59 protein-coding genes and 2 pseudogenes are annotated in these 57,671 nt (G+C 41.3%); 17 read left to right on the forward strand and 44 right to left on the reverse strand.

Features of this window, described 5'->3' with window-relative positions:
• Positions 1-138: 138 nt before the first annotated feature.
• Positions 139-942: a hypothetical protein gene (locus LCL91_RS19410; protein ID WP_224884881.1), complete on the reverse strand. Its 804-nt coding sequence runs from the start codon at positions 940-942 to the stop codon at positions 139-141.
• A 92-nt stretch (positions 943-1,034) separates the two neighbouring features.
• Positions 1,035-1,220, reverse strand: coding sequence for a hypothetical protein (locus LCL91_RS19415; protein WP_224884883.1), 186 nt, complete (start codon positions 1,218-1,220; stop codon positions 1,035-1,037).
• 140 nt (positions 1,221-1,360) lie between these two features.
• Between LCL91_RS19415 and LCL91_RS19420 the strand changes: the two genes are divergently transcribed.
• Positions 1,361-1,528, forward strand: a complete 168-nt coding sequence (locus LCL91_RS19420; protein WP_224884886.1) for a DUF4021 domain-containing protein — start codon at positions 1,361-1,363, stop codon at positions 1,526-1,528.
• Between the two features lie 123 nt (positions 1,529-1,651).
• On the opposite strand, the gene LCL91_RS19425 is transcribed toward LCL91_RS19420, so the two are convergent.
• From LCL91_RS19425 to LCL91_RS19450, 6 genes are all read right to left on the reverse strand, one after another.
• The gene (locus tag LCL91_RS19425; RefSeq protein WP_224884888.1) at positions 1,652-2,374 is read right to left on the reverse strand and encodes a DUF421 domain-containing protein; all 723 of its coding nucleotides are present in this window, start codon (positions 2,372-2,374) and stop codon (positions 1,652-1,654) included.
• Between the two features lie 160 nt (positions 2,375-2,534).
• On the reverse strand, positions 2,535-4,940 hold the full coding sequence (locus LCL91_RS19430) for a M14 family zinc carboxypeptidase (RefSeq protein ID WP_224884890.1): 2,406 nt from the start codon (positions 4,938-4,940) through the stop codon (positions 2,535-2,537).
• 222 nt (positions 4,941-5,162) lie between these two features.
• Positions 5,163-5,363, reverse strand: a complete 201-nt coding sequence (locus tag LCL91_RS19435; protein ID WP_224884892.1) for a helix-turn-helix transcriptional regulator — start codon at positions 5,361-5,363, stop codon at positions 5,163-5,165.
• 6 nt (positions 5,364-5,369) lie between these two features.
• The gene (locus tag LCL91_RS19440; protein WP_224884894.1) at positions 5,370-5,894 is read right to left on the reverse strand and encodes a DUF6773 family protein; all 525 of its coding nucleotides are present in this window, start codon (positions 5,892-5,894) and stop codon (positions 5,370-5,372) included.
• A gap of 21 nt (positions 5,895-5,915) precedes the next feature.
• Positions 5,916-6,632, reverse strand: a complete 717-nt coding sequence (locus tag LCL91_RS19445) for a hypothetical protein (RefSeq protein WP_224884896.1) — start codon at positions 6,630-6,632, stop codon at positions 5,916-5,918.
• Positions 6,629-7,495, reverse strand: coding sequence for an ABC transporter ATP-binding protein (locus tag LCL91_RS19450; protein WP_224884898.1), 867 nt, complete (start codon positions 7,493-7,495; stop codon positions 6,629-6,631). Before LCL91_RS19450 ends, LCL91_RS19445 begins: the two co-directional genes overlap by 4 nt.
• Before the next feature lie 262 nt (positions 7,496-7,757).
• Here LCL91_RS19450 and LCL91_RS19455 point away from each other — a divergent pair, with 262 nt between their 5' ends.
• The 4 genes and pseudogenes from LCL91_RS19455 (at position 7,758) to LCL91_RS19470 (ending at position 11,618) form a co-directional block, all read left to right on the forward strand.
• Entirely contained in the window at positions 7,758-8,432 is a 675-nt protein-coding gene (locus tag LCL91_RS19455) for a response regulator transcription factor (RefSeq protein ID WP_224884901.1), read from the forward strand.
• Positions 8,429-9,799: a sensor histidine kinase gene (locus LCL91_RS19460; protein WP_224884903.1), complete on the forward strand. Its 1,371-nt coding sequence runs from the start codon at positions 8,429-8,431 to the stop codon at positions 9,797-9,799. Before LCL91_RS19455 ends, LCL91_RS19460 begins: the two co-directional genes overlap by 4 nt.
• Positions 9,800-9,887: 88 nt before the next feature.
• Positions 9,888-10,915: pseudogene (locus LCL91_RS19465) on the forward strand (ABC transporter permease).
• Between the two features lies 1 nt (position 10,916).
• On the forward strand, positions 10,917-11,618 hold the full coding sequence (locus LCL91_RS19470; RefSeq protein WP_224884905.1) for an ABC transporter ATP-binding protein: 702 nt from the start codon (positions 10,917-10,919) through the stop codon (positions 11,616-11,618).
• A 61-nt stretch (positions 11,619-11,679) separates the two neighbouring features.
• Here the strand turns inward: LCL91_RS19470 and LCL91_RS19475 are convergent, their stop codons facing one another.
• The 5 genes and pseudogenes from LCL91_RS19475 to LCL91_RS19495 form a co-directional block, all read right to left on the reverse strand.
• A complete protein-coding gene (locus tag LCL91_RS19475) occupies positions 11,680-12,198 on the reverse strand; it encodes a VOC family protein (protein WP_224884907.1) in 519 nt (172 codons plus the stop codon).
• Positions 12,199-12,254: 56 nt separating this feature from the next.
• A complete protein-coding gene (locus tag LCL91_RS19480; RefSeq protein ID WP_224884909.1) occupies positions 12,255-13,226 on the reverse strand; it encodes a Gfo/Idh/MocA family protein in 972 nt (323 codons plus the stop codon).
• Positions 13,227-13,280: 54 nt separating this feature from the next.
• Positions 13,281-14,249 carry a sugar-binding transcriptional regulator gene (locus LCL91_RS19485; protein WP_224884911.1) on the reverse strand — a complete coding sequence of 323 codons (969 nt, stop codon included), beginning with the start codon at positions 14,247-14,249 and terminating at the stop codon, positions 13,281-13,283.
• 148 nt (positions 14,250-14,397) lie between these two features.
• Positions 14,398-14,634, reverse strand: coding sequence for a hypothetical protein (locus LCL91_RS19490; protein ID WP_224884913.1), 237 nt, complete (start codon positions 14,632-14,634; stop codon positions 14,398-14,400).
• Positions 14,635-14,720: 86 nt separating this feature from the next.
• Positions 14,721-15,128: pseudogene (locus LCL91_RS19495) on the reverse strand (HIT family protein).
• Positions 15,129-15,248: 120 nt separating this feature from the next.
• Here LCL91_RS19495 and LCL91_RS19500 point away from each other — a divergent pair.
• Positions 15,249-15,440, forward strand: a complete 192-nt coding sequence (locus tag LCL91_RS19500) for a hypothetical protein (RefSeq protein ID WP_224884915.1) — start codon at positions 15,249-15,251, stop codon at positions 15,438-15,440.
• Between the two features lie 99 nt (positions 15,441-15,539).
• Here LCL91_RS19500 and LCL91_RS19505 read toward each other — a convergent pair whose 3' ends face one another.
• The 4 genes from LCL91_RS19505 to LCL91_RS19520 all read right to left on the reverse strand — a co-directional run bounded on the left by LCL91_RS19505 (position 15,540) and on the right by LCL91_RS19520 (position 18,293).
• Positions 15,540-16,445 (reverse strand): DUF4367 domain-containing protein, encoded by a 906-nt coding sequence (locus tag LCL91_RS19505; protein ID WP_224884917.1) that lies wholly within the window; start codon positions 16,443-16,445, stop codon positions 15,540-15,542.
• A 183-nt stretch (positions 16,446-16,628) separates the two neighbouring features.
• A complete protein-coding gene (locus LCL91_RS19510; protein WP_224885031.1) occupies positions 16,629-17,171 on the reverse strand; it encodes a nucleotidyltransferase family protein in 543 nt (180 codons plus the stop codon).
• Between the two features lie 76 nt (positions 17,172-17,247).
• Complete coding sequence (locus tag LCL91_RS19515; RefSeq protein ID WP_224884919.1) at positions 17,248-17,424, reverse strand: hypothetical protein; 177 nt, start codon at positions 17,422-17,424, stop codon at positions 17,248-17,250.
• 107 nt (positions 17,425-17,531) lie between these two features.
• Positions 17,532-18,293 (reverse strand): phosphotransferase family protein, encoded by a 762-nt coding sequence (locus LCL91_RS19520; RefSeq protein ID WP_224884921.1) that lies wholly within the window; start codon positions 18,291-18,293, stop codon positions 17,532-17,534.
• 160 nt (positions 18,294-18,453) lie between these two features.
• On the opposite strand from LCL91_RS19520, the gene LCL91_RS19525 reads away from it, so the two are divergent.
• Together LCL91_RS19525 and LCL91_RS19530 are read left to right on the forward strand one after the other, a co-directional pair.
• On the forward strand, positions 18,454-18,822 hold the full coding sequence (locus LCL91_RS19525) for a VOC family protein (RefSeq protein WP_224884923.1): 369 nt from the start codon (positions 18,454-18,456) through the stop codon (positions 18,820-18,822).
• Positions 18,823-19,076: 254 nt separating this feature from the next.
• On the forward strand, positions 19,077-19,400 hold the full coding sequence (locus tag LCL91_RS19530; protein WP_224884925.1) for a hypothetical protein: 324 nt from the start codon (positions 19,077-19,079) through the stop codon (positions 19,398-19,400).
• Positions 19,401-19,535: 135 nt separating this feature from the next.
• Here the strand turns inward: LCL91_RS19530 and LCL91_RS19535 are convergent, their stop codons facing one another.
• From LCL91_RS19535 to LCL91_RS19545, 3 genes are all read right to left on the reverse strand, one after another.
• Positions 19,536-20,405 carry a GNAT family N-acetyltransferase gene (locus LCL91_RS19535; protein ID WP_224884927.1) on the reverse strand — a complete coding sequence of 290 codons (870 nt, stop codon included), beginning with the start codon at positions 20,403-20,405 and terminating at the stop codon, positions 19,536-19,538.
• A gap of 194 nt (positions 20,406-20,599) precedes the next feature.
• On the reverse strand, positions 20,600-21,064 hold the full coding sequence (locus LCL91_RS19540; RefSeq protein ID WP_224884929.1) for a GNAT family N-acetyltransferase: 465 nt from the start codon (positions 21,062-21,064) through the stop codon (positions 20,600-20,602).
• A 28-nt stretch (positions 21,065-21,092) separates the two neighbouring features.
• Positions 21,093-21,548, reverse strand: a complete 456-nt coding sequence (locus LCL91_RS19545) for a GNAT family N-acetyltransferase (protein WP_224884931.1) — start codon at positions 21,546-21,548, stop codon at positions 21,093-21,095.
• Positions 21,549-21,733: 185 nt separating this feature from the next.
• Between LCL91_RS19545 and LCL91_RS19550 the strand changes: the two genes are divergently transcribed.
• Positions 21,734-22,129 (forward strand): VOC family protein, encoded by a 396-nt coding sequence (locus tag LCL91_RS19550; RefSeq protein ID WP_224884933.1) that lies wholly within the window; start codon positions 21,734-21,736, stop codon positions 22,127-22,129.
• A 130-nt stretch (positions 22,130-22,259) separates the two neighbouring features.
• Here LCL91_RS19550 and LCL91_RS19555 read toward each other — a convergent pair whose 3' ends face one another.
• Positions 22,260-23,198, reverse strand: a complete 939-nt coding sequence (locus LCL91_RS19555; protein WP_224884936.1) for a sensor domain-containing diguanylate cyclase — start codon at positions 23,196-23,198, stop codon at positions 22,260-22,262.
• Positions 23,199-23,383: 185 nt separating this feature from the next.
• Between LCL91_RS19555 and LCL91_RS19560 the strand changes: the two genes are divergently transcribed.
• The 4 genes from LCL91_RS19560 (at position 23,384) to LCL91_RS19575 (ending at position 29,966) form a co-directional block, all read left to right on the forward strand.
• Positions 23,384-23,857, forward strand: coding sequence for a MarR family winged helix-turn-helix transcriptional regulator (locus tag LCL91_RS19560; protein WP_224884938.1), 474 nt, complete (start codon positions 23,384-23,386; stop codon positions 23,855-23,857).
• 607 nt (positions 23,858-24,464) lie between these two features.
• Positions 24,465-26,357, forward strand: a complete 1,893-nt coding sequence (locus tag LCL91_RS19565) for a putative thiazole-containing bacteriocin maturation protein (RefSeq protein ID WP_224884940.1) — start codon at positions 24,465-24,467, stop codon at positions 26,355-26,357.
• Positions 26,354-28,270, forward strand: a complete 1,917-nt coding sequence (locus tag LCL91_RS19570) for a TOMM precursor leader peptide-binding protein (RefSeq protein ID WP_224884942.1) — start codon at positions 26,354-26,356, stop codon at positions 28,268-28,270. The genes LCL91_RS19565 and LCL91_RS19570 overlap by 4 nt, the downstream gene beginning before the upstream one ends.
• 19 nt (positions 28,271-28,289) lie before the next feature.
• Positions 28,290-29,966, forward strand: coding sequence for a SagB/ThcOx family dehydrogenase (locus LCL91_RS19575; RefSeq protein WP_224884944.1), 1,677 nt, complete (start codon positions 28,290-28,292; stop codon positions 29,964-29,966).
• Between the two features lie 310 nt (positions 29,967-30,276).
• On the opposite strand, the gene LCL91_RS19580 is transcribed toward LCL91_RS19575, so the two are convergent.
• The 7 genes from LCL91_RS19580 to LCL91_RS22295 all read right to left on the reverse strand — a co-directional run bounded on the left by LCL91_RS19580 (position 30,277) and on the right by LCL91_RS22295 (position 37,481).
• Positions 30,277-30,732, reverse strand: coding sequence for a GNAT family N-acetyltransferase (locus LCL91_RS19580; RefSeq protein WP_224884947.1), 456 nt, complete (start codon positions 30,730-30,732; stop codon positions 30,277-30,279).
• Between the two features lie 299 nt (positions 30,733-31,031).
• The gene (locus LCL91_RS19585; RefSeq protein WP_224884950.1) at positions 31,032-32,243 is read right to left on the reverse strand and encodes a DegT/DnrJ/EryC1/StrS family aminotransferase; all 1,212 of its coding nucleotides are present in this window, start codon (positions 32,241-32,243) and stop codon (positions 31,032-31,034) included.
• A 69-nt stretch (positions 32,244-32,312) separates the two neighbouring features.
• A complete protein-coding gene (gene hisD, locus LCL91_RS19590) occupies positions 32,313-33,602 on the reverse strand; it encodes a histidinol dehydrogenase (protein WP_224884952.1) in 1,290 nt (429 codons plus the stop codon).
• Between the two features lie 36 nt (positions 33,603-33,638).
• Entirely contained in the window at positions 33,639-35,087 is a 1,449-nt protein-coding gene (locus LCL91_RS19595) for an APC family permease (protein WP_224884954.1), read from the reverse strand.
• A 73-nt stretch (positions 35,088-35,160) separates the two neighbouring features.
• Positions 35,161-36,393 carry a threonine synthase gene (locus tag LCL91_RS19600; protein WP_224884956.1) on the reverse strand — a complete coding sequence of 411 codons (1,233 nt, stop codon included), beginning with the start codon at positions 36,391-36,393 and terminating at the stop codon, positions 35,161-35,163.
• Positions 36,394-36,427: 34 nt separating this feature from the next.
• On the reverse strand, positions 36,428-36,802 hold the full coding sequence (locus LCL91_RS19605) for a Rid family detoxifying hydrolase (protein ID WP_224884959.1): 375 nt from the start codon (positions 36,800-36,802) through the stop codon (positions 36,428-36,430).
• Positions 36,803-36,815: 13 nt separating this feature from the next.
• Positions 36,816-37,481 (reverse strand): helix-turn-helix transcriptional regulator, encoded by a 666-nt coding sequence (locus LCL91_RS22295; protein ID WP_224884961.1) that lies wholly within the window; start codon positions 37,479-37,481, stop codon positions 36,816-36,818.
• Between the two features lie 366 nt (positions 37,482-37,847).
• Here LCL91_RS22295 and LCL91_RS19615 point away from each other — a divergent pair, with 366 nt between their 5' ends.
• Complete coding sequence (locus LCL91_RS19615) at positions 37,848-38,903, forward strand: YeiH family protein (RefSeq protein ID WP_224884963.1); 1,056 nt, start codon at positions 37,848-37,850, stop codon at positions 38,901-38,903.
• Positions 38,904-38,949: 46 nt separating this feature from the next.
• Positions 38,950-39,834 (forward strand): selenium metabolism-associated LysR family transcriptional regulator, encoded by an 885-nt coding sequence (locus LCL91_RS19620; protein WP_224884965.1) that lies wholly within the window; start codon positions 38,950-38,952, stop codon positions 39,832-39,834.
• Between the two features lie 184 nt (positions 39,835-40,018).
• On the opposite strand, the gene LCL91_RS19625 is transcribed toward LCL91_RS19620, so the two are convergent.
• The 15 genes from LCL91_RS19625 to LCL91_RS19695 all read right to left on the reverse strand — a co-directional run bounded on the left by LCL91_RS19625 (position 40,019) and on the right by LCL91_RS19695 (position 55,367).
• On the reverse strand, positions 40,019-40,834 hold the full coding sequence (locus LCL91_RS19625) for a YitT family protein (protein ID WP_224884967.1): 816 nt from the start codon (positions 40,832-40,834) through the stop codon (positions 40,019-40,021).
• 345 nt (positions 40,835-41,179) lie between these two features.
• Positions 41,180-42,763 (reverse strand): IS1182 family transposase, encoded by a 1,584-nt coding sequence (locus LCL91_RS19630; protein WP_425589703.1) that lies wholly within the window; start codon positions 42,761-42,763, stop codon positions 41,180-41,182.
• A 249-nt stretch (positions 42,764-43,012) separates the two neighbouring features.
• A complete protein-coding gene (locus LCL91_RS19635) occupies positions 43,013-43,468 on the reverse strand; it encodes a T6SS immunity protein Tdi1 domain-containing protein (protein ID WP_425589705.1) in 456 nt (151 codons plus the stop codon).
• A 349-nt stretch (positions 43,469-43,817) separates the two neighbouring features.
• On the reverse strand, positions 43,818-44,291 hold the full coding sequence (locus tag LCL91_RS19640) for an immunity protein YezG family protein (RefSeq protein WP_224884970.1): 474 nt from the start codon (positions 44,289-44,291) through the stop codon (positions 43,818-43,820).
• Positions 44,292-45,809 carry a DNA/RNA non-specific endonuclease gene (locus LCL91_RS19645; protein ID WP_224884972.1) on the reverse strand — a complete coding sequence of 506 codons (1,518 nt, stop codon included), beginning with the start codon at positions 45,807-45,809 and terminating at the stop codon, positions 44,292-44,294. It abuts the gene before it with no gap.
• Positions 45,810-45,975: 166 nt separating this feature from the next.
• Positions 45,976-46,425, reverse strand: coding sequence for an SMI1/KNR4 family protein (locus tag LCL91_RS19650; protein WP_224884974.1), 450 nt, complete (start codon positions 46,423-46,425; stop codon positions 45,976-45,978).
• A gap of 20 nt (positions 46,426-46,445) precedes the next feature.
• On the reverse strand, positions 46,446-47,834 hold the full coding sequence (locus LCL91_RS19655) for an HNH endonuclease (protein ID WP_224884976.1): 1,389 nt from the start codon (positions 47,832-47,834) through the stop codon (positions 46,446-46,448).
• A 746-nt stretch (positions 47,835-48,580) separates the two neighbouring features.
• Positions 48,581-49,024, reverse strand: a complete 444-nt coding sequence (locus LCL91_RS19660; protein ID WP_224884978.1) for an SMI1/KNR4 family protein — start codon at positions 49,022-49,024, stop codon at positions 48,581-48,583.
• Positions 49,021-50,688, reverse strand: coding sequence for an HNH/ENDO VII family nuclease (locus tag LCL91_RS19665; RefSeq protein ID WP_224884979.1), 1,668 nt, complete (start codon positions 50,686-50,688; stop codon positions 49,021-49,023). Before LCL91_RS19665 ends, LCL91_RS19660 begins: the two co-directional genes overlap by 4 nt.
• The gene (locus LCL91_RS19670; RefSeq protein ID WP_224884981.1) at positions 50,685-50,999 is read right to left on the reverse strand and encodes a DUF5082 domain-containing protein; all 315 of its coding nucleotides are present in this window, start codon (positions 50,997-50,999) and stop codon (positions 50,685-50,687) included. Before LCL91_RS19670 ends, LCL91_RS19665 begins: the two co-directional genes overlap by 4 nt.
• Positions 51,000-51,248: 249 nt before the next feature.
• Positions 51,249-51,770, reverse strand: a complete 522-nt coding sequence (locus LCL91_RS19675; RefSeq protein WP_224884983.1) for a DUF6141 family protein — start codon at positions 51,768-51,770, stop codon at positions 51,249-51,251.
• A gap of 126 nt (positions 51,771-51,896) precedes the next feature.
• Positions 51,897-52,493 carry a flavin reductase family protein gene (locus tag LCL91_RS19680; RefSeq protein WP_224884985.1) on the reverse strand — a complete coding sequence of 199 codons (597 nt, stop codon included), beginning with the start codon at positions 52,491-52,493 and terminating at the stop codon, positions 51,897-51,899.
• A 35-nt stretch (positions 52,494-52,528) separates the two neighbouring features.
• Positions 52,529-52,879, reverse strand: a complete 351-nt coding sequence (locus tag LCL91_RS19685) for a hypothetical protein (RefSeq protein ID WP_224884987.1) — start codon at positions 52,877-52,879, stop codon at positions 52,529-52,531.
• A 23-nt stretch (positions 52,880-52,902) separates the two neighbouring features.
• On the reverse strand, positions 52,903-54,774 hold the full coding sequence (locus LCL91_RS19690; protein WP_224884989.1) for a DUF6792 domain-containing protein: 1,872 nt from the start codon (positions 54,772-54,774) through the stop codon (positions 52,903-52,905).
• Complete coding sequence (locus tag LCL91_RS19695) at positions 54,771-55,367, reverse strand: hypothetical protein (protein WP_224884991.1); 597 nt, start codon at positions 55,365-55,367, stop codon at positions 54,771-54,773. Before LCL91_RS19695 ends, LCL91_RS19690 begins: the two co-directional genes overlap by 4 nt.
• A gap of 397 nt (positions 55,368-55,764) precedes the next feature.
• On the opposite strand from LCL91_RS19695, the gene LCL91_RS19700 reads away from it, so the two are divergent.
• Complete coding sequence (locus LCL91_RS19700; RefSeq protein WP_194220776.1) at positions 55,765-56,193, forward strand: SRPBCC family protein; 429 nt, start codon at positions 55,765-55,767, stop codon at positions 56,191-56,193.
• Complete coding sequence (locus tag LCL91_RS19705; protein WP_224884993.1) at positions 56,193-56,519, forward strand: ArsR/SmtB family transcription factor; 327 nt, start codon at positions 56,193-56,195, stop codon at positions 56,517-56,519. Before LCL91_RS19700 ends, LCL91_RS19705 begins: the two co-directional genes overlap by 1 nt.
• Before the next feature lie 117 nt (positions 56,520-56,636).
• Here LCL91_RS19705 and LCL91_RS19710 read toward each other — a convergent pair whose 3' ends face one another.
• Positions 56,637-57,575: a DNA/RNA non-specific endonuclease gene (locus LCL91_RS19710; RefSeq protein WP_224884995.1), complete on the reverse strand. Its 939-nt coding sequence runs from the start codon at positions 57,573-57,575 to the stop codon at positions 56,637-56,639.
• Positions 57,576-57,671: the final 96 nt, after the last annotated feature.

A 57,671-nucleotide genomic window follows, 5' to 3' on the forward strand; every position in this document is an offset into this window, starting at 1 on the left:
CCTTTTTCTTAATTCAAATGTAGAATGTGGTTTTCTCGCCATTACCTTTTTCCCCCTTAAACTCACTTGTCTCGTATCTTTATGATACCTCATGTGTCCATTATAAGGGGGTCAACCACAGGCACCGCCCGCTTTTTGTTAAAAATTGTCGACAAGCCAAAGACCTCTCCCTGCTTCTTCTGACAGCCCAAATCTCTCAATAAAGAAATCCTGAAGGCGTCCTTCCTCTCCACCATCTATCCACTTTCGATAGCAATCAATCAGCCTCTGCACATCTCCTTCACAATACTCATCGATTAGCCTCGTAACGGTTCTCGTACTTCTCCAATAATCATAAAACGCAGCCGAGTAATCAAAGTTGTTTCCACTACGATACCCTGCTTCACCAAAGGCATCTAACGAATACTCTCCGTATTCCTCTTTATACGAATCAATCAACAGTCGCTCAACCTCCATCACTTTCTCAAACCGCTCTGGAGACATTAAAAGCTTACGCGGCAAATAAAAGCAAATTCCTTCTTCAAACCACATGTCACTTGCATTCTCTTCTTCCCAATCTTCAAACTCAGAGTGAAAAAAGTCTGCATGGTGCGTCATTTCATGTGCCGCAATCTCAGCGACATCCACCATCTCAAGATTCCGGTAATAATCCTCCGCTTCTTTCACACCATTCGTCGTTGTTAAGTAGATCTTTTTCCATGTTTCCAATAATGGTGTGAGATGAATCAGATCTCTCGACGTATAAGCTGGAAGCGGAATTGTTGAATACAGCTTCGTCGCTGATTCTAAATCATGAAACACAATTCCTCTTGGCGGTTCTTCAATCGACGTAAAGTCGTTCAAGGATGCCTCATATACGTTAAGATACGTTAATAGCTCACGCCCACTTCGTTCAATTTCTTCCACTTTCTTCGTATCGGTCACTGACACAGCATAATTCACGTAAAATCCCCCTTCAAAACCACCTACTTCGATGGATGAAAGAGAGAATCCTTTTTTCTAATTGCTCATTAACTTTCATACGCCCAGAAAGCTCAGCTAGAGCTATTCTTATGATTGGTTGGTACTTGACTAAGTCCAATCCCAATCACAGCGATCGCAATGACACCTTTCATCAACCGGTTATAGGATCCATCCTCTTGATAATCCGCTATCCCCATCCACAGAATCACAACTGTGGCTACAATGAATAGAACAACCAATCCAATCTTTCTAGCCATAACAGCACCACCTATGGAAAGTTAGCGAGTAGCGAGTGCCTGTCACCACCCGGTTTATGTCATATGATGTCGTTAGCATGGTCGACTAACGCGTATATCCCTGATCCAATAAGCCATTCTAACGGGTAGAGGTGATTTTAATGAAGTTAAATAAGAAGAAATACCAAAACCAGCCAACCACAACTAAGAAATCCTATGTAAACGAAGTTGATCTTGGCATTGACCAAGATGAGCAGGCGATGAATGGTGACTATGGCATGCTTGAAACGAAGAAAGAAGATCAACACCGAAAAAAGCCTAACCAATAGTTCATCGTGCTACAAAAAGAAAACGTCTCATTTTTCATCAACAAACATACGAAAAAGGCGTGTCAGCTCTGACACGCCTTTACCATTAACACGATCTCCCCTCTGTCCACTCCTCTTCCCATTTTAATGGTTGACAGGTGGTACATCTATTAATGCTTGATCTTTCAGAGAAATAACAAGCTTCCCCTCACCAGTAACCCCCGCGTAAAAAACAGAAGATGCTTTCATGTCCCCAGCCTTCCGGAGCTCATCCATCAGCCATTCTTCCGTTCGTCCAATATGTTTCAACAAATCTTTTTGAACGCGCCCATCCAAGATCACGGGAATCTCATAATCATTCCCCTTCTTGTAAATCGCCATATCTTCTCGCAATACCGTTTCTTTACTAGGGAACAACTTCACACTAAGCCTTCCATTCGCCTCCACGATTGCCAATTCCACATCATCTGTATGAAAAACATCTTTTTCACGAAGCATTTGGAGAATGTTATCGATGGAGTATTGAATGTGTTTCATATTGTCTCTTAGGAATTTCCCTTGGTACATGACCACAGTCGGTTCAAACGTAAACAGTTTTCCAGCTTTCTGATTCTTTAACTTTATTTTAATAATCAGCTTCTGTAAAAGCGCAATCGCAATCATCGCGACAACCGTGTGAATATGATCGATTTTCGGATCTGCAATATCCGCTCCTACGACCGCACCAAAAACAAGCACGACCAGAAAATCAAACACAGGAAGTTCACCGATCGAGCGCTTTCCCATGTAAAGTCCGATCGCAAGCATGAACGGTAGGATCGTCACGATTCGAAAGATCACCTTCAAGGCATCCATAACTATTTCCATGATGATCACCTCTTTCTTACGTATAAGCTCATCATGCCCATATGGAGCTTCATGCATAATTCAAAGCCACGAATCTCGGCTGGGTATGAATTCTCCTTCTACCTGCTAAATGAGATAACATAAAAAAATCAGTGAGGGTCTCCCCCCACTGATTCCTGATTTACTCACTAAACACCGCATTCGAAAGAAGTCGGAACAACTCATCCGTATGATCTCGGAACCCAGCTTCTATTCCAATTAACGTCACGTCTTGATCACGTTCTTTTACGATAACAGGTTGACCTTCCGCAGCATCACGGTTCTCCCAGTGACCAGCGACAAAGAAATCCCCTGTATCAAAAGAAGCGTGCACGTCTACGTTTTCAACATTCGAATACCAAACCGGTTGATACACAAAGCCGTAATCATCCAATCCATATCCTGAAGTTAATAGTTCAGAACCGTAGTCCACTTTTACAATACCGTTACTGTTTGAATAGCCTTTGTTTACCGTTACATCGGTTACGCCAAGCTTTTTAGACGCATCTGATGCACCTGCTCCTATCGCAACGTATTTGCCTCCACCATCTACAAAAGATTGAATTTGTTGCTTAAACGCCTGGTATTGGCTTTCGCTTTCCAACCCGAACGGTGCATTCGCCTCGGTATTGTTGTAGGAAATCATACGAGACGTTCCACTATAGAAAAACGCATCCGTATCGCCAAGACCATTTTCTGCAAGTTCTCGTGGCGTGATTTCCGTAACATTAAAACCTAATCGCTCTAATGCCAATCGTGTTCCAGCATGAGATTGTGCTTTATAAATCCCACCATCTTTTAAAATCGTTACGTTTTGAGAAGTGAGTTCTTTTCCTTCCACTAGAGAGGCTGTTGTAACCTCAATACCAGATTCTTTGACGAGTTTCTTCAACTCAGGCGTCTGTGCTTCATCAACATAGAACGCACCATCTTCTCCCCACTGAACATCAAACCCTTTTTCAATGAGCGAATTGACCAGGTTTACTGCTTTTACAGAGGAGTTTTGGATCACATAAGGGCCATCCCCAATTAATTGACCATCTCCATCTACCTTCTTTACATCAAACGTTTTTACGTCAAAAGAACTTCCGGCTTCCACTTCAATCGCTTCAAAGCCCCATAGTTCAGGGAGGTTCCATGCGGAAATATCATACATGGCTGGCGTAATATCCGTGATATCCTCTCCATCCCACAGCATCGTATTCGCAAGTCCCGCTTTTGCCTGGCTCATATCAACGATGTAAGTTCCCGCCGGATACGTTTCTCCATCAAACGTAAATGATTTTTTCACTTGTGACACGTCAATATCATTGAACATAAGATGCTCCACTGCTTTTTCCGTCGCAGTTGGATCCGTTTCATCTACAGGAAGAATATAAGCCTTTGGGAAAAAGCCTTCTGTATGATACGGGTGGTCGAACTGGATCCCACGCTTAAACACTTCAATCTGATCCTTGATCATTTCTTCTTTATTATCATTTGAAAATTCCAGTGCTCCCATGACCGCATCATAGTGCCATTTCACACCGTCCCAATCATTCGTTGGGGCTTCAAGCGTGTAGCCATAAGCTCCGTGGTACATCGCATACATCGGTGTGAAGATCGGTGGATAATCATCCCAACCCGCTTCGTCGTCACGCTGCGGTATGTAAGTGCCGGTCATCGTTTGATAATTCACATTGGATGTATCTGTGTTCGTGTTGTCGTATTCATTTCTATGATCAACAATGTTCCCTTCCATTGATTCTGCCTGATCCATCGCCCACTTTGAATACAAATCGTATTCATAATTCGGGTTATGTGGCGGTGTACACGGTTCAATTAAACCAGGACTTGTTTCTCCGCCATACGCTTTCACATATCCGTGCAAATCAAGAAACACCATCGGATTCCATTCTTTAATCAAATTCACCGTATGCTTTGTTTCAACTTGAGATTGCGTAATAAAATCGCGATTCAAATCAATACCGTTTGAGTTAAAGCGAGTCGCATCAATACGCCCATCTGGATTAGCCACCACGTTAAAGATTAAAATGTGATTCTCGAGTAAATCCTTTGTCTTCGCATCATCCGCCGTAGCAAATCGCTCAATCAGTTGAAGCGCTGCATCAGATCCAACAAACTCCGTTCCATGAATGGAAGCATTGATCATCACGGGCACTTTAAAATCGGGATGCTTCTCGATAAACTTCTCTGCTTTATCAGGGCTCTTAAACATTTTCTTTCTCAATGCTTTTTGGTAGCCAAATTTCCCTTTTGCTTCAGGATCAGAAACTGTAACCACATAAAGATCCTGTCCGTCTGATGACTGAGCAGGTGTCTCGACAGTAATCCGATTGCTGCTCTTCTCAATCTCCTTAAGCTTCTCATCAACTTCAGAGTACTTCACAAAATCATAGTTTTCACTATTAAACGGACTCCCATCTTCCTCCTGTAACGTTTCGTTCCAGTTCACATTCTTCCAGCTCGTCTCTGCAGATACTGATCCCGCCATTGGCGTTGCAAATAAACCCAGCATCACAGCACCAGCAATTAGTTGCTTCTTCATCCTATTCCCCCTAAATTTATCAAAATAGTCTAAATTCTATTTTATAATCTTTATGCAAAATATTGTATACGACATTCTTCCTGATTACGCGTAGGTCTTTTGTAGGGAGGTACCTGTCACCGCTCGATTTATGTTAAAATTTGTCGATAAAACACTGAAGCATTGTCGTGAATAAAAAAAGCTACCTCACTCCACAACTCGTAGAATGACGTAGCTTTTCCTCTATTCCGGATCCATCCAAAACAACTCATCAAGCGATTTATTTAACGACCAACAGATCGATAAACATAGCTGTAGCGATGGGTTGTATTTCCCTAGCTCAATCAGCCCAATCGTTTGTCTCGACACGCCTACTTTTTTGGCCAGCTCCTGCTGTGAGAGATCGTGCTCGACTCTCGCCATTTTTAATCGTACATTCTTCACAATTGATCACCGCACATCTTCATCATCCATCTCTTCCAACTCTTGCTCATTCACTTGATCACTTTTGCGTTTCGCAATCGCATAAGGTACCACCATTATGGCAAATAACACAGGAATGTAAATCATTAAGCTCACAAAAAGAATAACAAAAAAGAAGGTGAACGCTTCTTCTGAACTATTAGCATACTTTTGAGAGTTTCTGATAGCAAAAAACAGTGAAATGGCAACTCCTACAATCAAGGTGATCACAAAGTTTCTCGTATTAAAGTCCAACTTACTCGACTCAGGCTGCTCCACCTCATCTGAAAAAATGCCAAGCATCGCTGATCTCCCAACGTAGAATACGGAACTCGCTACCAAAATAATCACTTCCGTCCATAATTCTCGTATTCCCCCATCAACGAAAAATTGTTTATATACAATCGATAACGCACAAATCACCACAATTAAAATGTACATTTCCCGGTAAATCTTATTTTGCAGATTGGTCACCCGTTCATCATGTTGTCTTTTCCTAAAACCAAATCCCATCGTTCCTCTTCCTCCTAAATCTTAGTAATCAATCTTCGGTAACCGCTCATATGCAAACACAAACAATAGTAAACTAACAATCCCCGTTACAACCATTTCCATCCCATCAAGCATAAGAAACGGCAGCTGGTTCGGTAAACTGTAAATCGGTGCATACGCGACAATATCCTTCACAAATTCAGGAATGGCTTCCACCTGAAACACGATGCCAAGAAGACCAGGAAGCACCAAGATCGTCACTAACGAAAGAATTAACAGCTGCATCACCTTTTGATAGAACATCGAAGTCACTTGAAACAGTAAGGTAAAAAAGACTCCGAACAACACATACTGCAGCACTGCCTGCCCTACATCCCCCGCTGAAAAAGCCTGCCCGTTCAAAACATGATTCACATAAAGAAGCGCTGCGCATCCAAGCCCGAACAGGAGCGATACAACAGAAATCACCAATACACGTGAAATCAAAAAGATGATCCGATTTCGAGCTGATGTGAATAAAAGGTAAACCGTTCCATGATGGAGATCAGCGATGACCACTTTTGCACAAAATACGCCAAGCGCTACCGTTGCAACACCTGAATATAATCCAGAAACATTTCGAGGCTGAAATGGACCATCCAACTGGTAAATCGAATAAACGATTCCACCTCCAAATAAAAAAGCAAATCCAATGGAAACAAACAGCGCCAGGTTAAGGTTTCGTTTGATCTCAAGTTTAAAGAATTGGCTTACATTCACTTCGCTTCACTCTCCATATTTTGAAAATAGAAATCCTCAAGCGTGTCCTTTTTCCGCTTCACATCCACTGGGAAAAGATCGTGTTGACTTAAGTGCTTCAGCACCTGTTTCATATCTCCATCAAATGGAACCGAAAGAACATTTCCACTCCGGGTCACCCCTTCGTATCCTGCTAACACATGCATAGCTTGATGAAGATCTGCTTGAGAAAACGTGAACTCTAAAACTTCACCCTGCTGCTGATCTTTTGCATACTCATTAATCAACCGTCCCTCTTTAATCACATAAACACGATCACTCACATTCTCGATATCTTCTAAAATGTGACTTGAAATCAGTATGCCAATGCCTCTTTCTTTTGCTAGCTTCTTTAAGTAGCCAAGGATATTCCGTATTCCATCCGGGTCCATTCCATTTGTCGGTTCATCCAATACGAGATAATCCGGATTCGAAATAAGCGCGAGCGCAATCCCTAGACGCTGCTTCATCCCAAGCGAATAGTCCTTCACCTTTTTCTTTAAGTACGAATCTATACCAAGCGACTGAATGATTTCGTCAAAACGTTCATCGTCTCCACCAAACAAGGAACGAAAATAATGGATATTGTACCGTCCGCTTTTATTCGGAAAGAACTTCGGCTTCTCAATTAAACTTCCAACGGAACGACCTTCTCCACTGAAAGTAAGCTCACCGTCATACATTACGATAATCCCAGAAATGATTTTCATTAACGTTGTTTTTCCCGCCCCGTTTGGTCCAACAAGTCCCACAACCTCCCCTTTTCGTAGCGACAAAGTAACGTCAGTAAGTGCTCTTTCCTTCTTATGAAACGTCTTTGAAAGTTCATGCATTTCAATACTCATCTTCATCCCCCTCATTTAAATGAACCATATCCTTCTTTTTCCATTATATAATATCAACGTCTTTTTGCAATATATATTTGTCATTTGGACGTTTTTATTTTTCATTATATAAAAAAAGCCGTTAATGAACGCTTGAAAAAAGCCTGGTTGAGAGAGAATGAAAAAGGACAACAAAAGGAACATAATCTTCTCTCTGTTCATCTCCTGTTCACCTTTACGTTGTAAGATAGTAGGAGAGAATGCATAGGAAAGGATGAAACACGTGATTTCCATCTTAACGATTGATGACGATCTACACATTTTAAACCTTGTTGAAGTAACGCTAAAAGAGGCAGGGTATCATACATACAAATCAACGAATGGGACTGAAGCGTTAGCTTTATTAGAAGATAAAACAATTGACCTTGCGATTGTAGATGTCATGATGCCAGGAATGGACGGTTACACCCTAACTCGGAGAATACGAGAGTTGTACGATATACCCGTTATCTTATTAACGGCCAAAGGCGAGCTGTACGATAAAGAACAGGGGTTTACCGCCGGAACAGACGATTATATCGTCAAACCGTTTGAACCAAAAGAACTGATTTTTCGTGTTCAGGCTGTATTAAGGCGTTATGATCAGCCAAGTCAACATGTGATCCAGCTGCAGGATGTCAAAATCGATCGAAAAAATTATGAGGTGCAAATTGGAAAACAGCACTTGCTCATGCCTTTAAAGGAGTTTGAGTTACTTGCGCTATTGGCTTCTCGACCGAACCAGGTTTTTCAGCGAGAGGATCTGATCGAAAAGATCTGGGGCTTTGATTTCGAAGGTGATGAAAGAACGGTCAATGTGCACATTAAGAGGATTCGCGAACGGCTCGGAGCGATCACCTCTAGCCTCAAAATTGTGACCGTTCGCGGCGTAGGCTATAAGCTTGAGGTCATATCATGAAATCCCTCTACTCGAAGTTCATCGTAACAACATTGGTCATCATGCTGGTCAGTTCCGTTATTGGCTTTTTATTTGCGAATGCATACTACCAAAACAGTTTAAAACCAGAGAACGATGCGAAAAACATGGAGATCGCGACAAGCATAGCGGAGTTCGCTGAAGATCAGTCTGATCTAGACGAGTACCTCAGCCATACGGCGGCAACAGGCTATCAGCTTTTTTTAGTTAGTCAAGAGGAACGCCGTTATTACGGAGGGGCATTTAAAGAAAAAAACGTCTCCCAACAAGCCATCGAAGCTGTCTTAGATGGAGAGCCCTATCATGGCATGGAGGCATTCCCGAAAAAAACATTTGTGACCGGGTTCTTCGCCAACGAGCTTAAAAATTCAGTCGGTGTGCCGTTAACTTATGATGGTAAGCAGTATGCCCTCTTTTTGCGACCCGATATTAAACTCTTATTTAACGAAATTCACCTTCTTCTAGGGTGGATGGTGTTGGTGATTTTTATCTTAAGCTTACTTGCCGAACTCATTTGGTCTGCGATGCTGATTCGGCCAATTCGAAAGCTCTCTCATGCCACGAATAAAGTACGAGAAGAAAGCTTTGATGTTCACTTAGACATTCACCGAAGAGATGAGATTGGCCAACTGGCGCAGAACTTTAAAGAAATGATCGCAAGACTTGGAAAATTGGATACGCTTCGTAAATCCTTTGTCTCAAACGTCTCACATGATATTCAGACGCCTTTACTCACAATCCAGGGGTACAGTCGGTTATTAGAAAACAATGCCCTTTCTGAAGAAGACAGAAAAGCCTACTTGCGTGTCATTCAAGAGGAATCAGAACGGATGTCCATTCTATCCAAACAGCTGTTAACCCTCTCCTCTCTTGAATCAAAAGAGAAAGATTACGTGAGGAATTCCTTCGATTTATCCGCTCAACTAAAAAGCCTTTTGCATCGCTATTATTGGCTAATGGATGAAAAGAACCTTTCCTTAACGTATTCTGTCGATGAGGTTACCTATGAAGGAAATTCAGAGCTGTTATACACCGTCTGGGAAAACCTTCTAACAAACGCGATCAAATACAACGAGCCAGGAGGGTCAATCGAGGTGACATTAGAAAAGGGTGCTGATGCTACTCACATTGCTTTCACTGACACAGGCATTGGCTTAGCATCAAATGAAAAAGATCAAATCTTCGATCGCTTCTATCGCGCCGACCTCGCCCGTACGAGAACAAATCAGGGTACTGGGCTCGGCTTATCCATTGTGAAAGAAATCATTGAACTTCATCATGGAGACATAATTGTCGACAGTCAATTAGGAAAAGGAACAACCTTTACCGTCACCCTTCCTCATTTGTAATCATTTATTAACCTTTTGTTCACTTAGCTGATTTAAAGTAATCGGTGTAAGGAACAAAAGGTTTTTTTGTAGAAAGGAATGAGGATCAATGAAAATGGCTTTGAAAGAAATGAAGAAGAATAAATCAAGATATCTCATCGTTGGCTCCATCGTACTACTCATTAGCCTGGTCACGTTTATCATTTCAGGTTTAGCCAATGGATTATCTCAGGATAACGTCTCATTAATCAAAAACATGCCCGATGGCACATTTTACATGAGTGAGGATGCTAATGAATCGTTCACCCAGTCCCATATTGATGCGGGTAAACAGGACCAAATCCTTAACAATGATCGTGAAGCTTTTGCATTCTCCATTCAAATGGGTTCACTTAAAAACGAAGCAGACAACCAGCAAAGCGTGCCTTTCTTACTTCTACCGATACACCGTTACTGAAACAAGTAAACGAAGGGGAAGTAATGCTCGATTCAAGCTTAAAAGCGGAAGGTATCAAGGTTGGTGATGAACTATCCAGCCCTCTCTTTGAAGGAACGTTTAAGGTAATTGATTTTGTTGATAACAAAACGTTCAACCATTCACCTGTTGCATTGATCAGTCAGGAAACATTTGAAGAGATGTTTCGAACGGATGAATGGCAGCTGCTCTATCTTCCAGATACAACGGAAACCATCAGCAGCCTGCAATCCTTTTCTAAAAAAGAATTTCTCTCTACCATCCCAAGTTACCAGGCAGAGCAAATGACGCTGAATATGATTGTTTGGTTTCTCGTTGTGATTAGCGGCATGCTGTTTGCGATTTTCTTTTATATGATGAATGTCCAGAAAATTGGGATGTATGGCATCCTCAAAGCTCTTGGCATTCGGACAAGTGATTTGTTCAAGATGATGTGGAGTCAGATGGCTATGATTACGATCATCGCTCTATTGATTTCTACAGCGATTAGTCAAGTATTTCAATACGTCGCCCCTGATAGCATGCCTTACCATTTAACACTGACAACCACCCTGCAGCTTTCCCTTGTCTTTGCAGTGGTTGGATTCATCGGCTCGACGCTATCAGGCTTTCAAATAAAAAAAATCGACCCATTGCAGGCGATTCAGCAAGGGGAGGCTTAAAATGGCACAACTTCAGCTAGAGCAAATAAGAAAATCATTCATAAATGGAGAAACAGAAGAAGAAGTGTTAAAAGGAGTCGATCTCGCACTTGAGAAAGGAGAAGTAACTGCGCTAGTCGGTGCTTCCGGTTCAGGAAAAAGCACGTTGCTTACAATCGCCGCCGGTCTTCAGCCGCTCACGAGCGGAAAAGTGATCTTCGAAAATCAGAACTTAGCTGAGCTCCGTGCTGAACAGGTCAGAGCGATTCGAGCCCGCCATTTCGGCTTTGTGTTTCAGTCCTCCCACCTCGTTCCTTTTTTGACAGTGAGAGAACAGCTTTCCAAGATGATGGACATTGCGGGAATGAAAAGTACCAAGCATGAACAAGAAGCACAGATTCATCGCATCCTCGATCAAGTTGGCATGACCCATCGATTAAATGCCTATCCCTCCTCCTTATCAGGTGGGGAAAAGCAGCGAGTCGCCGTCGCACGAGCTATTATCCACAATCCAAAAGTGCTGTTTGCCGACGAGCCGACCGCAAGCCTTGATTCCAAAAGGTCTAAAGACACGATGGCTCTCATTCAAAACGTCACAAAATCGCTCGATATGACTACATTAACCGTGACTCATGATGAGGAAATGTTGGTTTATGCGGATCGGGTTGTGACGATGAAAGATGGGCAGGCGGAATCGGTGGAATCGGTGGGACGGTTCTCCTGATTCTGTTCACAAAAATAAGAGTCCTCATGAATGACTTACTTCATGAGGACTCTTATTTCAATTAATTACTAGAAGGAGTCCATCTCTCCGCTTCACTTCCCTCTGGATAATCAATTCCATCAGGGTACGTAATGAATTCCAAAAGCGTTCCCCATGGGGTCAAACCATATACGCCGCCATTATGTGGACCATCCTCCACCCCTGCCAAAGGATGAGGTTCCGATAGAAGTGATCCACCTGCAGCTTCAAAACGATTTGATGCTGCTTTCAGATCATCAACATACAAAGCAAAATGCTGAATCCCTAAATCAGAAATTCTCGCTGGATGATTGTCCGCTGGTGATCCGAGCTGAAATAGTTCAAGCGTTGGTCCTTCTCCTATCCTAAGCAAACGCATATGGATAATGCTTTTCCCAGCTGGTAAACCCAATTGTTTCTCCACATCTTTGCCTTCCATCGGCTCGTGTTCTGGTCGCTGCACATCGTAACAAACCTTTGCGTCAAAAGCCTCCTTGAAAAAAGCGGTCGCTTCCTCTATGTTTGGTACGGTTATCCCTATATGATCAATCCCTCTATACATCTCAATCACTCCTTATTTGAATGAATAAGTCTCAGAAATTCCTCAAAAGGCTTGTTTTACTCAAAGTCGTATGTCAGGTTCCACTTTTGACGCGCTGTATCCATCAAGGACATCACTTGACGAGAAAGCGGCAATGTCCAATTCTCACCCTCACCTAAAATAAGGTCATTCATTGCCTTCACTTCATACTGCAGCGCCTTTCCTTCTTCACCTGCTTCAATTGTTTCAACCGAACCATCTGATGTGTAGGTGATGGTTGCTTGATCCGCTCTTGGAAAATTATCAACGGTGATGAATCCTTCATCCCCAGCTACAATGCCACGCTTCGGCATCTTCGCTCGCATCGCAAGTGACACAACGGCCATCTCATTTTCATCGTTTTTCATCACAATGCCAGATTGCTCATCTACCCCTGTCTCATGTTTCTTGACGGTTGTATGTAGCTCTGTTGGCTGACCGGAGAGGAAAAACCTTGTGAATGAAAGAGCATAAGTTCCAATGTCTAACATGCCACCACCCGCAAGATCTGGATTAAAGAAGCGATTCGTCGGATCATTTTCCTTACAGCTACCAAAAATAACATTAACCATATTTACTTTTCCAATTTTCCCTTGTTGGATCAGACTACGTAGCTTTTCGTAGAGAGGCATATGATAAATGGTCATCGCTTCCGCTACAATTAGGTTTTTAGACTCAGCCAACGCAATGATTTCTTGTAGCTGTTCTCCATTCATCGTAATCGCCTTCTCACATAGGACGTGCTTTCCAGCATGTAAAGCATCCATGATATAAGAATAGTGAACGCTGTGTGGGGTTGCGATATAGACAACATCAATGCGTTCATCTCGAAACATTTCCGACGTTTCCTCATACACATGTTTCACCCCAAGACGATCAGCGAAGTCTCTGGCTTTTTCTACCTTCCTGCCCCAGACGCCGAAAATGTCGCCGTTCACTTCTTTAATCGCCTGCGCAAAGTCTGACGCTATTCCTCCTGGCCCAACAATTCCCCAATTCACTTGTCCCATCTGAATCCTCTCCTTTTAACGTAAGTTGGTTCACTCCAGCTAAGCGATAGTCTTTCATTCAAATGCTCCCGCTTCCTCTACTAAAGCCATCGCCGTTTCTTCAGTTGTTACGAGAACATTCAGATGCCCATATTTAAGTGCGGCTCGTATGGCTTCCACTTTTTCCTTCGATTGAGCTATCCCTATGGTGTACCTCGTAGAGTGAAGCTCTTTCATGTTTACTGAAATCGTTCGATTGGACAATCTCGTCTTGCGAATTTCACCACGTCTATTGAAAAAGTTGGAACAAATGTCCCCTACAATGTTGTCCTGATCCATTTCTTGCTTGAACGTCTCTCCATAAAAAGCACGCCAGTTTGGACCATGACTAATCAATGGGGAGCCAATACCTACAACTGCAATGGATAAACGGGACCATAACTCTTGAACTTCTTGAAAATGTCCAGAATCAATCAACGCTGTTTTTAATTCCTCTGTCTGGACGATTGCAGGAAGATCAATTAATTTCGATTGGGCTTTCCACTTTCGAGCGATTTCATAGACAATCGTATTTGCATGATAACGACTTTCCAATTTACCGTCCGGGCCACCGACAAGAGGCACACACATGATGCCTTCTCGCGACCTTTGTGGCGTTAATTCTTCCGCCACCGCAGCAAGAGCTGTTCCCCATGAGAACCCAATCACATCATCCGCTTTTACAATGCCATCCAAGAATGTGGCACACGCCTGCCCCATCGCTTTTAGTTTTTGGTCAGTGGTTGCTCCATCTTTCTTTGGGATCACGACCACTTCTTCAAGCTGAAACTGTTCTTTTAACTTCCTTCCAATTGTCACATCTTTGAAGGCATCATAGTTAATACGAATTTGCACAATCTCTTTTTCTCTTATTTTCTTCAACATTCTACTAATGGTTGTACGGTAAATGCCAAGTTCCTTTGCTATTTCGCTTTGCGTCATATCCTGCTCATAGTACATTCGTGCTACTTGATAAAGTCGCTTTATCTCCTCACGTTCTTCCATCTCTTTCCTCCCTTTGCACAAATGTACACCAATCAGTACAATTGTGCAATTGATAACACTCCAATAAAAAGAACCCCATCAACATGAAATGGGATTCTCTTTCAAATTTCATAATGACTTTTTAAAAGCGGAAAACATGCCAACACTTTCATGATCCATACTTATTCATTGTTTTTCTATCCTTTAAGTTTAAAACAATCTCATAGCCAAAGGCAGTCAGTAATCCCGACCAAAATAGAATTGCTGAAGAAAAGAAATCATCAGAGTAAATGAGATGATGAGTAAAGTTCACAAACAATAAGATCAAATACGTATAAAAGCCAACGATGGCGCCTTTTCTCCAATTTGCAGCTCGTCTATTTGTCATCGATTTAAATAATCGCATGTGAATGCCTCCAAGTAAGTACCATTTAATTCTTGTGATGCCGTAATCCACATCATGGTGGATATTCTCTTACAAAGACATCACTACTAAAGTGCTTTTTTCCTTTTATTTTCAGGTTGCTTTAACCAGTAACGCAATCCCTTCCCAGCCAAAGGCTCGTCATCATATCTTGGTATAACGTGCAGATGACTATGTAAAATGAATTGATTGGAAACTTCCCCCACATTCCAACCAAGTGTATAACCATCTGGAGAAAACGCTTAATCCAGGTATTCCTTTGCATTCTGCAAAAGTTCATAGGTGTCGTTCCATTCTTCTTTCGATAATTCAAATGCGTTAGCGTGATGCTTCTTAGGAACAATGACGCCACAGCCTTCTAAGACATCTTGTTGATCGTCGTGTTGTAAGAAATAGCAAAATTCATTTTCAAATAGAATCTTTTGTTTGTCGTCTCTTTCAGGATGACAAAATGGACAGTCCTCTTTGTAAGTCAGTCAAACTCCTCCTTTTTATTTAAAATCACCCAAGGATTTACAGTCTAAATCTATCCTTCGTTTAATCCGCTACCAACAAGGTAATTAGTAAGTATGAAGTAAATAACAGGGGTGTTGGATATGAAAAATCGGTTTCTCTGGGGATTCATAGGTATATTAATCTATCCGATTGTATGGATTTTGATGGCTTTACTATTAGGTGATGAACTTCCTAAATGGAGTGTTTTAACTGGCTCTTCCATTGGAGGCTTTCTATGTGGATTCTTCATGGTAGCTCCAAGTATACGCAAAGGGAGAAACCGAAAACTTTAGCATTAAAATACCTACCCTATTTTGTAAAAACATTTAATACGAGATTACTAGAAAAAGAGAGCTCATCTTCTTAATGATCAGCTCCCCCTCAATCGTCCCTTATTCAAAAGACTCCGCAACTGTAAGCAGATCTTCTTTTGATAAGTCCTCTATCTTCCCTTTCAACTCATAGGTAATCGAACCATTTGTCCAAATCAATCGCTGCGTCTCGCCTTCTTTTCCTGCATATTGTCCTTTTTGATCTCCAATTGAAACCTCCTCTGTCTCTATCTGATCAGAAGAGATCTCACCATTTTTAACGGTCATTAATTCCATCTTTTCACCCGTTTCGCTATGAAAAACAAACGTTATCGTGCTATCATCCTTACTCTCATGTTTGATCTCTACCCCATCCACTTCATAAGGCATGACTGTCGGATACAGAGGTTGATACGCTTCATCTCCCGTTCGACCTACTAATCTTGAACGATCGTATACGAATAGTCCATCTTCTGTTTCTGTTGCTGTATCGAAAGCATAGGGCAATGATTGCGTATCGATATAGCGGATTTGCGTAATCTTACCTTCTTCGTTTGTGTTGACTCTGCCACGAACATCTGCCGTTTGACCATTGCTTACATTAACTTGTATGTCAAAGTCATAAGCGGTTGCTGTGTCCTCGCTCTGCTCAACATTCATGGTCCCAATCGTCATTTCAACACCATTTCCGTACGCCTTGCGATGAAAGCTGTAAAGTAAATTGTTCATCATCGCACTCTCCATATAGTCTTCTGTGAAATAAGGATTGAATTTGTCCATGTAGTAGGTAGAAACCTCTTCGTACTTTTCCTCTTCATAAATCTGTGTCAATTCTTCATCCGGTCCTGAAAATATTTGCTCAAGCACCGTGGTGACATCATCTTTCGTTGTATTCTCTTCTTCCGTGTTTACGCTAGCAGGCTGGTTCGATGCACAACCAGCAGTTAATATAAGCGTCATCGCAGTTAGTAGAATTTTCCTAAGCAAAATACACCCTCCGTTTTGTTGTCTTAATTATTTGTACGATCAGCAACTGTCTAAATTTTCAAAAAATGGTAATAAACTAGAAATTCGCAGTGTTTCTTATCCTTTAACTAGACTCTGCCATTCTATTTTAATTACAAAAAAGAGACTACCTCATCGCAGATAATCTCCTTCTAACAACATTTTTTATAACGGATACACTTCGATCTTCTTCCAAATCTCTTTCCAATCTTTCTTAATCACCCGTTCTTTGTAAATCGCGGCTCGCTCTTTACTCTCTCTAAAAAATGGTGTCGCCTTCACCTCTAAATGGATCACATCATCCACCCCCCAGGGAGCAGTAAGAATAAGATTGTTATCCTTATCAATTTTGACACCGAGAGCAGTGGCGGTTTCTGGAAATTTAGAAATCGCATCTTCTGCAGAAGTGTAGGGTTCGATATGATTAATCACGTGCATTCGTGCTTCATTCTTTACAGACCAGGGTACACCTGGAAGGATTCTCTTCAACTGAGCTTCTAATTCTTTTTCAGTTTTTTCACGCGTGTCGTCAAGATTATAATAAATGACATCAACGTCTGGCGGATCCGTTCTTTTTTCAAATCCGTGCAGTGTGTCCCAGATTTTAGACCGAACAAATCCCGCGCATATCCACCAATCAGGCAAATTCAGCTGACTTGCCGCCTTAATGATCTCCATCATTCGTTCATCGTTTTCGATTAGCTTCATGATATCTTCTTTTGTCTTCAACCTAACACCTCGTTTGGAAAATTACGGCCCTTGGTTTTCTATCTCAATTTTCCTTTCAGTTCAGATTTAATAAATCAGCAATGATCTCATCACTCCCCGGTGAAAACATAAATAGAGCGAACAAGATAAATAATGCGCCTATACAAACGAAAGACATTCGTTTCCTTCCAATGAGTCCGTTTCCTACTAAAAACAATCCAATAAACAAGAGTAAAAAATACCAAACCCCCATACGCTCTCTCCTTTTATTCATCATATTGGAATCTATCCCTAATATTGACGATTAGCAAGCAGCTATTGTTCCTTTTTAGTTAATTTATAAATTAATATTTAGCTAGGTTAGAAAAATTCATATAACCCCTCATTAAAATACTCGAACTCTTGTTTTGTTACCTTATAACGCCTGTATCCTTCGTAAAATGCTTCTATGTATTCTTCATGATGTAGCCATTTTCGAATCGCTAATGATTCATCATATCGAGGATCACCCATCGTCATTCCCGCTACATCAATAAACAACCTCACTTTTCCGTTTATAACCATCACATTATCGGTCGTGCAGTCCCCGTGTATCATCGTTTGTTGAACGTCAGATGGTTGATTTAAAATCAACTTCTGCAAGAGTTCGCAACGCCCATCAGCATCACCAGATTTTACGTACCCCTCCGCCTTTTTTAACTGTTCAACAAGCCATTGATTATTATGAAACCCAGTAGCAGTCGTTTCATGGAGATGTTGAAGAAACTGTCCAAAACTCTTAATGAGTGACAGTAGTTCTTGCTTCTTTGCTTCTCTTAATAAAGTGGTTAATGTTACCCCCTTCTCAAATGACATAAGGAGATGACTACTATTCTTCCCTTCAAAATAACCATTGTAATTCGGCGTGGGGATCTCTGTGTTCGTATTTAACTTTTCTAATACACCAGCTTCATTTCTTAACCATTCTCGATATTTTCGTTCATAGGAATTTTTTAGCACATAGCTGCCTTCCTCTGTAACGACTTGATGCACCTCTGAGGTACACCCCTGATCTTGTAATAAACTCATTCGCTCTATTTTTCCTATTATTTCTTCCACTATACTTTTCATCTCTTTTTCCATGAGTACCCGCCTGCACTTTCTATTCGAGATAACGACTTTTCACGATACCAATTATTTCAAAATTCGATCAATAAATCTATTAATATTCATCATAATTAAAAGGAGACGATGGAATTGGAACGAAATGTATGTAGGAAATGCTACCGATAGGAGGAACACTATGAGCGATTCTCTTTTTAATGGTATTCACTACATTCGCATACCAGTCGTCAATCTCAATGAGTCCGTTTCTTGGTACACAGCGTGTTTGCAGTTCACCTTAAAATTTAATCGAGGTGATTTAGCTGTTCTTGCGCTTGAAGAAGGTCCCCTCTTCGTTTTGGTAGAAGCGGACGAGGGCTCGAGAGGACACTTTTTCAAAAATGGTGAGCCAGAATTTTCGGTTGGACTAACAACGGCAAACATTAACCGACTCTACAATTACTTAGCTGATCAAAATGTAAAAGTCGAACCGATCCAGGAAGATGAAGGCCACCACTTCTTTCACTTTTATGACCCTAGCGGAAACAAACTGCAGGTACATAACTAAATGTTCTCGAGCTACTCCATTAGGGTAGCTTTTTTTAACGACCAAACTTTAGACTCCGAAGCGTAATAAGAAGCCCTTCTCCTCTTTTCAAGGGAAAGATCCCTGCTCCTACCACTTCGTCCAAAAACTCTCCGCTCTTTCATCAGGAACATCACCCAGCCCACCTACATAGTGTGTTGAAGAAAGTGTTTCATAAGATAGCGCTTAGGAAAATGGATTTCAGTCCATGATGAACGTTTATGGAGGTGACAGAAATGAATCAATTTCAAAACGATCTTCAGCACTTAGATGTTGGAGAGTACCATGCTCAGGAGTTAGTTCCTTGTGAGCAAGCGAACTATTACACAAATGGAGATCAAAATATAGATCCAAATGATACTCGGTTGATTGGGTTTGTATGCTTCGGGTGTTTCCGCTGTGCAGGTTGCGTAGCCTGTGCCGGCTGTGCGGGTTGTGCAGGCTGCGGCGGTTGTGCCGGTTGTGGTGGATGCGCTCGCTGTGCTCGATGCGCAGGTTGTGGTGGATGTGCCGCAAGATGTGGCGGATGTGGCAGATGCGGTCGTTGTGGGGGACGCTGAACCGGAACAGATCTCTCTGATGATTTCTCAAGATAAATCACCCTCATTGATTATCAAATGAAAAAGAACCTGGATCCGGTGTGCAGCTCCAGGTTCTATAAATGATGACTAATCGATAAGTTTTTTATCATTCGACTACCTATTTTTCTGCAAAAATACTAAATCATGTTTGTGCTCAAAACCAACCTTCTTATACAATTTTATGGCTGTTTCATTAGCTGTATTAACGCAAAGTATAATGGAAGAAATATCCTCATAAGTAAAAATCCATTGGACGGCACCAGTTATCAGCTGCTCCCCAAATCCCTTACCTCGTTCCGAATCTATAACGGCCATATACTCAATGCTAGCCTCTCCAAACGCTGGTTCAGCCTCCACATAGATATAGCCTTTTAGTTGATTAGATTCTTTCACAATAAACACTTTTCGATTCTCACTAAGGCGCTCGATCAATTGTTGCCCGTTATAATACGTTTCTGGAAAAACTTTATCATGTAATTGTTTTATCTCTGAGAAGTACTCTTCCGTTAGTTCCACAATCGGTTCATCTTTTATTTGCTGCCTATTCTCACGAGAAACTGTTAATATGGATTGCTCACTTTGTTTAACAAATCCCATTTCCTTAGCGAAGCTTAATAGATTTTGATTGTGATGACTTGTGAACATACTGAGTTTATGTATTTCAGGAGGTAGTAATTTCTCCATTTCAGTCCATAACTGGTTGACCCATTCAGGTTCTTTCACAAATGGCCCCCATATTTCTGCATGATGACTTTCTAGGGATGCATCAAATCCTAAAACACCAACCAACTCATCTTTCTCATAAGCTACGACAAAACTCTTCGTATAATGAATATCCGTTATATCTTCTACAAAAGAGTTAGCAATCTCTTCAACTTCGGTTCCACAGTAGCCAATGTACGAATCTTCCTTATTGTTTAACTCTGCAATTAGCATCGAAACTTCATGGATATCAGACCTAGTCATTGTTCTGATTGAACTCAAATAAATCTCCCCCCGGGAAGTGGTTTCCTCACCTATTTGATTTCTTCTGCGTTTTCCTAATATCCCCATCCTCTATAAAAACCTTAGAGCGAATAACACTTGGTCGTCCCATCGTGACTCCCTGAATGACGCGATAACTAGGACATCCATCACCTGAAAGTCCAAACACCTGATGACTCTCTTGCTCTACTAATCTATACATTAAATTTCTGTACGTAAGAGCCGTTTTCATGATATTCCTTATATTGATTGGCAGTCACTTCCTTAATTAACCCTTTCCAAAAAGCTCGTGCAGGTGTATTCTTTTCGATCTGAGTGACCTCCCATTCCCCAGGAAACATCGCAAACAGTTTTTTCGCACTTTCGTTTCCATATCCATTCCCCTGATATTTAGCCATAATAAAGAACTCCTGAATGGTATTTGAACTTGAAAGACTGCCCATTTCGACAAGAGCAAAACCAATCAATTCATCACCTAACTTAATAAAATAAGCCTGGTGTTGATCACGCCAATAATGATCTAACTCAATTTTCTTGTAGGCGCCATTAACTCCCAACTTCATGTTTGGTAAGTATTTACTAAACTCATAAAAATAAAATTGCATGAGATTATGCAAGATCGTCGCTTCTTCTTTTTGAACTTTATGTAAAGAAACCATACACTCACCTCTTATTAATTAAATTAACTTAGGAATCCATCGGAAAAAGATACACATTGTAAGAAAAGATTTTCCCTAACCCTATCTTTCTCGCAATGGCATTGGAAGCCTGATTTGCCTCTTCACAGTCCCAATATGGAACCATCCCCTTATCAACACATTCCTTCACCACACTGAACGCTGCCACCTGACCTAATTTCTTCCCTTGATGCTCCTCGATGGTTTCCATATCTAACCCGTGAACATTTCCAGCCACAAATCCAGAAAAACATAAACTCACAAGTTGATTTTGACAAACAACGCCATACCCGATTCCATTATCAAAAAAGTCATTGGGAGAAGTCCAGAATTCAGCTATTTTCGACCGTAAGAAGCGTTTATTGTTAATAAAATTGCTCTGATCGTTAAAGAGAGCTTCGCTAATTTTGATGACCTGGTACTCGGATTTAATAGAAGGATGATGATGCGCATGCCAGACTCGCAAGGAATTGGCGAGGGCCAGGTTGAACTGCTCTTTGACAAATACCTGCTTAGATTCTCCCTTTTACCTATTCGATAAAACAAAAGAATCTTCCTTCCACCAAAAACCTGCGTTCATTTTAGAAGGACTGCTTATGCGTCTTATCGAACATACAAGATGAAGACACAACGACTATTTAGGAGGGAATTATGGGCAGAATTGTGCATTTTGAAATTCACGTCGATGACATGGACCGCGCAAAAAGTTTCTATGGTGAAATATTTGGATGGACTTACGAAGACTGGAGCGACTTTGCTGGCATGCCTTATTTTGGTGTTGTCACTGGTGGTGACGATCAACTTGGCATTAACGGTGCCCTGATGCAGCGACAAGGTCCACCTCCAGTTCCAAATCAGCCTGTCAATGGCTATGCCTGTACGATAGCGGTAGAAGATTACGATACAATTGAAGCAAAAATTCTTGGAAAAGGCGGTGTGGTCGCATTGCCTAAATATGCGCTACCGGGGATGGCCTGGCAGGGATACTATAAGGATACGGAAGGAAACATCTTTGGGGTTCATCAACCAGATGAACATGCGAAATAGCATTTATCACGACTAGAAAAGGCGCCTAATCGCGCCTTTTTTCATTTCATTCAACATGCCAAGTTCATTCGTTAACTATTGAAAGCATGGATTCACCGCTAGAAAATTATCGAGTCTCTACAAGGGGCTGTTACGGCGATGCCACCGTCTCTTCCATTGCCTGTTTAAGAGTACACCTCTTTTTCTGATACATCTCATTATCAGCTTTTTCAATTAATGAAGTAGCGGTAAGTCCATCACTTGGAAAGTGGCTGTGCCCGATGCTGATATGAATAGGTAGAAAAACTTCATTAAAGCGAAGAGTTATTCCAACTCGATGAGAGAGTCTCTGAATTTCACTTTGAATATCACGAGTTTCGGAAAGTAAGAGACAAAACTCATCTCCTCCCCATCTGGAAACAAAAGTGTCTTTCGAGCTAACAGCCACGAGCATCTCCCCTATTTTATTTAATACGTTGTCCCCAACTTGGTGACCATGCGTATCATTAATTGTTTTAAAGTTATTCACATCGAGAAACAAGACGTAGAAAGAAGACAGGTTGTCAATCCATTTCTGCATCTCTTCTTCTAGAGAGCGGCGATTGGCTAGCCCCGTAAGTGAATCGAGATAGGCATACCTGGTTATTTGTTCTTCCGTCGTTTTTCGCGTGGTTATATCTCGAACAATCGCACAAAAATAAGAAGCGCCGTCTTTTTTCCAAGTTGATATAGAAAGTTCCATGGCAAACTCAGACTGCCATTTTGTCATTCCTTTCCCTTCCATCACTCTCTTCACCTTCTTACGCAATATCCTATTTTGTTGCAAGATATCCTGATCTTCTTCTGCGAAAATCAGTTGAATAGGCTTTCCTACAATTTCTTTTTGTGTGTAACCAAATAATTTCTCTGCCGATTGGTTCCAGACAACCACTCTCATGTTTTGGTCTGCTAATACAATGGCGTCCGTCGCTGTTTCAATCACGCAGGTTGATAAATGATTGCGATCAACTAAGGTTAAGTAATGGCGTATACCTCGATAGATAAAAAAACTCATGACCATGCTTGTGAAAACGGTTAGTAGTACCACCATATCGTCAATCCTCCACTTTTTCTAATTAAAAACGATAACCTCCTATACATACCCTGATTATTAGGAAATGACAGCCAACCAATGTGTTGTTTGGTGCGAACGCTATGCAAGATAATCCAATCCTTTCGCGCCCAACACATTATATAGTAAAATAGAACTAAACCTCATATAGAAAGGATCGATGTATGGAAAACCAATTGCATTACATCATGAATCACATGCGTGCGGCATTCAAAGTATTAGATAAGGAATGGCAAATGGCCGCAAAAGACCTCGGCATCACCCAGGCAGAACAACACATTTTGTGGATTGTCTATCTAGAAAAATCCATTACCCTCACAAAACTAGCTGAATTAAGCTTGCTCGATATATCAACGGTGGCTCAGGTATTAACACGTATGACAAAAAAAGACCTGATCATCCAAACGAAAAAGAACCAGGATCGACGCGTGACGTATGTATCACTCAGCCCAGAAGGTGAAAAGATTCTGCACACCTCTTCCACCTACGAATATCAATTCTGGAACTATATGAAAGAAATGGATCCAGACAAACGAGCTCAGTTCATGTCCATTGTGTCTGATATGAACAAACACTTCTATGGGGATTCATTTGTAAAATGGGTAGAAAAAACGTCAAAAAAATCCATAGCTGATTAATCATAAATATCTTCAACAATTCGCCATTCAATGTGGCTTTCGTGAGTAGAACAAGATTCACAAACGGTATAATGCTTTTCGCTGAGATAAGCAACGTGCTGCCCGGGAATGAAATTCAGGTAACAGCTTTTACAAAAGAATTCAGTTGATTTTATACGTGGCACAGTATGATAGTCTCCTTATTTTAAGATATATAAAAGTGTACCGAGCTTATTTCAAAATGGATAGTTTAGGTGTGTTATGTATATGTTGGAAGTAGAAAAGAGCGTTTATCTATGAAGAGATAAGCGCTCTTTCGCAAGATGATTGGTTTCGCTCCAGTATTCCTTGCATATCCCTCCCATTTAGTGGAGGAAATTGATAATCCCGCGATTTTCTGGATAATTCCGCGAAAATTAATTTTATTCCGCGAAAACACGTATTATTTCCGCGAAATCTCAATTAATTCTGCGAAACGTCCTAATTAAGCGTGCCCCTTAAAAACCTTGTGGCAGCATCTCCAGAATACAATCAAACCCCCTCTTACCCATCATGTCCACACATATGAGACAAAACCGCAAACATAGACTCATAGTATGAAGTCAGATCTGTGGTCAGGAGGTATGTCATGACGAATGTTCAGCCTTCCATGCGTTTAAAGCTTAAGAAAGGCACTTTCTTCATGCCGGAACCGAGTGGAAGCGTCTATTTCAGAAACAATGCAGGTTCTTTCCGAATGGAAGGAAGCACAATCCATCAATGGATCGAAAAACTAATCCCGATGTATAACGGCGAATATTCACTTGAAACCCTCACAGAAGGACTTACAAAGCCTTATCGTGATCGCGTTTACGAGATTACAAATACCCTCTATACGAATGGGTTTCTTCGTGACGTTAGTCAAGATCTTCCCCACGAATTACCATCACATGTTGTGGAGAATTTCGCTTCACAGATTGAATACATCGAAAGCTTTTCTGATTCCGGTGCGTACAGGTTTCAGCAATACCGGCAGAAAAGCGTTCTCGTTGTTGGAGAAGGATCGATGTTAATTGGGCTGGTTTCATCCTTACTTACATCTGGTTTGCCTCGTTTCCAGGTACTATTAACGGATGAAAAGACGAGCCAAAATCGAATCAGACAATTAGAAGTTGCAGCAAAAAAATCAGATCCTGAAGTCTCGATTGAGGTTGTCTTAAAGAGAGGCCCGATCGCTTGGGATAAGCAACTCGAACCATTCGACGCCATTTTATATGTCTCTTCCGAAGAAAATGTTCAGGAGCTACGAAGTCTTCTGCATGCCTGTAAAGAAAAGAAAAAGACATTTCTTCCCGCCATCTGTACAAAAGGAATTGGAATGGCCGGCCCGCTCGTTACGCAAGACAGTGGCTGCTGGGAATCTGCGTGGCGAAGTTTACATGAACCGCAAAACACCGGCTCCTTTTCACCGCCTGCTGGGGCGATGCTCGCAAACATGGTCGCATTTGAATGGTTTAAAAAGAGTACAGACATCCCTGTACTTTCGAGCAATCAAGTGTTTCTGCTTAACCTCGAAACCCTTGAAGGCAAATGGCATTCCTATTGCCCTCATCCGCTTGTCACAGGAAAAATCGAAGTCGAAAAGGTCTCCAAAGAATTTAGTGAAGAGAAGAAAAAAGATCCGAACAAACTCCTTTACTATTTCAGTCAGCTAACAAGTGAATTAGGCATTTTTCATAAGTGGGAAGAAGGCGAGCTGAATCAATTACCATTAGCTCAGTGTGAGGTTCAGCCAGTTAACGTGAAACCAGCCGGATCCGCTATGCTCCATCCAAGCCAGATCGCATCAGCTTTAACACACGAAGAAGCAAGACGCGAAGCTGGATTAATCGGAATCGAGGAGTATGTTGTTCCGTTAAAAGAAGAGATTCTCTCGTCACTCCCCTCACCTTTCGATAAAAATCAATACACCCCAACGGAGCTTCATATTGGTGCTGGTGATACACCAGTTGAAGCGGTCAGTCGCGCACTGCAAACAGCGTTAGAAGAGGAATGGAATCAGAAAGCCGATCAGTGCATGGAAGGAATTTTCCGATTTGCCCCCCAACAGGTTGATGACAATTCCTGTCGCTACTATTACAAAGTTTTAAACACGATGACAAAAGTTCCGGATCTTGCGTTAGGAAAAGATACGAACGGATTTCCCGTCGTATGGAGAAAAGCATCGGATAGCCGCTGGTATGGGAGCGTCGGGATGACGCTTGAGCTCGCATTACGACTTGCCCTCCTACAAGCTGTGAAAGAAGCGCAAAACAAGACCATATCGGCAGCTCTTTCTTTCGCAACGCTTCCTTTTGAAGAAAAACCCATTCAGTCCATTGATATTCCTGCTTATGACGCAAGCGATCAGGCGAATGTTCTTCGTTCTGTTATGAACCGTTTCGAGAAGCTTTCCATATTCAAAATAACGCTTGAAACCTTTGTAAAAGATGGAGTTCTAGACATTTATGGCGTGCTGTTACGAGAGGGGGAGATGACGTGAACATTACCCTAGTCGGAAATGGGCAGCTTCAAGATTGCATAGCAGAGCAACTCGCTCCCCACTCTTCCCTCACGCTTCGATCAGATTTTGAAGAACCAATACCTCTGGACACATCCTTGTTGCTCGTTATTCACGACAACTGGAATCCGTCCATCCATAAACAAGCGGAAGAAATGGCACGAGAGCTCGGCATCAATTGGCTACGCGCCTTCTTCTCATTTGGCGAAGGGGTGATCGGTCCACTCGTTCGCCCCGGTCAAGAAGGCTGTTCACAGTGTGCCGATACGCGAAAGATGATGGCCGCAACCGATCGGGAGGATCTATGGAAAATTCAACAATCTTTCACCGATGGGAACTCTGTTCAGGATCAATGGGTTTCACAAATAGGCCTCCTTCATATGGCTCAATTGATTATTAATGAAGTGCTCGCGCCCCGTTCTACAGAATTAGACGGAGCGATTTATCTTCTAAACATGGCAACTCTTGAAAGCTCTCGCCACCGGATCTTACCAGACGCTTATTGTTCTGTGTGCAGTTCTCTTCCAGAAGACACGGAGGCGGTGATAACGTTAAAACCAAGTCTAAAAGTCAGCGGCTACCGCACTCGGTCGATCGACGACTTACGCAACGTGCTCTCAAAGGATTACCTCGACTCACGCACAGGCCTTTTAAATCGCCTCATGATCGATTTTGAAACAACGTATGCGGATGCGATTGTGAACCTCCCTCTCTTTAACGGAAATGAAGGTGCGGCAGGAAGAACGAATTCGTATGCGATGAGTCAAATGACAGCGATATTGGAAGGATTAGAACGCTCATGCGGGATCGATCCGAAAGGAAAAAGAACCGTTGTGCACGATTGCTATCGTAACCTGGACCGCGCTTTAAACCCGCTTCATCTCGGCGTTCATGCTGAGGAACAGTATGCAGAAAAAGGGTATCCGTTCGCTCCTTTTCATCCTGATCGAAAAATGAACTGGGTGTGGGGCTACTCCCTTCTTAAAAAAGAACCTATTCTCGTACCTGAGCGTCTCGCTTATTACAGCATGGGCTGTGGGGATGGGTTTGTGTTTGAGACGTCAAACGGCTGTGCGATCGGAGGAAGTCTTGAGGAAGCCATCTTCTATGGCATGATGGAAGTGCTTGAACGCGACTCTTTTCTCATCACCTGGTACGCCCAGCTTCCGCTCCCGCAAATTGATCCTTACTCATCAAACGACGAAGAGCTCCACTTAATGATCGACCGCATGCAAGAGTTAACGGGCTATGACCTTTATTTATACAATGCCACGATGGAACACGGCATTCCGTGTATTTTAACGATTACGAAGAACCGCACCTCTGATACCGAACGCTTAAATTTAATGTGTGCAGCTGGTGCCCATCTCGATCCCGTTCGTGCAGTGAAAAGCGCGATCTTTGAAAGTGTTGGCATGATTACCCCGTTAAATAAAGAATTTAAAAAGAAGAAAGATGACTTTTTAGCTATGTATCATGACGCTTCGCTTGTTAAGAAAATGGATGATCATGGCATGCTTTATGGACTTCCTGAAGCAGAAGAACGCCTTCACTTTTTACTAAATCAAAACCAACCGCTACAAACCTTCCAGGAGGCCTTTCAACCAGCAAATCCTCATAATGATCTTACAGAGGATCTCAATAACCTGTTACAAAACTTCCGTCACTTAAACTTAGATGTAATCGTCGTTGATCAAACGACACCTGAAATTAAGCGGAACGGACTCCACTGCGCAAAAGTGATCATCCCAGGCATGCTGCCGATGACATTCGGCCATCACTTAAGACGTGTCACCGGATTAAGCCGAGTATTAACGGTTCCGAAACAATTAGGGTATGTAGATCGAGAACTAACAATGGAGGAGCTTAACCCTTATCCGCATCCATTTCCGTAACGTGGCGAGGAGGTAAGTCATGGATCTCGACCTATTTTTACACCAGCTTCATTTTCAAAATGAACGTGTGACACCAGCGAACTGGGAAGTGAATTGGGACGATGCTCCTCATCCGTATAAGCTGTACCGTCATCTGCAGGAGTTCCGTCTTCCTGATGAAATACCACTAGTCATAAAAGATCGGCCTAACCTGAATAAAATCGCCCATTTTCTCTGGTATACGTATGGGCTGACTCAGTTTAACCAAACCGCTTTTTCTTCTTCCACAGGGGAAGAAGTAGCTGAAACAATGCAAGGATTCCGCCGCTTCCCTCCTTCGGGTGGCGGCTTATATCCAAGCGAACTTTATGTATATCTGAAACTAGAAGACTTACTACACGGAATCTACCACTACGACGTCGTTCACCATCGCCTTCTTCTGCTTCGAAAGGGGAATTTTGATTCCTACTTAACACGCGCACTTGGCAACAGCTCTTCCCTTTCCAAGTGTTTTGGGGCGGTCATCATCACGACAATGTTTTGGAAAAACTTCTTTAAGTACCACAACTTTTCGTATCGTCTTCAAGGATTGGATGCTGGTGCGCTGATCGGGCAGCTATTAGAGGTGAGTAAACGCTGTTGTTTTCATCCTAAGGTTCATTTTCAGTTTCTCGATCATGCTGTTAATCATCTACTCGGGCTAGACGGTAAGGAGGAAAGCACTTATGCCGTTATTCCTCTTTCAGAGCAAAAGATCCCACATGAGAAGACTCTAGGTAAATGCACTACAACTGCATTGAGTCAAACCATTCCGGAGATCAAAACGACCCATGTGCAACGTTCGCAAAACGTATTGCCTTTTTCTGAAATCGCACAGCTTCATCAGGAGACGCTACTTGAAGCTACGGAGTTCTTTCGGCAATTAGAAGCGAGACAAGAAAAAATAGATTACAAGGTTCACATCGCTTTGCCAGCAGTACAGAAGAAACTATCCCAAAACTTCACCCACGCTTGCCTAAATCGCTATTCTCCTGAAATGGATTTTCGTGCACAGCGAGTAAATCAGGTTCAGCTTGCTTCACTGCTTAAGGAAAGCATGGACTCCTATGGATACGATAACGATCTGAATAACGAAGAAAACCAGAAATCGAGGGTCTCCATTTATGGCTGCTTTTATCAGATTGACGGCATTCCAAATGGAGCCTATCTCTATGACGCCGCTTCTCATTCTCTCCTACTTATTCAAGAAGGTGACTTTCGTTTTCGCCTCCAGGCTGGGATGTCCCTTCACAATGTTAATCTGCATCAAGTTCCAGTTTGTCTTCATATCGTCGGGGACCGTACACATCATAAAGGCGAACTTGGCTACAGAGGGTATCGCATTCAACACATGGAAGCGGGTATGCTGCTTCAGCGAATCTTGTTAACCGCGAGCGCACTTGGCATGAACGGCCATCCCCTGCTTGGATTTGATATCAATGGGGTGGATGAGATATATGATCTGGAAGGTTCACAGAAGACGACGATTATCCAAGTGCCTGTTGGGTTTCATTGGGCTAAGAGCTGGTTGGTTGGGGGGATTGGCTGGGGATCGCTGGGGATCGCTGGGAATAGCTGGGGGGATCGCTGGGACGGTTCTGCTGATTCTCCTGAGAATCATGGCACAAGTTGTGGTCTACACAAAGGGTGCATCATGAACGGTAACCCCATTGAATAAGATTTATCAAATCACTAGAGCGAGTTGCACTTTTCCGCTGACTTCTCGAGATTTCAAATATTCCTTACTATTGGATTTTATTGTTTCCATCATGAAGAGTATGAAAATATAAAAGAAACTTTAGCAGTCCATACAGGCTGGCCAGATTTTGAACGATTATTTTATCGATGAAAGCTTTTCCGTATTTCCTAAAGAGGGTAACTATATTAAGTCAATGCAAAATACCCCCTTCACGAAAAGGAGTGCTAATCGACTGAACCATTAGCACTCCTTTTACTTTTCTTAATATTCTGCACCATAGAAAACGCCCCTATAACTCCAACCTCATAAACACACTATTCGGATCTTTCCTATACCCCGCAAACGGCTGACACTCTTGAAATCCGAAGCTTTCATACAAACGCCTGGCCGGCTGAAAGACCTCCATTGAACCCGTTTCCAGACTCAACCGCTCGTATCCACGCGCTTTCGCTTCATCAATAATGTGTTGAAGAAGTCTTTTCGCGACACCCTTTCTTAAATGAGCAGAAGCTGTTTTCATGGACTTAATCTCAGCATGCACAATGTTTAATTCCTGAAGAGCTACACATCCAACTAAGTCACCCGCTTCCCAAGCACTCCAAAATGTAATCTCACGCTTTCGCAATCCGTCTAGATCCAGCGCATGCTTACTTTCCGGTGGAGAATGTTTTTGCATACTTACGATATGATCCCTCAATAATTCAGCCACTTCTGGTCCTTTTAAATCATCTACTTTAATCTGCAATGAACTCACTCCTTTATCGGTACATTGCTCGCTTTTTCATGATAATCAAAACAAATCACTCGATCGTAATATCATATTCGGAATCAAAGGGACGGTTCTGCTAATTTAGCGAGCGTTAGATAAAGAGTTAGTGCTCACAAACATACCCTGCCTTTCTTTAGGCAGGGCTTTTCTCATTTATATTTTTGAACTACTCTGCATCGCGAGAACCGTCCCAGCGAAACAAAACACCAGCGAAACACCAGCGAAACAGCGAGAACCGTCCCAGCGAAACACTAGCGGAAACACCACCAAAACACCTAGAACAACTCTTCAGCTACCTCTTTAATAATTACCGCCACAACCCTACAATCCTTCAGCGTGAAAGTCAGCGGTATACGAAAATCACAAAGATAATCCAAGACGTTTCCAGTAGCAGATAAAAACGTTTCTTCTTCAATGTATTGCCAGCTTTCATACCGACTTGTAAACCCTTTTGGTTCTAAGCTACCAAACCACTTGAGCTCGACACCTCTATTGGCGCATTCGTTAATAAAGGCGGTCACTGCTTCTTTGTCGGTATTCATGATTGTAAACTGAAAGGAAGACCCGACGTAGCCCTCCTTCTCCCTTCTTGTTGGAATGCGAATGCCTTTAGCCTCTTTTAACTCTGCCTCAATTAGCTCATATCGCTCATTCCATCTCCTGCATCGGTCATCCAGATGAGGGAGCTGTCCTCTTATAAGTGCTGCTATGAGATTCGACATTCGAAGACTAAAGTTCGGAATGTGCTTTTTGTGTTTCTCAAAGACATCTAATGGTGGTCTCGAAAGATGCTTTTCATAAAGCATATAGGAGCCAGAGTATAGAATGGCTTTTGCTATAATATCTTCGTCGTCAGTCACCAATAAACCGCCTTCTCCTGAATTGATATGCTTGTATGTCTGGGTAGAAAAGCATCCTACCGCTCCAAATGTTCCTGTATATCGTCCCCCAAAACTTGCTCCCATTGTATGGGCACAATCCTCTATAAGCGTGATTCCTAATCGGTTGCAAATCTCAACCACGCGATCCATGTCAGCAATATGACCTCTCATGTGTGAAAGAAGGAAGGTTTTCGCACCTGTTTCAAGCGCCTTACGCTCTAAATCATCTAGATCGGTCACATAGTCTTCTGTAATTTCTACAAGGACTGGCTTTGCTCCTGCGTTTTCAATCGCACCTGGTACTGGCGCAAGAGTGAAGGCATTACAGAGAACGAGATCACCCGGTTCCACACCTACACTTTTGAGCGCTACATACATCGTGCTTCCGCACGAGGAGAAGCCCGCACAGTACGTCGATCCGACGTACTCCGAAAACTCTTTTTCTAGTAAACTTGTATCAGATACTTCACCTTCTAACGTATTGTATCGGTGCAAACGACCGGACTGAAGAAGTTCCTGACTCCGCTCAATCGCTTCTAATGGGATAGGCTCCTGACGGGTAAATTCCTTATTAAAACGAACAACATGGTTTGACTGACTGCTCACCTACAAAACCTCCAATTCAGAAAAGCCCCCTAAGGGCTTTTCCATCTTGATTATCTAGCTTCTACTGTATTAAGTATGGGACGGCGTTTTCTCACGCTGAAATTTTTTCTCCCGTAACTCAGCTGTCACCGCGTGGGCTTCCATTCCCTCATAGCGACACTGTCTTGCAATAATTGGAGCCAGTTTTTCGCTCGCTTCACGTGTACATCTTTGATAGGTGACGGTTTTAAGAAACTTCCCTATCCATAGGCCACCTGTATAACGTGCTGCCTTCTCAGTTGGCAGGATATGATTCGTACCTATTCCTTTGTCACCGTATGTAACGGTTGTTTCTTCTCCTAAGAATAAAGAACCGTAGTTTCGAAGATTCTCAAGATAGAAGTCAAGGTCCTCTGCTTGCACCTGCACGTGCTCAATGGCATAATCATCTGCTACCTTTACAGCTTCGAACTTGTCTTCAACAAGAATGATCTCGCCATTTTTCTCCCAGGAAGCTTCCGCAACTTCACGAGTTCCTAGAGAACCGATTTGCTTTTTCATTTCTTCCTGAACGCTTTTTGCAAATGATTCTGACGTCGTAATAAGGATCGTCACTGCGTTGAAGTCATGCTCGCACTGTCCCCAAATATCTGCCGCAACGAGTTCAGCGTCAGCATGCTCATCCGCGATTATTAAGTTTTCACTCGGACCGGCAATCTGATCGATTCCCACTTGACCAAACACCTGTCTTTTCGCTTCAGCAACAAACGCGTTTCCCGGACCAACGATGAAATCAACTGGTTTAATCCCTTCGATTCCGTAAGCCATCGTCCCGATCGCCTGGATTCCTCCAAGAGAATAAATTTCGTCAACTCCCGCCTGATCCATCGCGTACAGAACGCCAGGATGAATACCCTCGCCTTTTTGAGAAGGTGTGCATGCGATGACTCTTTCCACTCCAGCTACTTTAGGTGGAATCATACTCATCTGCACAGAAGCAACGATCGGAAATCGTCCCCCAGGAACATATGCACCAACAGAAGAGATAGGAATTAGCTTCTGACCAAGGATAACACCAGGCTGCATCTCTTTCTCAAATCCTCTTAACGTTTCGAGCTGAGCTTCAGCGAATTGGCGAACTTGACTCTGGCAATAGCGCGTATCGTCTTTAAACGTTTCTGGAAGTGTCTTAATCGCCTTTTGAATTTCTTCTTCTGAGACCCGGAAAGATTCAGGATTCCAGTTATCGAACTTTTTCGATAATCTCCGTACGGCCTCCTCCCCATGTAACTTAATTCCACTCAGTTCCTTTGTAACGATTTCGCCTACTCCAGAATTGTTATTTTCAATATTCCGACTTTTTCCTTTAAATATTTTCATTCTTCTCATCTCCCTATGATTTAATAGCGGCATTCTTTAACCTGTCGTCTTTTTAAGATCTAATAAATCTACTTCTTTAGGGTCTTGCTTTCCGGTAATTAAATAATTCATCTGCTCATTTGGTGTTTGACGGTATTTCTTTCCGTTAATGATATAAAACAGAATACCTAACGCAACCCAGGCGATAAACGCATACCATGAAGGAAGCGATAAAAACGCGGGTGAAGCTGGTACAAATAGAAGGGCAAGGAAGATCGCACTGATCACAGCACCAAGCGAAGTAAGAAACTTTTGACGGAAATGATCGTTCCATGTGAAAAATCGGTAAGCTGAGCAACATGTATACAAATACGCAATCGCTACTCCAGTTGCCGTCATATCCACAACCCAGAGAAGCGCCTGTCGACCAAACCACGGGGCAACTAAGCACATGACAGATGCGGCAATGATGCCAACGTAAGGTGTATTAAACTTTGGATGTACTTTCGTAAATGCCTTAGGAAGAATACCTGCTCGCCCCATTGAGAATAGCATTCGACTAGAGGACACGAGGAATCCGTTAATTCCGGTAAAAATCCCCATACACAGTGCAATCGTTAGCACGATGAGACCAACATTCCCAAACAAGTTTACAGAAACGTCCCCTGTTCCCCACGACGGTGTAGTAGCTACTAGCTCCTGCCACGGTGCTCCCATTGCAGTCGAATAGACCATAAGGGAGTACACCGCAGCACCACTCGCAAGCGAGAGGATCATCAGCTTGAACGCTTTTTTCGCAGAAAAATTAAACTCCTCGGATGCTTGCGCAATGTTATTGAATCCGGAATATGCCCATGGGGCTGTTGCGACAATAATCAGAATGGCAGACCACGGAGAAATATCAGGGTTAAACGATGGCTGCAAGTTCGAAAACGACGTAGCTGGATGTAGAGTCATTCCTAAAGCGATTAAGATAACCCCAGCAAAAAGAGTGACACAAAAGATAAACTGCGCTCTTCCTGTTAAACTAGCCCCCCGAATGTTTAAGTAGCAAAACACAATGAGGGCAATTGCGACGAGAACAATTTGACTGAAATAAATGTCCCATCCAGAGATAGAGTACATATATCCCAGCTCGACGATACTCGGAAAAAGGAACTTGAGTAGAACGATCAAAGCAGATGCATTCAAAGCAACCGATGAAATATAGGAGAGCGTTACGAACCATCCGCATATGTACGCATGTGTTCGCCCAAGATTCAGATACGTGTAGACAAACTCGCCTCCTGAAACCGGGAACTTATTGACAAGAAATCCGTAACTGACAGCAATAACCATAATCAATAGGGCACCAATTATGTAGCCTAAGATTGCACCGATAGGTCCTGATAATGCGAGCCAATCGGCTGGTAGGACAAAAGCGCCCCAACCAATCGCCGATCCAAATGCAATGGCCCACACCCATGTAGGCTTCAACGTCTTTGACAGTTCGTTTCGTTTCTCCATTCCTTCACCCTTCCTTAATAAAATTGCAAATTTTCTAGAGCACCTCTTTCCTATTTAGCAATAGATTGTAGGGTCATTGAACACTTTCTTTTGTTTTAGGTACACTGTCTCCAGGCTCGAGTGTTACTACATCACCTTGAATCGTATTCGGATATTTAATTCCTGCTCCTGTATTTAGAACGACTACGCGATCATCATCGTTAATCCACTCTTGTTCTCGAAGCTGGCGAGCCGCTGCGAACGCAGCCGCACCTTCAGGACACACATACGCACCTTCCATAGAAGAAACAGCTCTCAATTCAGTCATGATGCTCTCTTCGCTCACCGAAATTGCACAACCATTTGTTTCTCGGATTCCTTCAAGAATCAAAAAGTCACCAAGGGCTTTCGCGACATTGATTCCAAATGCGATCGTTGAGGCATCCTTCCACGGCTCTGCATGAGTCTTTCCTTCCTCCCACGCTTTCACGATCGGCGCACATCCTTCAGACTGAACCGCAACAAGTCGCGGCATCTTATCAGCGTCTATCCATCCAAGCTCTTGTAACTCTCGAAGGGCTTTGTAAATGCCAATCAAGCCCACGCCGCCCCCAGTTGGGTAGAGGATGACATCTGGAACTTCCCAATTAAACTGTTCCGCAATTTCGAGTCCCATCGTTTTCTTTCCTTCGATCCGGTACGGTTCCTTCAGGGTTGACGCATCAAACATTCCTTCGTCCTTAACAGCTCTAGCAACAATTTGGCCAGCATCGCCAATCAAGCCATTCACAAGAAAAAGGTTCGCACCCGCTGCCATACATTCTTTTCTCGTAATCTCAGGGGCATCAACTGGCATTACAATCGTTGATTTAATACCAGCTCTGGAGCTATAAAGAGACCAGGCAGCTCCCGCGTTTCCATTTGTCGGCATCGCAAGCTCTGTCACACCAAGCTCCTTTGCTTTTGAAACACCAACTGCTGCTCCTCTTGATTTAAACGAGCCAGATGGAATGAGACCTTCATCTTTCATATACAGATTCGGAATCTTCATATCATGACCGATTTTCTCCATCTTCACAATCGGTGTCATGCCTTCTCCTAATGACACGACATTTTCTTCGCTCTCTACTGGAAGGATCTCATGATATCTCCATAGATCAGCACTTCTACCATTTAGATTTTCTGGTCGAAAGACTTCCTTGAGCTCGTCCATCTTATAGGAAACAAGGAGAGGTGATCCACATTCACATAATTGGTTCTGATTCTTCGTGCTATACATTTTTTCGCATTTCGGACAGTACAAATGTGAGACGTAACTGTATGTCATCTATAAAACCTCCTCATATTTTTAAAGAAATTTCTTACCTCATTGCAATCGATTCAATTTCAATCAAAGCGCCTTTTGGTAGCTCATTCACGCCTACCATCGCTCTGGCTGGCTGTGATTCGTTGAAGTAGCTCGAATAAATCTCGTTAATAATATCGTAATTTTTTAATGACGTTACATAAATCGTGTTCTTTACAACGTCGGATGTTTCAAGCCCTGAAGCATGGAGGATAGCTTGAATATTTTGGAGTACCTGCTTCGTTTGGTTTTCAATGCCCTCTACTAGTTCTTTCGTTTCAGGATGAAGCGGGATCTGACCTGAAATGAAAAGGGTACCCTCTTTCTCAACTGCCTGTGAATATGCCCCAATAGCTGCAGGTGCTTTTTCTGTTTGGATTGTTTTTACCATGTTAATCAGCTCCTTAAAGAGTATTTAAACTAGATTCTGTACGGATCTTCTGAAGATAGTTATAAATTGTAAACTTTGATACACCCAGAACATTTGCCAAATATTCCGGTGACCCTTTAATAAGAAAGGCACCCTTTTGTTCCAGTTCTCGTATCACTTCAATCTTCTCGTCCATTTCAAGAGAGGCAGGTGTATTATGGAAGCGTTGAAATGCTTGCTGCGTCATATCTTCAATAACGTCCTGAACCGTTGTATGAAAATTCTCTTGATGCGCTTTTTCATCATTAAACTTAGTAAACTCCTGAATTTCGTTTCCAATCCTCATAAGAAAGCTAACATCGATGTTCACGCATAGCGCTCCTATAACAGCATTTTGCTCATCCCTAAGAAACACTGTAGAAGATTTCATCACGATTCCTTTCTTCGATACTGTTTTGTAGTTCGCAAAGTCCTTAACTTCATCCCCTGCTCTCTGAAGCTCTTGAAGCACCAGATCGGTTATAGGAGAACCAACTTCGCGTTCCGTTATCGTACCTGAAAGGTGAATAAGCGATTGTTCTAAATTGCTAAAATCATGCACAGCAACCTCACACCTAGGTCCAATCATCTTAACCAAAATTTCTGCCGTACGAATGGCTTGATTAAAAATCGTCTCATTGTTGCGTTCTATTAGAATCACCTCCCATCAAACGAAAATGGATTTAAACGACTATGTGCTTTTGTTTAAATTTTCTGAACCATTTCACAACTCAGTATAGCAGTTCGTTTTTTGTAATTACAACAATTTTTTAATAATTAAAATTTTTTGTAAGTAAATCTCACATACTCTTTCATCCATTCAAGCCTTGATCTTAAAGCACTTTGTCGACTTTTCTTACTTCAAAACTTTTTTTATGATAAATGTTGAGGGGTTGACTTATTAAAAATGTTAATGTCTAATTCATCTATTTATTAATTTATCCAATAAATACTATCGAACAATCAGTGAAGTAAATCCCCTCTCCTATGATACGGTTATGGCAAATGTTGAAAGAGGAGGAGTGCCATGCAACCGGAAAAAATACGAAACGATGTTTACGACGAACATGACGAACCCACTCAAAAGAAAGCAAGCACAGGCTATACAAAAGGAATCTTATTAACATTGACACTAGCCATTGTGGCAGGTCAGATCGCAACCTTGCCTTTCTTCTCGATACTTGGGATTATGATTCTCGCCATTCTATTGGGAGCCGTTTGGGGAAACACTGTTTCCGTTTCCCCTGAGACAAACCTTGGCATTAAATTCAGCTCAAAGGTGTTGCTCCGGGCTGGAATTATCCTGCTAGGTTTCAGGCTGAACTTACAAGAAATTCTCGCATCTGGTTTCTCCATTCTTTTAACAGACGTAATTGTCATTCTGTTTACGATGCTATTCATCATGTTCCTTGCAAGAGCATTCAACATCGATCGTAAGCTTGGCACACTACTCGCTGCCGGAACCGCCATTTGCGGTGCGGCTGCAATCGTGGCGCTTGCGCCTATTGTGAAGAGTAAAGAACAGCATACAGCAATCGCCGTTTCCTGTATCGCCGTTCTTGGTACGGTCGGTGCCATTCTTTACATTTTTCTTTTTCCTGTACTACCTATTACGGAACAGGAATATGGTTTCCTCGTTGGTGCAACCCTTCATGAGCTCGCTCACGTAGTCGCGGCCGGGGTACCAGGTGGAGAAATCAGTGGAGATTCAGCTATTCTCGTTAAACTAGGACGAGTGCTACTGTTAATTCCTGTCGCATTAATCGTGAGCTTCTTGTACAACGGGAAGAAAAACAAAGGAATACGCGATATGAAGAGCCTTCCGATTCCATGGTTCATCTTCGGCTTTTTAGGTATTAGCTTCTTTAACACCCTCGTCTCAATCCCTGAAAACATTACTAATATGCTCTTAATTGCGAGTACGTACTTGCTGGCGATGGGAATGGCAGGTTTAGGGCTGAACATCAAATGGGCAGACTTCGTAAAGGTTGGCTTTAAGCCAGTTGTAACAGCGGTAATTGGTTTTATAGGTCTTCTTGCAACCACCCCCTTACTTCTCTTCCTCTATAGACTTTTCTCTTAAGGAAAGGTAGGGTAGGAGGAAAGACATTACGGAATGGATGAGGGTTATGAATCTCGATTATTTGAAGGTGTTTTACGTCGCGGCCAACAACAAAAACTTTTCTCAAACAGCCAAGGATCTTCATATCTCCCAATCGAGCGTCAGTCTACAGATTAAGCAGCTTGAAAACAAATGGGGATCTAAACTCTTTGAGCGAACAACGAAAAAAATCTCATTAACTCCTGCAGGGGAAATTCTGTATGACAAAGTAGGGAAATTCATCTCGTTAATGAATGAAACGCAGAATGAACTAGACGCGTTAAAAGGCATCGTTCACGGCGATTTGAAAGTTGGCGCAAGCTTAACGATCGGCGAGCATATCCTACCCTTTTTACTTGCCGGCTTCTCAAAGCGATACCCAAATGTGAGCATGAATTTGACCGTATACAATTCAGAGCAAATCGTGGAGAAGCTCTTCAATCATGAAATTAATGTTGGATTTATTGAATCGATGCTTTCCTATCCGACTCTCACACAGATTCCATTTGCGGAAGACGAGCTCATCATCATTGCTTCCGCTCAGGGAGACGTCGCTCCACATAGCTCTATCCTTACGATCGAGCAACTCTTACATCTTCCGTTCATCATTCGTGAAAAAGGATCGGGAACAAGACAGGTGATGGAGGACACATTGCGAAGGCGTGGAGTCGACCCCTCCCAATTAAATATCATTCTTGAGCTTGAGCACACAGAAGCAATCAAATCTTCTGTTGAAGCAGGCCTAGGCATCTCAATCATTTCGAAATCCGCGGTAAAAAAAGAACTTGAGCTTAAAACTTTGAAGAAGCTTCAGATTGATGGTATGTCCCTCCACAGGAAGTTCTATATCATTTACCATGAGGAAGCACTAAAACAGACGAGTAAAAAGTTAATCGATTTTGTGTTGGAATAGAAATCTAAAAGAAAAAATGAAAAGACCTGGAGTCAAATTCACGCCTCCAGGTCTTTTTTATAACTATTTCATTTAAAACTTACTTCATATTAAGGTCGTTAATTCAAATCTAGTAAACAACCTTAATAGTTAAGCCGTTCCATTCTCCGATAACTCTTTCCATTTGAACTTCTCCCACATTTTCCTATGAAATAAAGCCTCCGGACACGTCTTTGACATTGTGCACAACAATAAACGCATTCGGGTCTGTTTCTTTAATGACTCGTTTCAATTTAAGCTGCCGATGAGAATGCACGACGATATAGAGTACCTTCCGCTGTTCTTTAGAATATTCTCCAGTACCGTAAAAAACGGTAGCGCTTGAAGCCAATTCCGTTGTTATACGCTTAGATATCTCTTCAGTATATGGAGAAATAATGTTAATCGCTTTTTTGGAATCAAACCCTCCTAGTACGAAATCTGTCACAATTTTACCAACGTAAAGAGTAATTAAAGTGTACATCGTATAAGTCGGTCCGATAATAAAAACTCCCATAATAACGATTAGTACATCAATCGCAAACGTTACCCCCGTTAAATGCCATCCAAGTTGATGGTTTAACATTCTTGCAATGATAGAGCTTCCCCCAATTGAACTGCCTGCTTGATAAATAAAACCAAATCCGATTCCAGTAATGACCCCAGCAAAGATAGCCGCAAGCAAAGGATCTTCTATAGGTTTCGCATACAAACCTTCTAACCCCCATAAAAACAAAGAAAAAACAGCTACATTATAAACCGTTTTTAATACGATAGGTCGCGGTAGGTACCTTACACCGACTGCTAAAAGCACGACGAATATAATCGGTGTGGAAACCCCGGGAGAAATGTTCAAGCTGTAATAAATCAGTAAGGCTATCCCTACGATTCCTCCTTCAGCAATGGAGTTGGGCATCGCCAGCTGCGTAACAGCTAGCGCAAATAGAAGAGAGCCGATCGTCATATAAAAGATATTTTTCATTTTTTCCTCCCAGCATCCTTTTTATCACTTTAAAACTTCACAGAGCAACCTGTTTATCTTACATACACTCTACCATTTGATGTTAAACTCTTTTTTTACAAAAAAAGTTAAGAATCGCAGGAAGAATCGCAGGGACGGTTCTACTGATTCGACATACAAAAAACAGAAGTGTTATGAGACGAATCGTCGGGACGGTTCTGTTGATTCAAGTTTGTGCTTAAAAAAATGCCCCACCTGGCACTACATGCCCAGGCAAGGCATTTCCCTTTATAATTCCGTAAAATTTCCCCATGTCATTTAAGAAGACAAATTAAGTTAAGGATTAACATGATTTGTCTTTTTCAACTACTGATTCACTAGAACCGTCCGAGACCAGTGAAAAACTAACGTTTTTTTCTTAGACTTAATAGCTAACCCTAAATAAAGAGTATAATAGAAGCTTTTCAACCAAATATACATGAAAAAAGAGGACGCCGCAGCGATCCTCTTTATGTTTACCGCGACGGCGGCTAATTTTGATTGAATGGATGCACTTAATAGACCATACCCCCTGGTTCGAGATAGGCCATGAAATCGTTTGAGCTCCGCATTCTTTCCTTCTATAGAAGCTCGCTTTTTATATTTTTCTTTAAACGCTTCGGACTTTTGGTGTTGAGATATTTCATAAAATTCAGCTGTGTTAACCCCTACCACCAGTAATCTCCTTGCCCTTTTCTTTGCACATTCGTCATGAAGTGGGCAGGCTTTACATTGCTTCAATCCAAAGTAATATTTATATCCTTCTCTGCCACCATCTTTCCCTTTTGTCCTAAAGTATTTCTTTTTTTCGGTGATGTTTCCTTGGCTACACTGCCATTCATCAGCGTCTTTATTATAGGTGAATTGACTTTCGTCAAGTCGGTATACAAGAGAGCTTACGGGTATATAAGGGTGCGCTTTTAAGGATTTTATATCATCTAGTATAGATTTTCTGAAACAAGCTTTATCCCCATACACTTCCGTGATGGTCATGTTTGATCTTAAAGTTTGAGCTAACATTTCTTTGGCATAACTACCATCTGTGTAAGCACCATCCGATGTGCGTACGGACGTAATTATCCGTTCTTTTGTTGTCATCACAAACTCAGTTTTGTATCCATAAAAGTCCTGCGTCCTACTTTTTCTGCCGACTCTCGCATCTTCGTCAATAAGGGATCGAATGCCTTTCTGGTTGATAAACTTGGGATCCGCTAGGATCTTCTGAGCTTTTTGTATTGATTCCTTCGTGTTTTGATTGTGATTTGATGCTTGTTTCTCTACTTGATTCATTACGTTCAATAAGTAATCTTTCATCACAGCCTTCGCTTCTCGGTGATCCGCAATCTCCTGATAATCTGGAACCTCTGGTAAGTTTTCAAGTGATTGCCCCGTTTCTCGTTCATAGGTATGAATGATATTCCGAGCCAGATGTTTCATCAATCGCTCAGGTGTTTTCTTCTTAGTATTCGCTTCGATATGGGTAGCGTCAATACTGACACTTTTTCCTTGGAGAATCCCTTGTTCTACACATTGTCTCGCCATTTCAGTCATCATTTCATCAAGAGTATTTTCTCCAAGTCGCTGCGTTCGAAACTTGGACAGAAGACTTTTGTCTGGCAGGGAATCTTCTGGATTGAGACCGAGAAAGTACATAAACGCGAGGTTCAGTTCAGCTTCTGCCTTCATTTGTTCATCGGAATAATTATATAAATGTTGTAAAAATAAAAGTTTACACATTAACTCTGGTTCTTTGGCAGGACGGCCAAAACGCTCGGAGTAACTGTCTTTCAAAAGATCGTTAATGAAAGAAAAATCAATAACGGTCGTTATCTTCTTAAGGATATGATTTTCCGGAATTTTATCGTATAATACAGAGTGAAAACTTGATTGCTTTGACTGTAATCGAAGCACAAGTAAAACCCCCTAATGGTCGGTATTTGGTCGTACCCATTATACCATTCAGGGGGTTTTTTCATGGAGAATTTTAAATTTTACTCACCGCTCTGGTCTTAATCCGACTTTTTCACTGGTCTCGGACGGTTCTAGTGATTTCAGACCATACAAAAAGGAGCGTTAATCAATTTAATAATTGACGCTCCTTTACAATATTTCTCAAAATCATCGATGCTCTTATAGCAGGTTGTGCAATGCTTTCGAAAACTACTGAATTGGTCCCATCAATTCAGTAATAACTAGAATGTGCTCCTTCAATTTAACTTTTTTTAGATTCTCTACTTTTTCTGATCCACCTAATCCTAGTAGAGGTGTATAACCAAAGCACTCGTCATACTCTGGTTTTTTATCTTTTTCTATCGCTTCTGGATAGGGTAGCCACATTAATTCATCCGTCATAAAATCATTTTCTTTTAAGTCCTCAAAAAAAAATTCAAATCCGGATGAAACTACATGAACATACCCTTTCCTATAAATTAATAAATTTATATACTTATCTTTTTCCCATACAATAATATCCCCTATTGAGGTTGTGAAAATAGGAATCGCCTGCTCATATCTTGAATAACTTTTCTCTAAAATATCTAGATAGTCTTCTGGATTAATTACTTTTAAAAAACCATTTACAAGAGTACCAAAACCATATTTTCCCCATATTTCTATACTTTAAAATAATATCTTTATTGACTGTTTCATTTTTTATGAAATCGCTAAATACCTTGTCCAAATAGGATGCCTCATTTAATTACTCTGTTAATTTTGAGCGAGGGGATGGACAGGTACCTAGTCTCAATAATAAGTTAGTATGCATTTTCTTCTGTTGATACTTACAATGGGACTGCAAAAGTAGTAATAGAGCCACTATCATTTTGATAGTGGCTCTATTATGGCATAAGCGGAGCATTTTGTTTTAAGTGGAGCGAAAAGATAACATAGGTCGGTTTATTCCTCCTATGTCTTCTCTTTAGTAGGACGAGTACCTTTCCCACGGCTCTTTTTCGCGAATGAGTTATTAATTTCTTTTTTTATATTCTTCAATTATCTTATAATCACGTTGACGATTTTTTGGGGGCATCATGCCTAATTTTTCATATTCCCAAATGACTTGTTGCTCATAGCTATCTTCATTTTCTAAATTTTCGTAGTTATAGTCAATTTCAAATTTTCCGTTTGATGTTAATTCAAGTGTTAAATTGGTCCATTGTTCTTGTTTTTGATTTTTAAATTCATTCCATAACTCTCTTAGATATTCATATAATTGATGTAACTTTTGATTAACTTCATCTTCACTAACTTCATCCATATCTTCAATATCTAAACTATAAGTAGGCATTTCATTATTGTGGGGATAGTAGTAAAAATAGGTTCGATTACTCCACTCTGTAACTTCAGAATATAATAACACTTTATCCCAAGTTTCAGGAATAATTAAATTTAACTGTTGTCCTATTTTTTGATAGAGTTCTTCCATATTCTCTTTATTCATTTATTTCCCTCCATAACTATTTTCCAAGACTTCTAAATACTTTTTACCATCAATTTTATACTTTATTTCAAACTTAATTGGTCGAAAAGACTGCGCTTCATATATTGGTTTTATGTCTACCGATACTTGTTGACCTTCTTTCAAAGCTTTTGCCCAAGAATATTCAAGTTTTTTAAAGGAACTTACATTTACATTTCCATTCATTGCAACGATGTTATCAATTAATGGAGATCCATTAAATTGCGTACCGATTAAATGTCCACCATGATCTCCTTGAGTACTAGGAGCTTTAATTCGGTCTACCCCCCCAGCAGCTAACTGATGTTTTGTATCACGAACACCCATTTCCAACTTTAGTACTCCTGAAGCTTTCTTAATTCTCCCCAAATCGTCTGTTTGATAATGATATCCATTCGTTTCATATTTAACGTTAGGTTTTAATTTAAATTCATTTAAAAAATGACTACCTAATGCATACCCACTATTAACTCTTTTACTATTCTTACCCTTCCCACCATAAACCCGATCAATCTCAGTCTTAATCCGCGAAACCGGATCATTCAACACATTATAAGGTGCGCCACCTTTAGAAGACGCCCCAGCACTGACTCCTGCTAATGCGGGCTGAAAACCATTTCCTTCAATCTTAACACGCTTCGCTGCATCACTGACTTTATCAATCGTCTTCGCGGCTGTTCCAACTTTACTGAGACCTTTATCTCCTAACAATCCTATACCGATAGTGGTCAGCCCATAGGTGAAAAATTCTGTTCGACTGGACGCATCTCCGTATACGACATCTCGATCCCAGGCTTTTTTAACACCCTGCCACATGTATTTCGGCACATCGACTACTTTTTGAAAACTGCCTTTTGGATCTTCATAAACGCTTTTAGATAAGCTTATCAGTTTAGGCACATCTTTCGTTACGCTATACACAGGATTTAAACGACGGATTGTTTCAAGGCACCCTTCATGAAAAATCCCTTCAAATGTATCCTTTACTGCATTCCCACTTCCATCCAGCACACCTTCTACAACATCACCCATAAAATCCCACGTTGTATTACTTACTTCATCAACCTTCTGTTGCGTCTCTCCCCACCAGCGATCCACATAGTTTGAGTACCTGACCACACTATGCGACACATCTCGGCGCACCTTGTCTAGATAAGCCGTCGTTTTCGATAAAGGATCAAGCACGACACTTTCATACGTCTGCTTCATCCTACTCTGGATGACCTGTGGGTTCAGGGCATATTGCAGGTCTGGAAACAACTCTCCAAATGCACCACTGTATGAAGGCGTCAGTGAATTTTTCCCAAAAAGACGTTCACTCCAGCTTAATGCTTCTCCAGTAACGGGATCATAATCCTGGAACAACCTGTTTAAACCACTAAACTTTAATGCCATAAGGCCAAACTTTGCCGAAAGCGAGTGATCTTCTTCCGTCATTTTTCTCTCGGTTAGTTTCACTGCCGCCTGCAGGTCATGGAACTTGTCCCGGTATTTGCGCATTTCATAATCTTCTGGACGGTTCTGTTGAGTCCTTCTCATAAAAAAAGGGAGCATTAATTAACAGAATAATTAATGCTCCCTTTCACTTTATTTAGAATTTTTGTATCATGAGAACCGTCCTCGCGATGGTGAACACATCATGCAATAAAATATCCCACCTTCTTCTTTATAATTCAGTGTCCTCATATAAATTATCCAAGAATTCATCAATATCATTTGCTAAAAAATACATATTACTCATATCATCAGGATCTTCTGGTTCTTGTTCATGATCCCAAAAATAAATTTTTTCATAATATGGCTCTTCAGTACCTAAGCATATAACATTACCTGCTGAATCATCTGCAATTGGAACAAAGCCCTTTGCAAGCCTAAACTCATATATATCTATAACCTTCTCTAAATTATCATACATATCTCCAATTCCATTAAATACATTCAAAACACTTTTCCCAAGTTCATCAGAAATATTAAATATACTAGGTTCTGGATATCCACCATTCCATTTAAATAAAAATCTCTTATATTTTTCAGTTAATTTCACACCATTTTCTATTTCAAACTGCTCAATCTCTTCCATAGAGAGTCTCTTATGTGAGTTTTCAATTTTCACCATATTAAAATCCCCCTCTTAATTTATTTTCCATTAACAATTGATACACCGCCAGCATGAGTAAATTCCCTATGAATATCTTTATCCACAAGAATCATTGTTTTTCCATCTTGATGATGATGCCATATATATCCTGCAGGTGGCTTATCTAGTGCTGGTACCGGTGGATTAGAATTTTTGGTCAAACCTGCTTCTATATTAGCATTTTTATAATCCATTGGACGATTTGTTGGATTTGCAAGCTCAATCTCTACAGGCTTCACAGTTGGATGAGAGTATTCAGTAAAATCCGGATAACCATTAGGGTACTTTACAGTCTGACCCTTCTTATTTGTATATACCCAAATTCCGTTATCATCAATTCTTACTGTACCACCTTTTTTTGTCCATTTATCTGGAGAGGGGGAGTATGAGGGTTTAGTGACAAGTTGTTTTTTTGTAAATTGGACGTCTAAATTACTTTTCACCGTACCCTTCCCACCATAAACCCGATCAATCTCAGTCTTAATCCGCGAAACCGGATCATTCCACACATTATAAGGTGCGCCACTTTTAGAAACCGAAGCTCCCCCTGCACCCGCTCCAGCTAACGCTGGTTGAGCACCCTTCCCATCAACCTTAATATTCTTCGCTGCATCCGCAACGTCTTCAATTGTTTTTGCGGTTGTTCCAATTTTGCCGAGACCTTTATCTCCTATGGCTCCAATTCCTAATGATGTTAGACCGTAAGTAATGAATGCCGTTCGGCTTTCGGCGTCGCCGTTCACAAAGTCTCGATTCCAGGCTTCTTTAAACCCTTGCCACATGTATTTCGGTACATCCAACACCTTCTGGACATTACCTTTTGGATCACCAAAGATGTTCTTATAGAAGTTTATCGTTTCTAAGCTTTTAAATAGTAACTCAGGGAGATCTTCTTCATCGCGATACACAGCAAGGTTTGGTCCAAATGCTTTTTCACCTAATGCGTTAAGATCCTTAAATCCCTCAATCATATCTTCCACTGCATTCCCGCTTCCAACCTGGACACCTTTTACCACATCACCTAAAAAGCTCCGCGCCGTGTTCCGCGCTTCATCAACCTTCTGCCGCGTCTCTCCCCACCAGCGATCGACATAGCTTGAGTACCTAACTACACTATGCGACACATCCTGGCGAACATCGTCTAGATAAGCCGTTGTTTTCGATAAAGGATCAAGCACGACACTTTCATACGTCTGTTTCATCCTACTCTGAATCACCTGTGGGTTTAAGGCATATTGCAGGTCTGGAAACAACTCTCCAAATGCACGACTGGATGAAGCCGTCAGTGGATTTTTTCCAAAAAGACGTTCGCTCCAGCTTAATGCTTCTCCCGTGACGGGATCATAGTCCTGAAACAACCTGTTTAAGCTACTAAATTTTAATGCCATAAGGCCGAACTTCGCCGAAAGCGAGTGATCCTCTTCCGTCATTTTTCTCTCGGTTAATTTTACTGCCGCCTGCAGGTCATGGAGCTTGTCCCGGTATTTGCGCATAATTATCGGGACGGTTCTGTTAAGTTCATCCCATAAAAAAAGAAGCATTAATTAGTGGAATAATTAATGCTCCCTTTCACTTTATTTAGAATTTTGTATCATGAGAAACGTATCCTCGATGATAGAGATAAAAAGACCATATAGGGCAGTTTATTCACCTTACCTCTCTCTTTAGTGGGACGAGGTACCTGTCCCCATGGCTCTCCAATTTCACTGCCGCCTGCAGGTCATGAAGCTTGTCCCGGTATTTGCGCATTTCATAATCGTCGGGACGGTTCTGTTGTCTCCATTGCATAAAGAAAGGGAGCATTAATTAGTGGAATAATTAATGCTCCCTTTCACTTTATTTAGAATTTTTGTATCATGAGAAACGTACACGCGATGGTGGAGCGAAAAGATAACATAGGGCGGTTTATCCCCTCTATTTCTGTCTTTCTTTAGTGGAACGAGGTACCTATCCGCATAACCTTTAATATTCTCATAATTAATTTCCTTTGGAACCGCCTTTGTGATGTATACAAGCATTTTATATTGCCAAAAGCCTTAATTTCACTCAAAAAAGCACTTGTTGCCTAATATGCAATCAAGTGCTTACAGTTAATTTTCTTTAGTTTATCTTATTGCAATTTATATCTTGGATTTTAAAAATGTATATTTAATTCTTCACGTATTGCTTTCTCTAAGTACTCCTCAAAACTCTCTGCTATAATTTTATTCCCACCAAAATTCAAGTCAAATGTAATAATCTCTGTATTCGGGAAATTAAATCCTACGGGATTCCCTGCACCGTCAATACCAATAGCAGTAAAATTTTCATACCCTTTAGGAAGTACTTTTCTAAAATGTAAAGATTTCTCTACAAATGATGGTGTTGCAACAAACTCTGCCTCTTTCAATCCCAAAATAATAGCCTCACCAGCTGCTCCAGAACCATATCTCAAAAGAAATTCTTTAAAATCCTCTGGCAATTTTACTTTTAGTTCATCTTCTGCTTGGTTTACTTCCTCAATATTAAGAGGTCCCCCAAAGGCTTCTGGGCACATTTCGACTTCTTCATCGATAGCATTTAATATTTCTATCTTCATTCAATGATCCCCCTTTTAATCATTTCATTGGCGTATCTTGCCTTCCAATATTCTTTACGCCAAGTATTAAATTCAATCCTAGCTTCTCCACTGCCAACTCCACCTGAATTTCCAAATGGATGTTGTCTCTTATTACCTAAATCATGGTATCTATTAGGCATCTCAATCATTGGTCCCTCAATTTGTTGTTCATGATGATGAAGTATAATTGTATCATTTGCTCCATCCTTTGGTGAGTAACCTTTTTTAAATAAGTATATCAATTGTTTATCAGACATATGTGATAAGGAACGCTGTGCTTTTACTTCAAATCCCCTAAATTGTGCTGTGAATTTATGAGTTTGCTCGTATCCTACTAGCGCTTGGTTAACACTTTTAGGTGAAACTTTATAAATATCTTTTGCTGACTTTAATTTATCCGAACCATTAGTAACCTTACTACCCTTCCCACCATAAACCCGATCAATCTCAGTCTTGATCCGCGAAACCGGATCATTCCACACATTATAAGGAGCGCCACCTTTAGAAATTGCCCCAGCACCCGCCCCTGCTAACGCCGGTTGAGCACCCTTCCCTTCAACCTTAACATTCTTCGCGGCATCCGCAACATCCTCAATCGTTTTTGCGGTTGTTCCGATTTTGCCGAGACCTTTATCTCCTATGGCTCCAATTCCTAATGATGTTAGACCGTAAGTAATGAATGCCGTTCGACTTTTGGCGTCGCCGTTCAAAAAGTCTCGATCCCAGGCTTCCTTAAACCCTTGCCACATGTATTTTGGTACATCCAACACCTTCTGGACATTGCCTTTTGGATCATCAAAAATGTTCTTATAGAAGTTTATCGTTTCTAAGCTTTTAAATAGTAATTCAGGGAGATCTTCCTCATCGCGATACACAGCAAAGTTCGGTCCAAATGCTTTTTCAGCTAATGCGTTAAGCTCCTTAAACCCATCAATCGCATCCTCTACTGCATTCCCGCTTCCAACCTGCACACCCTTTACCACATCACCTAAAAAGCTCCGTGCCGTATTCCGCGCTTCATCAACCTTCTGCCGCGTCTCTCCCCACCAGCGATCCACATAGCTTGAGTACCTCACCACACTATGCGACACATCCCGGCGCACCTCGTCTAGATAAGCCGTTGTTTTTGATAAAGGGTCGAGCACGACACTTTCATACGTTTGCTTCATCCTACTCTGAATCACCTGTGGGTTTAAGGCATATTGCAGATCTGGAAACACTTCTCCAAATGCACCACCGTATGAAGCATTCAGTGGATTTTTTCCCAAAAGCCGTTCACTCCAGCTTAATGCTTCTCCAGTAACGGGATCATAGTCTTGAAACAACCTGTTTAAGCCACTAAATTTTAATGCCATAAGGCCGAACTTCGCAGAAAGCGAGCGATCCTCTTCCGTCATTTTTCTCTCGGTTAGTTTCACTGCCGCCTGTAGGTCATGGAGCTTGTCCCGGTATTTGCGCATTTCATATTGCAACTCCGCTTGAAGAGCATCAATCTTACCGGTGTTCGCGCCCGTGATGTTCATTAGAAGAGATTGATAGTTCCATTTAAAATCGCTAATCGCTTCATCTGCTTTTCGCTCGGCATCCTGGATGCCGCTTGCCAGCTGATTTAATTGTTCTGGTTTAATTGCTATTCTCGTCACTTCAAGCCCTCCGCTTTCTGAAGAAGTCGGTCGATTTCTTCGTTAATCGCAGAGGTCAGTTCCTCATGAACCGCATACACACTCTGAGAGGCTTGTTCGAGTTCTCCGATAAGCGATTCATAAGCTTCACGTGCCTCTCCAACCCAATTCGACGAGTAAGTCGAATGATGGTGATCAAAGACTCGTTTACTATCATCGATATCAAATCTAGCTTCCCTTACCTTTCCTAGATACGCTTCCAATGCCTCGGCTTCTGCCCGATACTTCATACGCTCTAAATAACGTTTAAATTCTTCTAGTTCGTTTAACACCGCAACCTCCTTTTCGACCAAACCTCGTTTCACCACAAATGAAGTCTATGTGTACGTCTAGTTAGGTATAGCCGCTGTATTGTCGAGCAGGAAATGATCGCTCTCATATCTTCCATTAATTTCTAAACTTAGAATACCCTCTCTTTCCCTTCTTTTCTATGTCTTTCGACGCATTCCACAAAAATAGTCCTTTTCTACTAAGAGAAAAGGACCATTTCTATGAACCTCTTATGCTGTTTACAAACGTATCTACTTATTATCGTTTCTACTCACCCGATCCATCACTTCCACCAACCGCTCCGGTGCCCGTGATCCAATCAAAACCCTCTCACCGTTCACTTCCAACAAAACGCCGTGCTTCCCGCTAATGGAATAAGTCTTCTCACCGCTGAAATTCCATCGGATTCCCCATCCACCAAACCTACGAAGTGGCCGGTAGTTCAAACTCTCATAACGCGTAATATTCTTATAGAAGAAAACACGAGGTGTTAGATGAAATGGGACAAATCGCACATAAACCCCGTCATCCCTTACCTCAGTAATCAGTCGCAGCCATCCGAGCATCACGATGGGAAAAGCAATTCCGAAAATAATCCATAACATGATTACTTCCATGTCAGAACCTGGTTGACTCCCAAATGGAATGCCCATCACGACCTGACGGAAAAAGCCAATCCACATTAAAATCGCGATGCCTATTACAATCGCCCAGATCCAGACCTGGTTTGGGCGCTGGACTTCTTTGTAGTGGATTTCCTGGTTCAATTTCATCAACCCCTCCCTATCCCTATACTACAAATGATACCCTGAGCGAACAGATACTCTTCCATCACGCTTTAAAGTATGCTACAGGGACTCAAGTTAGAAAGCAGGTTGATGAAAGTAACTTTGTTAACCTCATCTCGGCAACGTAAAAAACCCCTTACTCTCACTATAGTTCCCCGCAAGCCTGCCAAGAGGAGAAAGCTTTTCGAGATCGATTTTATAGTTTCCTAGATACACCTCATCCTGAATATGATAGTGCGTCATCTCCCCTAGAACAAGCGCATTCGATCCAAGCGGAAGAATTTGATGAAGCTTGCATTCCATATGAATCAACGCCTCTTTCACCCGCTTCGGCTGCACCGTCTTACTATCGATCGGTGTGAAACCAGCATGCTCAAATTCATCGACTTCCGCAGGCACGTTCTCTGCACTTTTTTGCATTTCGTTTCCAAGAGAGCACGACACCACATTGATGACAAACTCTTTTTGAGTCCGGATATTTGCGAGCGTATCCTTCTCCGCACCCAGTCTCTCACCTGACCCCTGACCGATAGAGATGGCGAGAATGGCAGGCTTCGTGGAAGCAACGGTAAAGAAACTGAATGGTGCTAAGTTATGCACGCCTTCTTCGGAAACGGTTGATACCCAGGCGATCGGTCTTGGAACAACGGAGCCGGTCAGTAGTTTGTAGATATCTTTGGTTTTTAAGTCGGAAGGGGTTACGTCCATTGGTTTCACTCCTTATACTTGACTGCCAAAACAGATTAAAAAGCTGAACCAGACTGAGTATACGTAATCGTTACATTCTGTTCCTTCATTTTTTCTACTTGTTGATCGAAAGTAATAACACCGTGCTTAATTTGATCTTTTAGGTCAGATGTCATATGCATAGCGCGTTTTGTAAGTTTATCGGTAGTTTCCTCTACCGATTTTGCCCATTTCCCATCCTGCTGTTCACCTACGATCACGTTTTGAATCAATGATTTAAAATTTTGATCTTGGTCTTCGATTTGTTCCACAATGCTCTGTAAGACGTTCGTTTTATAAAGATGATCTTCATGCGGGCGTATAGTTGTATTAAAATTAATTGATTTTCTATCGTCACTTGAAACCATTAGTACATCTCCTTTACACCAAACTATCGAGCAATGGTGTTAAACATTGTTGCAATCTTTTCGTCCTTATCGAAGAAGTCTTCTATTGATTTTCTAAAACGATGGAGAAAGTCATGAGTGTCCTGTATATGCTGATGCAAATAGAAATAAGTTTCTGTAAAATCAACATTCTGTAAAGGAGGGGTAGATTCATGTACCTCAATGCTAATAATTTTTGCGGAGTTTCGTGGGGCGTATACCTTTTCATGCAACATCGTCATTTCACCCTGTGGGTTGGTTTCGATTTGGCTGATTCGTTGTAATGTTCGTAGCCTTTCTATTCGATAAGCCTCAAATATTTCTTCTTCAATAGCTTCGTCTAGACGATTTAGCAAACGTGTTTTTTCTTCTACTATGCTTTGTCCCTGCTCGTAAATCTTCAATGCAGCAGATATGTTTACATTGATCGGCTGACCATTACTATTCCCTGCAAGCACGAGCTCAATCGAATGTCCATTTGTTACATAAGAACGATTGTCACTTGATAGAGCTTTTAACATTTCCGCAATGCCATGACTTTCAACAATTGTATCACCTAGATCTCCAAACTCTTCACCTAGCTTGTTTGCACTATCGATAATTGCATTTACTTCGGTAACAAGGTTAAAGACATCATTTAAAGTCTCTCCAATATAAAATCCAGCGGCACCATAAGCAGGTACAATGGCATTATATTCTGGGCTCTTATGCATCAGATCAGTATAGATTTCCCTTACATTTTCTAATGAGGACTGTAGATTATCCAGCTCAGAAATAAGTAAGTCTCTTTTAGCAGGTGTAATGTAATTTGCTTTCAAAAGAGAGTCTCCAATACTTTTAGAATGAGTAGTTACAATTTTGACTCGTTCTAGAAGAGGGTCTATTTTTCTATCGACATCCTTAAGCATATCGAAAAAGGTACCAATCTCTGTTATATCCAATAGAGCTTTCTTATCGATTTTTCCGTTATCCAGGTATTTTGCATTAATACCTGTTAATTCTTCAATCGCTTTATCTCTTCCACTTTTATTGAAAGTCTCAGCATAAACTATCGATAATTCTTGAAAACTCTCAAAAACGTCATCTGGAACATCTTTGAACAACTCACGAATGCCACCATACTCTGGGTTTGTATCAATAAACTCTGTAGTACCTACTTGTATAAAACCCCTAATACCACTTACACCAAATAAAGGATCGTCAAACGAAATATCAGAGTGAATGTTTGCTCCTTTTTCCATGTAGTAGTCTTCGGCAAATTCTTTTACTTGATTTGGAGGAAGGGAGTAGACTGAAGAAGGATCTCCAACATTTATTCCAAACTTTTCATTTACTGCAAATCGAAAATCGACATCACTATCATATAATTGATAAAAACTTGGAGGAGCTCCATTCACACTATATATATTATTGAAGCCACCGTTAGTTAATTGCGCAATAGCATTATTATTATGGGCAAGAGAGTGAGATAAACCAATAACAGTTGGTTCTTTCTCTGGTGAGAATTTTCTTATTGCTTCATCTAAGAATATGGAAGTGCTTTCTGCTTGAGCAATGGACTTACCCGCAAAAATACCAGTGAGATTGTATTCCCAGTCAATGGCATCAGTAGTCCCTTGTGAAATCAAATAAATTTCGTTCAATCCATTATCATTCGTTAGAGAAATGGCTGTCCCATTGTAACCTGATTCATCACCGACTAAATCAATTGAGTCACTAGAATTTAAGATCTTTACTTCACCTGGTAGCTCTCGACCAGTTTCTTCAACGTAGATCCGTTCAATTTCATTTTTTAGTTCAGCGTTAGATAAGTTTTCATATTCAATGTTGATTAATCGGAGTCGAAGGGTTTTCAATAAAAAAGTGATTTCACTCACGACTCGTCACCCGTTGTACCTTTTTCATTAAATTTAAAGCTCTTTAACCATTTGAGGAATACCTCTTCTTTACTATTATCCTCACAGCTATCATTGGTTTCTGTGCATTGAATGTAATAAGAAATAAGAATACCACCCGTATCTTTCGAGTTTTGTACGTACGCTAGATATCCATAGTTATCTTCTCTATTAAATTTCCCATAATGAAGATCAGCCGTATCGTTGTCTATTTGTTTAAAATCTACATCTTCAGCAATGCTACCTAAAAGAGATAAATTCGTCTCTAAATTATCTTTTTTTAAATGGCTAATATACTCAGAAGTAATCCCAATATTATAAGATGAACTTTCAATCCCAATCGAAAGCTGTTCAAATCCCTCATCTTTTGAATAACCTTTTTCACCAATTATTCCCGATTTCGGGAAATTCATTTCATAACGATCAATACCAGAAACAAATGAGTAGTAACCTTCCTCTACCTCTTCCGTAGATTTTAAGAAACTTCTAGTAAATTCATCCTGCATCGCTCTCGTATCAGGTAAATCTTCAGCAGACACTTTTTCGGGATCCGTGATTGGTCTTTCATTTCCCATTTGGCAACCTCCTATAAAAAGAATCATGCACAAGAAAACAAGCTTAACAATAGATTTCACAATGGAAACCTCCGATTCTGTAAAGTCTTTTAGAATAAGAAAGTATAAACCACCTTATCACCATCCAAAATATGTATCTTTTATTATATGATACCTAAACAAAGTATACTAGTAAATAACTGCTTAACTGTTAACGAAGCAATTAAAGCATGATTTTCTTTCTAATAGAATCAATTACACACTGTTTGTACTTAATTTAACAACTGTTTACAACTTAAATATTTAAAAATCAAAAACTGAGAAATATGATATACCACTCCCTTCTTAACTTGATATACAACCAAACGGTGTTACAATAAACATAAAACCAAATGGTGTCATATCAAGGAGGATCCACATGAGTGAAACAAACAAAGTACCACAAATCAAAAAGCAAGTAACCTTTCAAGCGCCCATCGAAAAAGTTTGGAAAGCCGTTTCTTCTCAAGAAGGCATGGCAGAATGGTTTATGCCAAACGACTTTAAGGCTGTAGAAGGGCATGAGTTTGAGCTAGAAACCCCTTTTGAAACATCCCCTTGTAAAGTCTTAACGGTGAACCCACCAAAAGAACTCTCCTTCTCGTGGGGAAATCAGGGCTGGGTGATTCACTTTTTATTAGAAGAAGTAGAAGACAAGACGGAATTCACACTCATTCACGATGGCTGGGGTCATCCAGATGAAATCATGAAACCAACCGATAAGACGCAGCAAGACGCCCGCAATACGATGAACAACGGCTGGGAAAGCATCGTCAACGATCGATTGCGTAAGGTTGTAGAAGCCTAATGTCGGCAGCGCCTAAGCATGATGTTTATCAGGCAATCGCAGATTCTTCAAGAAGAGAAATCCTCATCCTTCTTGCTAAAGACGATGCATCCATTAAAGAAATTTGTGAGCATTTCTCGATTAGTCGGACCGCAATCGTCAAGCATTTGAATGTGTTATCAGAAGCTAGTCTGGTCAGTGATCGCAAAGTCGGCCGTAGCAAAATCTACTCCCTTCAACCCGAGCAGTTAGCAGAAGTAAGAGAATGGGTCTCCTATTTCGAGCAATTCTGGGATAATAAGCTTAGTATGCTGAGGCATATGGTAGAGGAGAATGTTAAAGAATAGCTTTTGGCCCCAAAATAAAGGAGCATCAATTATACTAATAATTAATGCTCCTCTACCTTTTTTCGAACTATCGCATCATAAGAACCGTCCCTACGAAGCGTATATTTTTCTAGACTCTTATTCACCTACCATACCGTCATTATCATTATCACGCATATAAGGATATAACCAATGATCACTCATGATCGGCATAGTGAAACCCGCTGCCTCTGCTTCTTTAATCGTCACTTGTCCATTCCCGTTTGCATCAATACTAGAAATATCACCCTCTGTGTCTGAAGGCGTTGAATCGTCAGGCTCGCTCTCAGTTAAGCCGAGCGATGCGTTAACTTCATCAGGGTTCACATTATCAAATGTATCAACGATCTCATTTCCGTTCAACGTATACGTGTACTGATAACTTGAAGGTATCTGCTTTTCCGTATCCGAATAGGTGATAATGGCTTCGAAATCAGTAGCTTCACCTGCGCTTCGGATCGCGTCTTCCATATAAGCTTGATCACCATGTCGGTTGAGTGTACTCTCTTGTGGGGTAATGTTATAAGCATTCGATACCCCTCCGAGAGAATCAGCAATAATATGTCCTTCATCTAAAACGTCACTTTCGACGCCCGGAACCTTTGCCTCATCAGAATAGTACCGTCCAGACGATAATACAGGTTCGTTACGATCATCTTGTAAAATGATTTCGTCAGCAACGACACGTACGAGTTGTCCGTATTCATTCGTAAATGCCCAATATTCACGTTCACCGTAACCTATATCAACGACGACATTAGGTTCTCGATGTCCAGACAAATCACCACCATCAACTTCAATAAGTTTGTATTCTGAGAACTGTTCATTATTTGGTAGGTCTGGTGTTTCCTCTTCTACTGATTCATCAACAACCTTAGTGTTCGCTTCTTCTTTTTCACTATTTTCATTTGTTTCAACTGTACTTACTTCTTGTGTATCTGTTTCTGCATTTTTATTGGATGCCCCTTCTATGTTGGTACAACCAACTATAAAAATGATCGTTAAAAATAAGATGAAATAGTTCATTTTCGTTTTCATATTAGAACGCTCCTATAATAGGGAAATTTCGTAATGTTAACATCTATTAACGGTACTGCTAAAAAAAATAAAAGAAAGAGTATATTTACTATAGCC

The sequence above is a fragment of the Guptibacillus hwajinpoensis genome (assembly GCF_020171785.1).
Lineage (GTDB): Bacteria > Bacillota > Bacilli > Bacillales > Guptibacillaceae > Guptibacillus > Guptibacillus sedimenti.

Bases quoted from the DNA above. Each gene is read 5' to 3' on its own strand.
- LCL91_RS19425 (WP_224884888.1), bottom strand. From the start codon at position 2,374: ATGGAAATAGTTATGGATGCCTTGAAGGTGATCTTTCGAATCGTGACG.
- LCL91_RS19680 (WP_224884985.1), bottom strand. From the start codon at position 52,493: ATGGACGTAACCCCTTCCGACTTAAAAACCAAAGATATCTACAAACTA.
- LCL91_RS19555 (WP_224884936.1), bottom strand. From the start codon at position 23,198: ATGGTGGTACTACTAACCGTTTTCACAAGCATGGTCATGAGTTTTTTT.
- LCL91_RS19695 (WP_224884991.1), bottom strand. From the start codon at position 55,367: ATGGGAAATGAAAGACCAATCACGGATCCCGAAAAAGTGTCTGCTGAA.
- LCL91_RS19620 (WP_224884965.1), top strand. From the start codon at position 38,950: ATGAATCTCGATTATTTGAAGGTGTTTTACGTCGCGGCCAACAACAAA.
- LCL91_RS19530 (WP_224884925.1), top strand. From the start codon at position 19,077: ATGAATCAATTTCAAAACGATCTTCAGCACTTAGATGTTGGAGAGTAC.
- LCL91_RS19510 (WP_224885031.1), bottom strand. From the start codon at position 17,171: ATGAAGCTAATCGAAAACGATGAACGAATGATGGAGATCATTAAGGCG.
- LCL91_RS19685 (WP_224884987.1), bottom strand. From the start codon at position 52,879: ATGGTTTCAAGTGACGATAGAAAATCAATTAATTTTAATACAACTATA.
- LCL91_RS19700 (WP_194220776.1), top strand. From the start codon at position 55,765: ATGAGTGAAACAAACAAAGTACCACAAATCAAAAAGCAAGTAACCTTT.
- LCL91_RS19470 (WP_224884905.1), top strand. From the start codon at position 10,917: ATGGCACAACTTCAGCTAGAGCAAATAAGAAAATCATTCATAAATGGA.
- LCL91_RS19655 (WP_224884976.1), bottom strand. From the start codon at position 47,834: ATGGCATTAAAATTTAGTAGCTTAAACAGGTTGTTTCAGGACTATGAT.
- LCL91_RS19660 (WP_224884978.1), bottom strand. From the start codon at position 49,024: ATGAAGATAGAAATATTAAATGCTATCGATGAAGAAGTCGAAATGTGC.
- LCL91_RS19490 (WP_224884913.1), bottom strand. From the start codon at position 14,634: ATGCGATTATTTAAATCGATGACAAATAGACGAGCTGCAAATTGGAGA.
- LCL91_RS19430 (WP_224884890.1), bottom strand. From the start codon at position 4,940: ATGAAGAAGCAACTAATTGCTGGTGCTGTGATGCTGGGTTTATTTGCA.
- LCL91_RS19475 (WP_224884907.1), bottom strand. From the start codon at position 12,198: ATGTATAGAGGGATTGATCATATAGGGATAACCGTACCAAACATAGAG.
- LCL91_RS19605 (WP_224884959.1), bottom strand. From the start codon at position 36,802: ATGGTAAAAACAATCCAAACAGAAAAAGCACCTGCAGCTATTGGGGCA.
- LCL91_RS19560 (WP_224884938.1), top strand. From the start codon at position 23,384: ATGGAAAACCAATTGCATTACATCATGAATCACATGCGTGCGGCATTC.
- LCL91_RS19625 (WP_224884967.1), bottom strand. From the start codon at position 40,834: ATGAAAAATATCTTTTATATGACGATCGGCTCTCTTCTATTTGCGCTA.
- LCL91_RS19515 (WP_224884919.1), bottom strand. From the start codon at position 17,424: ATGGGGGTTTGGTATTTTTTACTCTTGTTTATTGGATTGTTTTTAGTA.
- LCL91_RS19420 (WP_224884886.1), top strand. From the start codon at position 1,361: ATGAAGTTAAATAAGAAGAAATACCAAAACCAGCCAACCACAACTAAG.
- LCL91_RS19650 (WP_224884974.1), bottom strand. From the start codon at position 46,425: ATGGTGAAAATTGAAAACTCACATAAGAGACTCTCTATGGAAGAGATT.
- LCL91_RS19565 (WP_224884940.1), top strand. From the start codon at position 24,465: ATGACGAATGTTCAGCCTTCCATGCGTTTAAAGCTTAAGAAAGGCACT.
- LCL91_RS19640 (WP_224884970.1), bottom strand. From the start codon at position 44,291: ATGAATAAAGAGAATATGGAAGAACTCTATCAAAAAATAGGACAACAG.
- LCL91_RS19440 (WP_224884894.1), bottom strand. From the start codon at position 5,894: ATGGGATTTGGTTTTAGGAAAAGACAACATGATGAACGGGTGACCAAT.
- LCL91_RS19500 (WP_224884915.1), top strand. From the start codon at position 15,249: ATGAAAAATCGGTTTCTCTGGGGATTCATAGGTATATTAATCTATCCG.
- LCL91_RS19705 (WP_224884993.1), top strand. From the start codon at position 56,193: ATGTCGGCAGCGCCTAAGCATGATGTTTATCAGGCAATCGCAGATTCT.
- LCL91_RS19480 (WP_224884909.1), bottom strand. From the start codon at position 13,226: ATGGGACAAGTGAATTGGGGAATTGTTGGGCCAGGAGGAATAGCGTCA.
- LCL91_RS19595 (WP_224884954.1), bottom strand. From the start codon at position 35,087: ATGGAGAAACGAAACGAACTGTCAAAGACGTTGAAGCCTACATGGGTG.
- LCL91_RS19600 (WP_224884956.1), bottom strand. From the start codon at position 36,393: ATGACATACAGTTACGTCTCACATTTGTACTGTCCGAAATGCGAAAAA.
- LCL91_RS19645 (WP_224884972.1), bottom strand. From the start codon at position 45,809: ATGCGCAAATACCGGGACAAGTTCCATGACCTGCAGGCGGCAGTGAAA.
- LCL91_RS19415 (WP_224884883.1), bottom strand. From the start codon at position 1,220: ATGGCTAGAAAGATTGGATTGGTTGTTCTATTCATTGTAGCCACAGTT.
- LCL91_RS19540 (WP_224884929.1), bottom strand. From the start codon at position 21,064: ATGGTTTCTTTACATAAAGTTCAAAAAGAAGAAGCGACGATCTTGCAT.
- LCL91_RS19575 (WP_224884944.1), top strand. From the start codon at position 28,290: ATGGATCTCGACCTATTTTTACACCAGCTTCATTTTCAAAATGAACGT.
- LCL91_RS19615 (WP_224884963.1), top strand. From the start codon at position 37,848: ATGCAACCGGAAAAAATACGAAACGATGTTTACGACGAACATGACGAA.
- LCL91_RS19520 (WP_224884921.1), bottom strand. From the start codon at position 18,293: ATGGAAAAAGAGATGAAAAGTATAGTGGAAGAAATAATAGGAAAAATA.
- LCL91_RS19450 (WP_224884898.1), bottom strand. From the start codon at position 7,495: ATGAGTATTGAAATGCATGAACTTTCAAAGACGTTTCATAAGAAGGAA.
- LCL91_RS19525 (WP_224884923.1), top strand. From the start codon at position 18,454: ATGAGCGATTCTCTTTTTAATGGTATTCACTACATTCGCATACCAGTC.
- LCL91_RS19710 (WP_224884995.1), bottom strand. From the start codon at position 57,575: ATGAAAACGAAAATGAACTATTTCATCTTATTTTTAACGATCATTTTT.
- hisD (WP_224884952.1), bottom strand. From the start codon at position 33,602: ATGAAAATATTTAAAGGAAAAAGTCGGAATATTGAAAATAACAATTCT.
- LCL91_RS19550 (WP_224884933.1), top strand. From the start codon at position 21,734: ATGGGCAGAATTGTGCATTTTGAAATTCACGTCGATGACATGGACCGC.
- LCL91_RS19675 (WP_224884983.1), bottom strand. From the start codon at position 51,770: ATGAAATTGAACCAGGAAATCCACTACAAAGAAGTCCAGCGCCCAAAC.
- LCL91_RS19485 (WP_224884911.1), bottom strand. From the start codon at position 14,249: ATGGAAGAACGTGAGGAGATAAAGCGACTTTATCAAGTAGCACGAATG.
- LCL91_RS19460 (WP_224884903.1), top strand. From the start codon at position 8,429: ATGAAATCCCTCTACTCGAAGTTCATCGTAACAACATTGGTCATCATG.